Annotated in this window: 53 protein-coding genes, 1 tRNA gene and 1 pseudogene (1 of these 55 only partly in view); 30 read left to right on the forward strand and 25 right to left on the reverse strand. The window is 62.0% G+C overall.

The window, feature by feature from the left end:
* The 3 genes from AC07VG_RS26795 to hutC all read right to left on the reverse strand — a co-directional run.
* On the reverse strand, positions 1-112 hold a 112-nt coding region (locus AC07VG_RS26795; protein WP_495004755.1), incomplete at its 3' end, for a hypothetical protein.
* A gap of 490 nt (positions 113-602) precedes the next feature.
* Positions 603-1,181 (reverse strand): HutD/Ves family protein, encoded by a 579-nt coding sequence (locus AC07VG_RS26800; protein WP_495004740.1) that lies wholly within the window; start codon positions 1,179-1,181, stop codon positions 603-605.
* Positions 1,178-1,888: a histidine utilization transcriptional repressor HutC gene (gene hutC, locus AC07VG_RS26805; protein ID WP_152737845.1), complete on the reverse strand. Its 711-nt coding sequence runs from the start codon at positions 1,886-1,888 to the stop codon at positions 1,178-1,180. The genes AC07VG_RS26800 and hutC overlap by 4 nt, the downstream gene beginning before the upstream one ends.
* A gap of 144 nt (positions 1,889-2,032) precedes the next feature.
* On the opposite strand from hutC, the gene AC07VG_RS26810 reads away from it, so the two are divergent.
* Positions 2,033-3,397: a formimidoylglutamate deiminase gene (locus AC07VG_RS26810; RefSeq protein WP_495004741.1), complete on the forward strand. Its 1,365-nt coding sequence runs from the start codon at positions 2,033-2,035 to the stop codon at positions 3,395-3,397.
* Between the two features lie 123 nt (positions 3,398-3,520).
* Here the strand turns inward: AC07VG_RS26810 and AC07VG_RS26815 are convergent, their stop codons facing one another.
* Together AC07VG_RS26815 and AC07VG_RS26820 are read right to left on the reverse strand one after the other, a co-directional pair.
* Positions 3,521-4,078, reverse strand: a complete 558-nt coding sequence (locus AC07VG_RS26815; RefSeq protein WP_495004742.1) for a lipocalin family protein — start codon at positions 4,076-4,078, stop codon at positions 3,521-3,523.
* Between the two features lie 30 nt (positions 4,079-4,108).
* Complete coding sequence (locus tag AC07VG_RS26820; RefSeq protein ID WP_103495495.1) at positions 4,109-4,363, reverse strand: hypothetical protein; 255 nt, start codon at positions 4,361-4,363, stop codon at positions 4,109-4,111.
* A gap of 402 nt (positions 4,364-4,765) precedes the next feature.
* On the opposite strand from AC07VG_RS26820, the pseudogene AC07VG_RS26825 reads away from it, so the two are divergent.
* Positions 4,766-5,800, forward strand: a pseudogene (locus tag AC07VG_RS26825) (HAMP domain-containing protein); the annotation flags it as partial.
* Between the two features lie 93 nt (positions 5,801-5,893).
* A complete protein-coding gene (locus tag AC07VG_RS26830) occupies positions 5,894-6,658 on the forward strand; it encodes a methyl-accepting chemotaxis protein (RefSeq protein ID WP_495004756.1) in 765 nt (254 codons plus the stop codon).
* 135 nt (positions 6,659-6,793) lie between these two features.
* Here AC07VG_RS26830 and AC07VG_RS26835 read toward each other — a convergent pair whose 3' ends face one another.
* The 5 genes from AC07VG_RS26835 to AC07VG_RS26855 form a co-directional block, all read right to left on the reverse strand.
* Positions 6,794-7,396, reverse strand: coding sequence for a DUF924 family protein (locus AC07VG_RS26835; RefSeq protein ID WP_495004743.1), 603 nt, complete (start codon positions 7,394-7,396; stop codon positions 6,794-6,796).
* A 4-nt stretch (positions 7,397-7,400) separates the two neighbouring features.
* Positions 7,401-8,411 (reverse strand): class 1 fructose-bisphosphatase, encoded by a 1,011-nt coding sequence (locus AC07VG_RS26840; protein WP_495004744.1) that lies wholly within the window; start codon positions 8,409-8,411, stop codon positions 7,401-7,403.
* 267 nt (positions 8,412-8,678) lie between these two features.
* Positions 8,679-10,040: a DUF3999 domain-containing protein gene (locus AC07VG_RS26845; RefSeq protein WP_495022199.1), complete on the reverse strand. Its 1,362-nt coding sequence runs from the start codon at positions 10,038-10,040 to the stop codon at positions 8,679-8,681.
* Positions 10,040-13,681 (reverse strand): DUF2339 domain-containing protein, encoded by a 3,642-nt coding sequence (locus tag AC07VG_RS26850; RefSeq protein WP_495022200.1) that lies wholly within the window; start codon positions 13,679-13,681, stop codon positions 10,040-10,042. Before AC07VG_RS26850 ends, AC07VG_RS26845 begins: the two co-directional genes overlap by 1 nt.
* Positions 13,682-13,778: 97 nt before the next feature.
* A complete protein-coding gene (locus tag AC07VG_RS26855) occupies positions 13,779-16,229 on the reverse strand; it encodes a glycogen/starch/alpha-glucan phosphorylase (RefSeq protein ID WP_495004747.1) in 2,451 nt (816 codons plus the stop codon).
* A gap of 265 nt (positions 16,230-16,494) precedes the next feature.
* Here AC07VG_RS26855 and AC07VG_RS26860 point away from each other — a divergent pair, with 265 nt between their 5' ends.
* A complete protein-coding gene (locus tag AC07VG_RS26860; protein WP_248798095.1) occupies positions 16,495-16,929 on the forward strand; it encodes a YkgJ family cysteine cluster protein in 435 nt (144 codons plus the stop codon).
* A gap of 207 nt (positions 16,930-17,136) precedes the next feature.
* Here the strand turns inward: AC07VG_RS26860 and typA are convergent, their stop codons facing one another.
* Both typA and thiI read right to left on the reverse strand, forming a co-directional pair.
* On the reverse strand, positions 17,137-18,957 hold the full coding sequence (gene typA / locus AC07VG_RS26865; RefSeq protein WP_100940353.1) for a translational GTPase TypA: 1,821 nt from the start codon (positions 18,955-18,957) through the stop codon (positions 17,137-17,139).
* A 139-nt stretch (positions 18,958-19,096) separates the two neighbouring features.
* On the reverse strand, positions 19,097-20,551 hold the full coding sequence (thiI, locus tag AC07VG_RS26870; protein WP_495004748.1) for a tRNA uracil 4-sulfurtransferase ThiI: 1,455 nt from the start codon (positions 20,549-20,551) through the stop codon (positions 19,097-19,099).
* 332 nt (positions 20,552-20,883) lie between these two features.
* On the opposite strand from thiI, the gene glnA reads away from it, so the two are divergent.
* The 7 genes from glnA (at position 20,884) to ntrC (ending at position 27,703) form a co-directional block, all read left to right on the forward strand.
* Positions 20,884-22,290, forward strand: coding sequence for a type I glutamate--ammonia ligase (gene glnA / locus AC07VG_RS26875; RefSeq protein ID WP_495004749.1), 1,407 nt, complete (start codon positions 20,884-20,886; stop codon positions 22,288-22,290).
* A 204-nt stretch (positions 22,291-22,494) separates the two neighbouring features.
* A complete protein-coding gene (locus AC07VG_RS26880; RefSeq protein WP_495004750.1) occupies positions 22,495-22,881 on the forward strand; it encodes a cupin domain-containing protein in 387 nt (128 codons plus the stop codon).
* Positions 22,882-23,112: 231 nt separating this feature from the next.
* A complete protein-coding gene (locus tag AC07VG_RS26885) occupies positions 23,113-23,682 on the forward strand; it encodes a chorismate mutase (protein ID WP_495022201.1) in 570 nt (189 codons plus the stop codon).
* Positions 23,683-23,765: 83 nt separating this feature from the next.
* Positions 23,766-24,290 carry a DUF4124 domain-containing protein gene (locus AC07VG_RS26890; protein WP_495004752.1) on the forward strand — a complete coding sequence of 175 codons (525 nt, stop codon included), beginning with the start codon at positions 23,766-23,768 and terminating at the stop codon, positions 24,288-24,290.
* Positions 24,291-24,297: 7 nt separating this feature from the next.
* A complete protein-coding gene (locus tag AC07VG_RS26895; RefSeq protein WP_495004753.1) occupies positions 24,298-24,933 on the forward strand; it encodes a DUF4124 domain-containing protein in 636 nt (211 codons plus the stop codon).
* 251 nt (positions 24,934-25,184) lie between these two features.
* Positions 25,185-26,270, forward strand: a complete 1,086-nt coding sequence (glnL, locus tag AC07VG_RS26900; protein WP_121136023.1) for a nitrogen regulation protein NR(II) — start codon at positions 25,185-25,187, stop codon at positions 26,268-26,270.
* Entirely contained in the window at positions 26,267-27,703 is a 1,437-nt protein-coding gene (gene ntrC / locus AC07VG_RS26905; protein ID WP_495004754.1) for a nitrogen regulation protein NR(I), read from the forward strand. Before glnL ends, ntrC begins: the two co-directional genes overlap by 4 nt.
* Positions 27,704-28,796: 1,093 nt before the next feature.
* On the opposite strand, the gene AC07VG_RS26910 is transcribed toward ntrC, so the two are convergent.
* The gene (locus AC07VG_RS26910; RefSeq protein WP_495003684.1) at positions 28,797-29,237 is read right to left on the reverse strand and encodes a hypothetical protein; all 441 of its coding nucleotides are present in this window, start codon (positions 29,235-29,237) and stop codon (positions 28,797-28,799) included.
* Between AC07VG_RS26910 and AC07VG_RS26915 the strand changes: the two genes are divergently transcribed.
* Entirely contained in the window at positions 29,236-29,691 is a 456-nt protein-coding gene (locus AC07VG_RS26915; RefSeq protein WP_495003685.1) for a tRNA (cytidine(34)-2'-O)-methyltransferase, read from the forward strand. The two genes, AC07VG_RS26910 and AC07VG_RS26915, sit on opposite strands and share 2 nt — an antisense overlap.
* 151 nt (positions 29,692-29,842) lie before the next feature.
* On the opposite strand, the gene secB is transcribed toward AC07VG_RS26915, so the two are convergent.
* Genes secB through AC07VG_RS26930 form a run of 3 tightly spaced genes read right to left on the reverse strand, consistent with a single transcriptional unit; the run spans position 29,843 to position 31,042 of the window.
* Positions 29,843-30,325: a protein-export chaperone SecB gene (gene secB, locus AC07VG_RS26920; protein ID WP_495003686.1), complete on the reverse strand. Its 483-nt coding sequence runs from the start codon at positions 30,323-30,325 to the stop codon at positions 29,843-29,845.
* Positions 30,326-30,372: 47 nt separating this feature from the next.
* Positions 30,373-30,627, reverse strand: a complete 255-nt coding sequence (gene grxC / locus AC07VG_RS26925) for a glutaredoxin 3 (RefSeq protein ID WP_495003687.1) — start codon at positions 30,625-30,627, stop codon at positions 30,373-30,375.
* 1 nt (position 30,628) lies between these two features.
* Positions 30,629-31,042 (reverse strand): rhodanese-like domain-containing protein, encoded by a 414-nt coding sequence (locus AC07VG_RS26930; protein ID WP_495003688.1) that lies wholly within the window; start codon positions 31,040-31,042, stop codon positions 30,629-30,631.
* Positions 31,043-31,190: 148 nt separating this feature from the next.
* Between AC07VG_RS26930 and gpmI the strand changes: the two genes are divergently transcribed.
* The 5 genes from gpmI to AC07VG_RS26955 all read left to right on the forward strand — a co-directional run bounded on the left by gpmI (position 31,191) and on the right by AC07VG_RS26955 (position 37,963).
* A complete protein-coding gene (gene gpmI / locus AC07VG_RS26935) occupies positions 31,191-32,726 on the forward strand; it encodes a 2,3-bisphosphoglycerate-independent phosphoglycerate mutase (RefSeq protein WP_495003689.1) in 1,536 nt (511 codons plus the stop codon).
* A 139-nt stretch (positions 32,727-32,865) separates the two neighbouring features.
* Positions 32,866-34,152, forward strand: a complete 1,287-nt coding sequence (locus tag AC07VG_RS26940) for a murein hydrolase activator EnvC family protein (RefSeq protein WP_495003690.1) — start codon at positions 32,866-32,868, stop codon at positions 34,150-34,152.
* A 30-nt stretch (positions 34,153-34,182) separates the two neighbouring features.
* Positions 34,183-35,502: a S41 family peptidase gene (locus tag AC07VG_RS26945; RefSeq protein ID WP_495022202.1), complete on the forward strand. Its 1,320-nt coding sequence runs from the start codon at positions 34,183-34,185 to the stop codon at positions 35,500-35,502.
* Position 35,503: 1 nt separating this feature from the next.
* Positions 35,504-36,280, forward strand: coding sequence for a divergent polysaccharide deacetylase family protein (locus AC07VG_RS26950; RefSeq protein ID WP_495022203.1), 777 nt, complete (start codon positions 35,504-35,506; stop codon positions 36,278-36,280).
* A 69-nt stretch (positions 36,281-36,349) separates the two neighbouring features.
* Positions 36,350-37,963: a trypsin-like peptidase domain-containing protein gene (locus tag AC07VG_RS26955; RefSeq protein ID WP_495022204.1), complete on the forward strand. Its 1,614-nt coding sequence runs from the start codon at positions 36,350-36,352 to the stop codon at positions 37,961-37,963.
* A gap of 6 nt (positions 37,964-37,969) precedes the next feature.
* On the opposite strand, the gene AC07VG_RS26960 is transcribed toward AC07VG_RS26955, so the two are convergent.
* The 7 genes from AC07VG_RS26960 to AC07VG_RS26990 all read right to left on the reverse strand — a co-directional run bounded on the left by AC07VG_RS26960 (position 37,970) and on the right by AC07VG_RS26990 (position 43,757).
* On the reverse strand, positions 37,970-38,725 hold the full coding sequence (locus AC07VG_RS26960) for a substrate-binding periplasmic protein (protein WP_495022205.1): 756 nt from the start codon (positions 38,723-38,725) through the stop codon (positions 37,970-37,972).
* A 73-nt stretch (positions 38,726-38,798) separates the two neighbouring features.
* Positions 38,799-39,569 (reverse strand): imidazole glycerol phosphate synthase subunit HisF, encoded by a 771-nt coding sequence (gene hisF, locus AC07VG_RS26965; RefSeq protein ID WP_017126987.1) that lies wholly within the window; start codon positions 39,567-39,569, stop codon positions 38,799-38,801.
* Between the two features lie 9 nt (positions 39,570-39,578).
* Positions 39,579-40,316 (reverse strand): 1-(5-phosphoribosyl)-5-[(5-phosphoribosylamino)methylideneamino]imidazole-4-carboxamide isomerase, encoded by a 738-nt coding sequence (gene hisA / locus AC07VG_RS26970; protein WP_495003695.1) that lies wholly within the window; start codon positions 40,314-40,316, stop codon positions 39,579-39,581.
* Between the two features lie 41 nt (positions 40,317-40,357).
* Positions 40,358-40,618, reverse strand: coding sequence for a DUF2164 domain-containing protein (locus AC07VG_RS26975; RefSeq protein WP_495003696.1), 261 nt, complete (start codon positions 40,616-40,618; stop codon positions 40,358-40,360).
* Positions 40,619-41,257 (reverse strand): imidazole glycerol phosphate synthase subunit HisH, encoded by a 639-nt coding sequence (gene hisH / locus AC07VG_RS26980; protein ID WP_495003697.1) that lies wholly within the window; start codon positions 41,255-41,257, stop codon positions 40,619-40,621.
* Positions 41,257-41,850, reverse strand: coding sequence for an imidazoleglycerol-phosphate dehydratase HisB (gene hisB, locus AC07VG_RS26985; RefSeq protein WP_495003698.1), 594 nt, complete (start codon positions 41,848-41,850; stop codon positions 41,257-41,259). The genes hisH and hisB overlap by 1 nt, the downstream gene beginning before the upstream one ends.
* Positions 41,851-42,095: 245 nt before the next feature.
* Positions 42,096-43,757: an OFA family MFS transporter gene (locus AC07VG_RS26990; protein WP_495022206.1), complete on the reverse strand. Its 1,662-nt coding sequence runs from the start codon at positions 43,755-43,757 to the stop codon at positions 42,096-42,098.
* Positions 43,758-44,112: 355 nt separating this feature from the next.
* Between AC07VG_RS26990 and AC07VG_RS26995 the strand changes: the two genes are divergently transcribed.
* From AC07VG_RS26995 to AC07VG_RS27035, 9 genes are all read left to right on the forward strand, one after another.
* Positions 44,113-44,511 (forward strand): acetyl-CoA sensor PanZ family protein, encoded by a 399-nt coding sequence (locus AC07VG_RS26995; protein WP_495022207.1) that lies wholly within the window; start codon positions 44,113-44,115, stop codon positions 44,509-44,511.
* An 84-nt stretch (positions 44,512-44,595) separates the two neighbouring features.
* Positions 44,596-46,809, forward strand: a complete 2,214-nt coding sequence (locus AC07VG_RS27000) for an AsmA family protein (protein WP_495022208.1) — start codon at positions 44,596-44,598, stop codon at positions 46,807-46,809.
* The gene (gene mutY / locus AC07VG_RS27005; protein WP_495022209.1) at positions 46,806-47,873 is read left to right on the forward strand and encodes an A/G-specific adenine glycosylase; all 1,068 of its coding nucleotides are present in this window, start codon (positions 46,806-46,808) and stop codon (positions 47,871-47,873) included. The genes AC07VG_RS27000 and mutY overlap by 4 nt, the downstream gene beginning before the upstream one ends.
* Positions 47,870-48,142 carry an oxidative damage protection protein gene (locus AC07VG_RS27010; protein WP_248798071.1) on the forward strand — a complete coding sequence of 91 codons (273 nt, stop codon included), beginning with the start codon at positions 47,870-47,872 and terminating at the stop codon, positions 48,140-48,142. The genes mutY and AC07VG_RS27010 overlap by 4 nt, the downstream gene beginning before the upstream one ends.
* Before the next feature lie 103 nt (positions 48,143-48,245).
* Positions 48,246-48,321, forward strand: a tRNA-Phe gene (locus AC07VG_RS27015).
* Between the two features lie 300 nt (positions 48,322-48,621).
* Entirely contained in the window at positions 48,622-49,326 is a 705-nt protein-coding gene (locus AC07VG_RS27020) for an AMP-binding protein (RefSeq protein ID WP_495003703.1), read from the forward strand.
* A gap of 65 nt (positions 49,327-49,391) precedes the next feature.
* Entirely contained in the window at positions 49,392-50,291 is a 900-nt protein-coding gene (locus AC07VG_RS27025; protein WP_495003704.1) for a DMT family transporter, read from the forward strand.
* Between the two features lie 99 nt (positions 50,292-50,390).
* On the forward strand, positions 50,391-50,582 hold the full coding sequence (locus tag AC07VG_RS27030; RefSeq protein ID WP_495003705.1) for a hypothetical protein: 192 nt from the start codon (positions 50,391-50,393) through the stop codon (positions 50,580-50,582).
* 13 nt (positions 50,583-50,595) lie between these two features.
* A complete protein-coding gene (locus AC07VG_RS27035; RefSeq protein WP_495003706.1) occupies positions 50,596-50,967 on the forward strand; it encodes a hypothetical protein in 372 nt (123 codons plus the stop codon).
* Between the two features lie 17 nt (positions 50,968-50,984).
* On the opposite strand, the gene AC07VG_RS27040 is transcribed toward AC07VG_RS27035, so the two are convergent.
* On the reverse strand, positions 50,985-52,406 hold the full coding sequence (locus AC07VG_RS27040; protein WP_495003707.1) for an aminotransferase-like domain-containing protein: 1,422 nt from the start codon (positions 52,404-52,406) through the stop codon (positions 50,985-50,987).
* 158 nt (positions 52,407-52,564) lie between these two features.
* Between AC07VG_RS27040 and AC07VG_RS27045 the strand changes: the two genes are divergently transcribed.
* Both AC07VG_RS27045 and AC07VG_RS27050 read left to right on the forward strand, forming a co-directional pair.
* On the forward strand, positions 52,565-53,518 hold the full coding sequence (locus AC07VG_RS27045; RefSeq protein ID WP_495022210.1) for an alpha/beta hydrolase family protein: 954 nt from the start codon (positions 52,565-52,567) through the stop codon (positions 53,516-53,518).
* 36 nt (positions 53,519-53,554) lie between these two features.
* Entirely contained in the window at positions 53,555-53,962 is a 408-nt protein-coding gene (locus AC07VG_RS27050; RefSeq protein WP_495003709.1) for a hypothetical protein, read from the forward strand.
* 204 nt (positions 53,963-54,166) lie between these two features.
* Here AC07VG_RS27050 and gabP read toward each other — a convergent pair whose 3' ends face one another.
* The gene (gene gabP, locus AC07VG_RS27055; protein ID WP_495003710.1) at positions 54,167-55,558 is read right to left on the reverse strand and encodes a GABA permease; all 1,392 of its coding nucleotides are present in this window, start codon (positions 55,556-55,558) and stop codon (positions 54,167-54,169) included.
* A 528-nt stretch (positions 55,559-56,086) separates the two neighbouring features.
* Between gabP and AC07VG_RS27060 the strand changes: the two genes are divergently transcribed.
* Together AC07VG_RS27060 and AC07VG_RS27065 are read left to right on the forward strand one after the other, a co-directional pair.
* The gene (locus AC07VG_RS27060) at positions 56,087-56,860 is read left to right on the forward strand and encodes an ABC transporter ATP-binding protein (RefSeq protein WP_495003711.1); all 774 of its coding nucleotides are present in this window, start codon (positions 56,087-56,089) and stop codon (positions 56,858-56,860) included.
* 13 nt (positions 56,861-56,873) lie between these two features.
* A protein-coding gene (locus tag AC07VG_RS27065; protein WP_495003712.1) for an ABC transporter substrate-binding protein crosses the window boundary here: on the forward strand, positions 56,874-57,120 show its 5' portion. Its footprint extends 509 nt past the window's final position; the window shows 247 of its 756 coding nt (coding positions 1-247); its start codon is at positions 56,874-56,876; the stop codon falls past the right edge of the window.

Below are 57,120 nucleotides of genomic sequence, written 5' to 3' on the forward strand. Positions count from 1 at the left end.
GCGCTTCGGTCAGCCAGCTTTTGGCGGTCAGCTTGTTGCCACGGGCGGCGCGGATTTCAACGTCACGGCGCTTGGTAAAAGTGGCGGTAGGTTTCTGGGTATTCTCAGTCACGAAATAACTCCTCTGCGATCGTCCAAACCAGCCCAGGCAGTGGGCGAGCGAGCCTGTGGGGGGAAGGCCCCGGCACAAGCGGAAATTAGGGTGGTGCGTCGATCTCTCTACTGACTCATACGCACACATCTTTACTTGTACATACAAGCATATGCAATCAGGCGGCCAACTTGCAAATCGCGAGTGGAAGAATTTTTAAGAATAGCCCGCAGGGCCCGTGGGACGTGGCTTCTGGCGGAGAGTGAAATTGTAGGAGGATGACAGGCTGCAGGTAGGAAGCTGTTACCGAGACAGGATTTTGCGCCATGCTGGGGCGTTCGGTAACAAAATGGGACGGGCTGGATGCACCGTTCTTGTGGCGAGCGTAACTGTGGGAGCGGTGCTTGCCCGCGAAGCTTTTAGCGACCTCAAGGGCCTGTTCGCGAGCAAGCTCTGCTCCCACAGGGACCGCGCTCGGCCTTAGCTAAACAGCATTCTGCTCACCCACCTGTCAGGCGGGAGTCAGCTCAATCACACAACAACGCCCGGTCACCGCCACTTCCAGCAGCCCGTCGTTACTGTCCAGCTGCAGGCAATCATGCCGCCCCAGCATTTCATAGCCACTGTTACCCAGGCCGACATGCAATTGCTCGCTGACGCTGAAAATCAACAACACCGCCGCTGAACTGAAAAAGCGCTTGGGCTGCGCGGCATCGAGCCATTGCAGGCGCGCGCGGTAGCGATCCGGCGCATAGATCAGGTTGAAGTCGCGGATCGGTCCCTCGATCAGGCTGCAACTGACCTGGCTGGCACCGCTGAAGGCAAACGGGTCCAGCGGCAACAAGGCCCGCGTGCGCTGGCCATCCACCTGCAAGGTCATGCCCGCGCCTTGCAGCACGGTAATGATCCGCTCATAACCGGCAAAGGTGGAAAACCCGCCCGACTCGCCGATATCGGCAATCGACAGGCGCCAGCCGAAACCGTCCAGGCCCTCGCCCGCGTCCCGGGTGATTTCCTCGGTGCTGCCGCCGCCGTTCTTCCACGGCATGCGCGGGTAATCCGCCGCGCGCAAGACTTTCAACTGACTCATTTGCTAAAGCGTCCTTCCAGACGATGACGGGAACCGGGGTGGATCAGACGGGCGGCGGTCACCGGCTGACGACCGGACCAGGTCCGGCGACGAATCAGCAGGCACGGCTCGCCCGGCTCGATCTGCAACAACTTGCACTCCTCAGCCTCGGCGAGGATGGCTTCGACCACATGCTCGCCCTCGGTCAGCGGCGCGACCTGGGACAGGTAAGCGTAAGGCGTCTGCAGGGTGAAATCCTGCTTGAGGTAGTCCGGCGCCACCAGTGCGTTGACGAAGCGATCCTCGATCTGCACCGGGATATCGTTCTCGAAATGCACGATCAGCGAGTGGAACACCTTTTGCCCTTCACGCATGTCCAGAGCCACGGCACGCTCGGAACCAGCGGCCTCTTCGCCAAGGGTGATGATCTTGCAGGTGTGCCGGTGACCACGCGAGGCGATCTCGTCGGCGATGTTATGCACTTCGAACAGCGCCGACTGGCTCTTCGGCTCGGCGACGAAAGTGCCGACCCCCTGCATCCGCACCAGCAGGCCTTCGGCGGTCATTTCCCGCAGGGCCCGGTTGATCGTCATGCGGCTGTAGCCCAGCTGCTCCACCAGCTCGCTTTCGGACGGCACGCGGTAATGCGGCGGCCAGTTTCCGCTATCGATCTGCTGGCTGATCATCTGTTTGACGCGGGCGTATAGCGGCGCCGGACTATCGCCCATATGGGCAGCCAGCGAGTGGTTGGCAGGCAGAGTCGGCACGGGAAATCCTTGTTTGATTCAAAGATGGCTAGCTTGCCGGAGTTTACCGGGCACGCAAACGTCTGTATATGTATATACAAATAACACACGATGGGGTGCTTAACCATGTCCGCCTTCTTTGCCGAACGCGCGCTGCTGCCTAGTGGATGGGCCAACAACGTACGCCTGGAGGTCAACGCCGCGGGCGTGCTGACCCAGGTCCAGGCCGATTCCCATGCAGAAGGTGCCGAACGGCTGGGTGGCCCGCTGCTGCCGGGCATGCCGAACCTGCATTCCCACGCTTTCCAGCGCGCCATGGGCGGGCTGGCGGAAGTGGCCGGCAATCCCAACGACAGCTTCTGGACCTGGCGCGACCTGATGTATCGCCTGGTGGGCAAGATCAGCCCGGAGCAAATGGGCATCATCGCCCGTCAGTTGTACATCGAGATGCTCAAGGCCGGCTACACCTCGGTGGCCGAATTCCACTATGTGCATCACGACACCAATGGCCAGCCCTACGCCGATCCGGCCGAACTGGCCCTGCGCATCAGCCAGGCGGCCAGCGCCGCCGGTATCGGCCTGACCCTGCTACCGGTGCTCTACAGCCATTCCGGTTTCGGCGGCCAGGCGCCCAACGACGGGCAACGCCGTTTTATCAACAGCACCGAGAATTACCTGAAGTTGCAGGCACGTTTGCAGCCATTGCTCGCCAAACAGCCGGCCCAGGCCCTGGGGCTGTGCTTTCACTCGTTGCGGGCGGTGACGCCACAACAGATCAATGAAGTACTGGCCGCCAGCGACAAGCACTGCCCGGTGCATATCCATATCGCCGAGCAACAGAAGGAAGTCGACGACTGCCTGAGCTGGAGCGGTAAGCGTCCGTTGCAATGGCTATACGACCATGTCGAGGTGGATGAGCGCTGGTGCCTGGTGCACGCGACCCACGCCGACGCCGAGGAAGTTACGCGCATGGCCCGCAGCCGGGCGATTGCCGGGCTGTGCCTGACCACCGAGGCCAATCTCGGCGACGGAATTTTCCCGGCCGTGGATTTCCTCGCCCAGGGCGGGCGGATGGGCATCGGTTCCGACAGCCATGTGTCCTTGAGCGTGGTCGAAGAACTGCGCTGGCTGGAATATGGCCAGCGCCTGCGCGACCAGCGGCGTAATCGCTTGTACCGCGCTGATCAGCCGATGGTCGGCCGCACGCTGTATGACGCGGCATTGGACGGCGGCGCCCAGGCCCTGGGGCAAGCGATCGGTCGACTGGAAATCGGCAAGCGCGCCGACTGGCTGGTGCTCGACGGCAGCGATCCGTACCTGGCAACGGCCCAGGACGACGGCATTCTCAACCGCTGGCTGTTCGCCGGTGGCGACCGCCAGGTACGCGATGTGATGGTCAACGGCCAGTGGGCGGTGCGCGGTGGACGGCATGCGGGCGAAGAAGAAAGCGCCCAGGCGTTTACCCAAGTGCTGCGCGACCTGCTGAACTGAACCCGAAAACCTTGTCGATCACATCCCATGTAGGAACTGGCTTGCCAGCGATGAGGCCCTTGAGCCTTACGGCGCCGATTCGGACGCCACCGCCGGCAAGCCGGTTCCTACCAGGTGCGTGATTCAGTTGGGCATCTTCGCATCCGGGGTACGCCAGATCAGCCGGGTGGTGTCGTAACCCTGCTGGCGCGCCCGGCTCAGCAGGTCCTCACGAGTCTCCGCAGTGACCTTGGTCGTCCGTGACAACAACCACAGGTAGCGACGATTCGGATTGCCGACAATCGCCGTCTTGTAGTCGTCGCTGACATACAGGATCCAGTAATCGGCCTTGGCCACGCCAGGCAACATCGACGTGAACCAGTTATCGAACTTCACCCACAGCTTGTCGGTTTGCTCCGGCACCTGCGGCGTCGCCGTGCCCTTGGCTTCTTCCCAGGTCCACTGCTCGGTCAGGCAACGGTTGAACACCGCCATCTTGCCATCCGCCATCAGACTGTAGCGGGCTTCCGACTGCGCGCAATTGCGCTGGAAATACATCGGCATCCGCGCCAGCTCGTACCAGGTGCCCTGGTAACGTTTCAGGTCCACGTGACCTGCCGTCTTGGGCGCCAAATCGTCGCCGAACGTAGCGCAACCGGCCAGCAACAAGCCGGCCAAAAGAGTAACCACTAAACGCAACATTGTTCTTCTCCCGCGGGCGATCGCCCCGGTTTACTTCAGGCCTTGCCCGGAAAACATCAGGACTTTGTCACCGGCATACTGCACGCTGATAAAGCTGTTCTTGTTACCCCAGGTGCAACTGGACATGCCAAGCGCGCCGGAACAGTCCGAAGGTGAACCGAGCAGTTTCTCGACATCGGCCTTGGCCATGCCCGCGGAGATTTTCGAGTAGTTTTCCTGATTGACCTTGCTGCATGCGACCAACAGTACGCAGAACGACAAAAGGGCGAGAGAGCGCAACGACATGGGGGAACTCCTGGGGCTCAAAGGTGGGCACGGCTGCCTACCGCAAGCTTAGAAGAGAAAAGGGCCATCTGGTTCCCGAGCCCCAGCGCTTTTCTTACAGTGATTTCCTTCAAGGATTTTCAGCGGCTTTTTTTCAGCGAAACCGGCATTTCGTCGGCTTTGTCGGCCGAAAATTAATATTCAACGCAAAAGTGTCGACATATTCAGGTAATACCATTTCGCCTGTATGGAAGGCCCGTAGGCCGATGTTCAAGGCACTACGCCCCGCCATGGCGAACAATGGAAAAGCAGGACAAGGACTTCCGACACCGACGTTGCCCAAGAGAAATTGCCCCACAGGTCATAACCTGTGGCAAATTGACGCCCCCCGGTGACCAGCCCCCCCTGTGGACAGCCTATTTCATGACCAAAAACTTCAAGTTCAGCCATAAGATTCTGTTGGCGGCGGCCCTGGTGGTCGCAGTGGCGTTCGCCTGCTTCATCCTGTTCAACGACTACCGCCAGCGCGCGGCCCTGCGCCACAGCACCGAAGACTCGATGCAGGCGCTGGGCAGCCTGACCACCAGCAACATCCAGACCTGGTTGGAAAGTCGCATTCAGCTGCTGCAATCGCTGTCCCAGCAGATCGCCGCGGACGGCAGCTCCGCCGACAGCCTGAAACACGCCATCGGCCTGCCCGCCTATGCCAGCAACTTCCAGCTCAGCTATTTCGGCAGCGCGGAAGGCGTGATGACCTCGATTCCGGTGGGCAACCGTGCCGCCGACTACGATCCGCGTGCACGTGGCTGGTACAAGGCCGCCACCGCCGCCCAACAGACCATCGTCACCGAACCCTACATCGCCGCCTCCTCCGGCAAGCTGGTCATCACCCTGGCCACCCCGGTGCAGCACCAGGGCCAGTTTATCGGCGTGACCGGCGCCGATATCGACCTGGGCAGCGTCAGCGCCATCATCAACTCACTGAACTTCGGCGGCCACGGGCAGGCGTTCATCGTCAGCGCCGATGGCAAGATTCTGATTCACCCGGACAGCAAGCTGATCCTGAAAAGCCTTTCTGACGCTTATCCGACCGGGGCCCCGAAAATCAGTGCCGGGCTCAAGGAAGTCGAGGTGGACGGCAAGCAGCAGTTCATCTCCTTCACCCACGTAAACGGCGTGTCTTCGGTGGACTGGTACGTCGCCCTGGTGCTCGACCAGGACACCGCGTTCTCCATGCTCAGCGAGTTCCGGACCTCGGCGATCATCGCCACGGTGATCGCCGTGATCATCATCATCGCCCTGCTCGGCATGCTGATCCGCGTGCTGATGCAGCCGCTGCACCTGATGGGCCGCGCCATGCATGACATCGCCGAAGGTGAAGGCGACTTGACCAAACGCCTGGTCATCCACGGTCACGATGAATTCGGCACCCTGGGCATGTCCTTCAACCGCTTCGTCGAACGTATCCACAGCTCGATCCGCGAAGTGGCCTCGGCCACCGGCCAGGTCAACGAAGTGGCCTTGCGGGTGGTCAGCGCCTCCAACTCGTCGATGCTCAACTCCGACCAGCAGGCCAACCGCACCAGCAGCGTGGCGGCGGCGATCAACCAGCTCGGCGCCGCGGCCCAGGAAATCGCGCAGAACGCCGCCCTCGCCTCGCAGCACTCCAGCGAAGCTCGCAGCCTGGCCGAAGACGGCCAGCAGGTGGTGGATAAAACCATCAGCGCGATGCAACAACTGTCGGCCAAGATCAGCGATTCGTGCGGCAATATCGAAACCCTGAACAGCAACACGGTGAATATCGGGCAGATCCTCGAAGTGATTAGCGGTATTTCCCAGCAGACCAACCTGCTGGCGCTCAACGCGGCCATCGAGGCGGCCCGGGCCGGTGAAGCCGGACGCGGGTTTGCGGTGGTAGCCGATGAGGTGCGCAACCTGGCGCACCGCACCCAGGATTCGGCGCAGCAAGTGCAGAAGATGATCGAGGAATTGCAGGTTGGTGCCCGGGCAGCGGTGAGCATCATGACCGACAGCCAGCGTCAGAGCGAAAGCAGCGTCAGCATTGCCAACCAGGCCGGCGAACGGTTGGGCAGCGTGACCCAGCGGATCGGCGAGATCGACGGCATGAACCAGTCGGTGGCGACCGCGACCGAAGAACAGACAGCAGTGGTGGAATCGATCAACGTCGACATTACCGAGATCAACACGCTGAACCAGGAAGGCGTGGAAAACCTGCAATCGACCTTGCGCGCGTGTGCGGACCTGGAACAGCAGGCGGCGCGGTTGAAGCAGTTGGTGGGTAGTTTCCGGATCTGACGACCTACAGGACACAGCAAAACCTGTAGGAGCTGGCTTGCCGGCGATGGCGCCCGCTCAGGCGATGCAAGGCTCAATGGCCTCATCGCCGGCAAGCCAGCTCCCACAAGGTCCGCGCCTGGATTCAAAACCGGGTCAGAAGCGTGAACCCGGCTCCCGCAAAAACGCCACTTCCTCGACCGTGGACTCACGCCCGAGAATGGCATTGCGATGGGGAAAGCGCCCAAACCGGGCAATGACCTCGCGATGCCGTTCGGCATAGTCCAGATAATCGGCAAAGATCGCCCGATCCGCCTCCACCTGCTCCGCCAGCAGCGCCACAAAGCGCGACACCGCCTCATTCTGCACAGCCAAATGCTCGCAGTGCTCGAACACCAGGTAAACAAACACCCGCTGCATCGCCGACAGCCGCCGATCGAAATCCGCAGCCACGCCCTGTGCCACCAACGCCTGGGCGCGGGCATCACCGGAGAAAGCCTTGGGGGTCTCGCGGAAGATCATCCGCGGTAGTTGATCAAGCAGGATCACCAGTGCCAGCCAGCCTTCGGGACATTGCGTCCACTCGGCCAAATCGCCAGCCAGTGCCTGCTCGACCTGGACCCCGAAACGCTCGCGCGCCTCAAGGTCCTGGCTGTCACGCTTGCCGAACCACAACCGGCCCTTGTCAGCCACCATCGCGGCGGGTGTCCCGGCTGAACCGAACCACCACTCAAGCAAGGGCTGCCAGGGCGCGGACATGGCTTCAGCCCTTGTGGTAACCGGTGACCCGTTCCACTTCTTCCTTGGAACCGAGGAACACCGCAACACGCTGGTGCAGACCTTCCGGCTGGATGTCGAGAATACGCTGGTGGCCGTTGGTGGACGCGCCGCCGGCCTGTTCCACCAGGAACGACATCGGGTTGGCTTCGTACATCAGGCGCAGTTTGCCCGGCTTGGACGGCTCGCGGCTGTCGCGCGGATACATGAACAGGCCGCCACGGGTCAGGATACGGTGCACGTCCGCAACCATCGCGGCGACCCAGCGCATGTTGTAGTTCTTTTTCAGCGGGCCTTCTTCGCCGGCCAGCAATTCGCCGACGTAGCGTTGTACCGGAGCTTCCCAGTGACGCTGATTGGACATGTTGATCGCGAATTCCTGAGTGGAAGCCGGGATCCTGATGTCTTCATGGGTCAGCACGAAGCTGCCCATTTCACGGTCAAGGGTAAAGCCTTTCACGCCATCACCCAGGGTCAGTACCAGCATGGTCTGCGGGCCGTAGATGGCATAACCGGCGGCGACCTGCTCGGTACCTGGCTGCAGGAAGGCCTTTTCGTTCAAGGCTTCGTTCTGGCTCAGGTGTTCATTCGGGCAACGCAGCACCGAGAAGATAGTACCGACCGGTGCGTTGATATCGATGTTCGACGAGCCGTCCAGTGGGTCGAATACCAGCAGGTAGGCGCCTTTCGGGTATTTGCCCGGGATCTGGTAGGCATTGTCCATTTCTTCGGACGCCATGCCGGCCAGGTGACCGCCCCATTCGTTGGCTTCGAGGAGGATTTCGTTGGAAAGCACGTCGAGCTTCTTCTGCACTTCGCCCTGTACGTTCTCTGTCCCCATGCTGCCCAGAACCCCACCCAGCGCGCCTTTGGAGACGGCATGGCTGATTTCCTTGCAAGCACGCGCGACCACTTCGATCAGGAAACGCAGATCGGCAGGCGTGTTGTTGCTGCGGGTCTGCTCAATCAAATAGCGACTCAAGGTAACGCGGGACATGGATGGCTCCGGAGATGGGGGGGGCTGAAAACCTGCTCAGTTTAACGCGAGTCGACATGTATTGCCTCCTGTCAGACCGAGTTCCGACACGGAGAGTTCAAGGACCGGGTTGCGCGTAGTCCAAAAGCACCGGAATTCTTCGGTCCCCGACCATGACACGAACCTTGTGGGAGCTGGCTTGCCAGCGATGAGGCCAGTGAGCCTTGCATCGCCTTATCGGCCGCCATCGCCGGCAAGCCGGCTCCTACAAAGTTCCAGGCAAGGTGCTTATACCTGCGGTTTGCGCAACAGGCTGAAGGCCATTCCGGCCAAAGCGGCCACCCCCAGCAGCAGCACCGCCCACAAGCCGATCTTCTTCCAATCGGTGCCCAGCGCAACCGGCACCACCGGCGGCTGCAGCGTGGTCACCGCGCCGCCGCTGGCCGTGGCCTTGCCCAAGCCCGCCAGACGCTGCGGACTGTAATCGGGAATCAAGGTCGACAACGACAGGTTCGTCGCCTTGACCGTCGGATTGCCCAGAGCCAGGGAAAACGGCGGCTCGCCACGGGCCAGGAACACCAATTGGGTGCCGCGCACCGCGAAACGCAAGGTCGGCGCTTGTGCGCCCAGGCCACCGCCGCGCTCATCGACCACCAGTTTCAATTGCGCCACGGCCCGCCCGGGCAACTGCAACTGGTCCTGGACCACGTCCTGGCCATTCTGGGTCAGGCGATAGAGCAAACCGCTGCTCAGCGTCTGCCAGGCTGCATTGCCGTCCTGACGCCCGTACAAGCTCACCGGCGCCAGGCTGTTGGCCTGCGCCAGCTCGACCCGCACCTGCTCAAGGGGCAGGCCGAGCGGTAGCTGCCAGGTGTATTCGCCAGCCTTGGCGCTCGTCCCGGCCAACGGCTGCGACCATAGCAGCGGCAACGGCAGGCTGCTGGTAGTGGAACTGGCCAACTTTGCCGAACTGAGCACCGGCGCCGTCTGCGGCGACTGCCACAACAGCCGCAAGTAACGCGCCGACAACCCCGGCAAGGCAACTTCATGCTGCTCCACCCGTTCGTCGGCAAAGGACAAACGCGCCACCTGCCCATCGCCCCAGGCCTGCCAGTGCTGCAAGTCGTCGCTGGCCTCGATGCTGAAACGCTGGAAGCCGTCGCGCTCGCTGCTCCAGTCCAGTAGCAACTGCTGCAACGGCGTCTTGATCGCGCTGGCATCCAACAGCCAGCCGCGCAGCACTTCTCCGCCGGCTTTCAACTGACCCGCGGGGCTCACCTCGACCAGGGTGCCGTTGGCCGACGACTGGACCCGCACGCTCGGCGTGGCCTGGGGCGCATCGGCCGAGTTGTACAGCGGGAACCACTTCACATCCGTCAGGCTATGGCTCTGGGTCGCCTGCGCCTGCTCCCGCGCCAGGGCATAGGCCTGGGGCTCGCCGGCGGCGTTGAACACCCGCACATCGCTGAGGTCGGCCTGGCGCGCGCGCAACTGCAGCGTCAGCGGCAGCTCCAAGCGATACCAGGGGCCCTCGCCACTCAGGGTCAAGGGCACCTGGGTGCTGTAGTCGGTCGGTTTTTCCTGAGCGAACGCCGACAGCGCCGCACACAGCCCCATGATGCCCAACCAGCACCGGCTCGAGTTGCCCATCAAGACGACACCCCTTCAGTTTCCGCAGTCTCCGGCTCAGGGTCCGGACGCTTGGGTGGCAACGGCGCAAAGTAACCGACCACCAGCAACAGCACGCCCACACCGATGAACGAGACAATCCGCGCCAGTCCGCCACGGTTGCTCAATTCGACAAAGAACAGCTTGGCGACCACCACGGCGATCAGCGCCGCGCCCACCAGCCAGACCTCGCGACGATGGCGCAGATGCCCGCCGATCATCAGGCCCAGGGCAATCAGGGTCCAGGCAATCGACAGGCCGGCCTGCACCTGCATCGACGCCAGGAGGTCATCCAGGTTGAACGGCACACCGCCCCAGTGGTGCGCGGTACGCATCACCAGCGCGCTGATAAAGGCGAACAGCGAAAGCCCGGCGACGGCCTGGGTGACCCACTGCGCATAGTCGCGGCGTAACGCCCATTGCGCCACGGCGCTCTGCGACCAGAGGTAGATCCCCAGCAGGGCAAACATCAGGCCCAGCTCCAACGGGTTGAGCAGCGGCACATAAGGCAGCGGCTCGGCCTGACCGTCGCTGAAGGTATTCGCCAGCCAGAACCAGGCCAACATCAGCCCAGCCAGGGGCAAGGCAGCATAGAGGCGATATTCGCGCGGGTACGCCGCCACCGGCCATGGCCACTGGCGTGGCGCGGCCATCAGCACCAGATAGAGGCTCGGCAGGATCGCCCAGCCCAGCCAGCGCCAGGCGTTGTAGTGTTCGGACAGGCTCATCAGAGCAAAACGCAACTCCAGCGCCAGCACGCCGAGGATCAGCCAGCAGCCCAGCACATGCGCATAACTCAGGGCCCGACCTGGCAGGATCGGCGCCAGGCGGCGCAAGGACAGCAGGTGCACGACAAACACCGCCGCCCAGGCCAGCCAGCCATAATCCGCCACCGGGTGATAAGCCGGGTACCAGGCGTCGTAGAGCACCGCCAGCGCAACCGGTGTCAACAAGCTGCAGAGCCGGCCCAAGGTCGGCCAGTTCAGCCGCGAGGCCAACAGTGTCCAGAGCGCCACACTGGCCGCGGCCAGCCCTAGCAACGCCTGGGCCTGGAGATGCGCCGGGACAAACCGCAGGATTTCGCTGACCCAGGCCAGCCCCCACCACAACGCGCCCCAGACCAGCAGGACATTGGACAGGCCGGCCAGGCTCAGGGCGTCGAAGGCCGCGGCCTGGCGGCCACGCTGCAAGCGCCAGGCGCCGATCATCGCCGCCAGGCTCAGCACCATCGGCGTCCAGAAACCGCTGTGGGCCAATGGCCGCAGACCCTCGGCGGACAGCGCGCGGAACAGCTCCGGCTCGGCCATGAGGAACGCCGCGCCGCCGATCACCTGCAACAGCAGGCCAAAGACGAAACTCACCCGCTGCTGCAAATACAGGCTCAGCCAGATGATCAACAGGCCGCTGGCGGCCCAGACCCCACTGGCGGTTTCCCACGGCAGGACGAACAGCACGGCGAGGTTGATCAGCACCAGCCCCGCCAGCAACACCACAGACAGCCCGCGCAGCAGGCGCACATCGTTGCGCACCATCTCGTCGCGGGCCGCCAACAGCATCCCGGCGATCAGGGACAGACCGATCAGCGAAGCGCTCATCAGGCCGCTCCAGCCGGCGTTGAACACCGCCGTCGAGTCGCCCTCGGCACCTTGCAGGCGCAGCAGGAACAGCGCGCCGCCGAGCAGTTGCACGGCAAAGGCACTGAACAGGAAACTGCGCGATTGCAGACGCAGGCCGACCAACAGGGTCGCCAACCCGGCCAGCGCCCAACTGATCGCCGTGCCCTGGGTGAAGAAGAACAACGGCGCCAGCAGGTAGAGGAAGGTCAGGCCGCTGCAGGCCAGCACCGGTGCCAGACTGCACTCCCAGGACGAGAGCTGCTCAGGCAGCGCCTTGCGTACTTGCTGGAAGCTGAACAACAAGGCCCCACCCAGCAGCAAGGCGCCCAGCGGCGCGCCGTCCAGCAGGCTGGTTTCACCGAGTTGCAGCTTGCCGAGAAACGCCAGCGCCGAACCGATCTGCAACAACAGGGCAAACGCCCGGGCCAATGGCCGCTGTTGGCGCAGGCCAAGCCAGAAGATACCCGCGCCTTCCACCGCCCAGGCCGCGGAGGTCCAACGGGCATCCAGGCCCAGCGGGATCGCCAGGCTGGCGAAGATCACGCCCAGGGCCAGGCAGGTTTCCCCCAGCAGCAAGGCGCGACCGCCAGCGAGTATCCGCGCCAGCCCCATGTAGATAATGCCCAGGGCCAGGGCACTGAATGCCGCCGCGAACGGCAGATGCTGGACCACCGCGAATTGCAGGCCGAAGCCCACCAGCGGCGGGCCGAACAGCATGGCGCCGTCGACATAGTCGCCCTGGCGGGCCGACCAGCGCAGCAGCGCTTCACGGCTGTCGTCCTCGGGCCCGGCGGCCATCTCGCGCAATTTACGCCGGGCGAACAGCAGGCCGATCGCCAGGTACATCAGGAAGAACAACACCAGGAAGGGTTCAGTGCTCCACAGCAACTCCGGTTTATACGAACGCAGGCCCCAGGCGAAGCCGATCCCGAAGGTGCCGACAAAACCGATCAGGTTGAGCAAGCGCCAGGTCTTGAACCAGGCGATCGCCAGGATGCCGGCGTTGAGCAAGGCAAAATAGCTGAACAGCGCCACATGGTTGCCGCTGCCGGTGGAAGTCAGAATCGGTGCGGCGAAGCCGCCCAGGGCGGCAGCGGCGGCCAGGCCGAGGGCATCCTGGGTGATCGCGAGAATCGCCGAGAACAGCGTGACCGCCACCAGCAGACCGAGGGCCGCCGACGGATCGAGCAGCGGATGCAGGCGCATCGCCGCAAACACCGTCAGGTACAGCACCGCGACCCCGGTGCCTTGCAGCATCAATGCGTAGTTGCTGTTGCGCAAACGCAGCCACCAACCGAGCCCGAGCAGGCCCAGGGCACAGGTGGCGACCCCGGCGTAACGCGCCTCGATCGGCACCACCATGCCTTCGGTGGCATACCGCAGCAGGAAGGCCAGGCCGAGGAACAGCAGGAGCACACCGACACGCAACACCGTATTGCCGCCGAACAGCCAGTTGCGCGCGCCGGCCAGGGCACGCTCGACCAGGTTCGGTTCGCGAGGGGCGCGAGGCGCTTGTGGCTCGCGGGAGGCGACCATGACCGGTTCCGGCGCCCAGGCATCGACCTCAGGAGGTACATTTTCGGAACGCGGTGTTTCGCGCTGGGGCTCCTGGAGTTCGACCGGCAGTTCCCAAACCAACTCGGGAACGGCGCGCAGGGCTTCGGGGATCGGTTCGGCGGCTTGTTCTGCCTGGGCTTGCTCGGCGACCGATGGTGGCGCCTGCTCGGCAACCTCGGGCGTCACCTCAGTGAGCAACGGGGCAACCGACGGTTCCGGCGCCCTGCCCGAGGCGATTTCGAGCTGGCGTACGCGCAGCTCGACAGTCGCCAGGGCTTTTTGCGCCTGTTCCAGTTGAAGCACTTGCTCCGCGGCCCGCCGGCCCAGGCTCATCAGGCGGAAACTCTGGCCGATACCCAGCCCCAGCAGTGCACCGATCAGAGCGTCGGTGAACACCGAGTCCACCAGCCAGCCCAGCGCCAGGCCCACCAGCATCAGAATCCATTGCATGCGCGATATCCCTATGCGGCGTCCGAAAATATGCCGCGTAGTATATCGATCCGGCCCCCCGCAAAGTGGGGCCGGGCGCACAACTTGTCGCAAAAAGTTACTCCAGTGCTTTCCAGATGTCCGTGGCGTACTCACGAATCGTCCGGTCCGAGGAGAACCAGCCCATTCGCGCGCTGTTAAGTACGGCAGAACGCCACCATTCCTTGGAGTCGTGCCAATGGGCTTCGACCCGGGTCTGGGCGTCCCAGTAGGAGTCGAAATCGGCGCAGACCAGGAAGCGGTCATAGTCGATCAGCGAATCCACCAGCCCGACATAGCGTGCCGGATCATCCGGTGAAAACACTCCGCCACGAATGGCTTGCAGCACATCGTTGAGTCGATGCGAGGCCGCCACATCCGCCGCCGCGCTGAACTCGCCATTATGTTTGCGCGACTCCACCTGCTGGGCGCTGAGACCGAAGATGAACATGTGTTCTTCGCCGATCCGCTCGCACATCTCGACGTTGGCCCCGTCCATGGTGCCGATGGTCAGCGCGCCATTGAGGCCGAACTTCATGTTGCTGGTGCCCGAGGCCTCGAAGCCCGCGGTGGAAATCTGCTCCGACAGGTCCGCCGCCGGGATGATGCTTTCCGCCAGGCTGACGTTGTAGTTGGGCAGGAACACCACCTTGAGCAGACCGCGCACGGTCGGGTCGTGGTTGACCGTGCGGGCGATGTCGTTGGCCAGCTTGATGATCAGCTTGGCCTGGTGGTAACTGGCCGCCGCCTTGCCGGCGAAGATCTTCACCCGCGGTACCCAGTCGATTTCCGGCTCGGCCCGGATCGCCTGGTACAGGGCCACGGTGTGCAGCAGGTTGAGCAACTGGCGCTTGTACTCGTGGATGCGCTTGACCTGCACGTCGAACATCGCCGCCGGATTGATCGCAATCCCCAGGCGCTCATGAATCAGCGCCGCCAGGGCCCGCTTGCTGTGCAGGCGCTGTTCGGCGAACTGCTTGCGAAAGCCGGCCTTCTCGGCAAAGGGCTCCAGGCCCAGCAGCAACGCCTCGGGGTTGTCGAGCAGCTCCGGGCCCACGGCGTCGACCATCATGGCGGTGAGTTTCGGGTTGGCCTGGTAGAGCCAGCGGCGGAAGGTGATGCCGTTGGTCTTGTTGTTGATCCGCTCCGGGTAGAGTTTGTGCAGTTCGGAGAACACCGTGCTGCGCATCAATTGGGTGTGCAGCCCGGAAACGCCATTGACGCTATGGGAACCGAGGAATGCCAGATTGCCCATGCGCACCCGTCGACCGTTGTCCTCCTCGATCAGCGAGACCGCGCGCAGCACGTCGAAATCGTGGATGCCCTTGGCCCGCAGCGAATCGATGTGCTGGGCGTTGATCAGGTAGATGATCTGCATATGCCGCGGCAGCATGCGCTCCATCAGGCCCACCGGCCAGGTTTCCAGGGCTTCGGGGAGCAAGGTGTGGTTGGTGTAGGAAAGCGTTTCGACGGTGACCTGCCAAGCCGCGTCCCAGGCGATATCGTGCAGGTCGACCAGTTGGCGCATCAACTCGGCCACGGCAATCGAGGGGTGCGTATCGTTGAGCTGGATCGCCGCGTGCTCGCCGAGGCTGAGCACCGAGTCGTGCATGTTCTTGTGCCGACGCAGCAGGTCCTGCAACGACGCGGAGACAAAGAAGTACTCCTGGCGCAGTCGCAGCTCCTGGCCGGCCTCGGTACTGTCGGCCGGGTAGAGAACCCGGGAAATACTCTCGGCTCGCGCCACCTCGGCCACCGCGCCGAGGTGGTCGCCGGCGTTGAAGCGCTCCAGGTGCAGCTCTTCGGTCGCCCGCGCGCGCCACAGCCGCAGGGTGTTCACACTGGCCCCGCGCCAACCCACCACGGGTGTGTCATAGGCCACCGCCCGCACGGTTTCCGAGGGCGTCCAGACCTGGCAGGTCGCACCGTTTTCGTCGGTGACGGTCTGCACCTGGCCGCCGAAACCCACGGGATAGATCACTTCGGCGCGCTCGAACTCCCAGGGGTTGCCGAAATCCAGCCAGTTCTCGGTCTGCTCCTGCTGCCAGCCATCGACGATGGCCTGGCGGAACAAGCCGTGCTCGTAGCGGATGCCATAGCCATGGCCGGCGATGCCAAGGGTCGACATGCTTTCCATGAAACACGCCGCCAGGCGCCCCAGGCCACCGTTGCCAAGCGCCGCATCGGGCTCCAGCAGGCGAATCCGCTCCAGGTCCACGCCGAGCTCCACCAGCGCCTCACGAACGATCTCCAGCAAGCCGAGGTTGCTCAGGCTGTCGTACAGCAACCGTCCGATCAGAAATTCCAGAGAAAGGTAATACACCCGCTTCTGGCCCTTGCGGTAGATATGCCGGGTGTGGTCCATCCAGCGCTCGACCATATGGTCGCGGGCGGCCAAGGCAATGGCCTCGAACCAGTCATGATCAAACGCGTGGTCCGGGTCCTTGCCCACCGCGTATGTAAGTTTGGCGAGGACAGCGTCGCGAAAAGCGGCGACCTCGGCTTCACGGACAAGCGGTTCCTGAGACATCGATACAACCTCTAGCGAGATGGACGATTTGAAAGACAAGTTTTCTGAGCCTAGACCGTTCGACACGGGGCGACGGCGCAGGTTCGGCGTTTTTTACCGATGGCCTCGGGAAAACCCGAAGAAGCGGTTCTGCCCCAAAAGCATGCAGTCCGGTGGAAATCTCCCTGCAAAGACGCATTTGTACGAAAAACCGTCAAAAGGTTGTTCACAAATCCACCAGCCCCGGTATCATCGCGCGCCCTGATACACCCTGGACAACAGCCGGATGAAACCTACCCTGATCGCCGCCGCGGAACTCGACCGCCTCGAAACCTGGCAGAAGTACTCCAGCCATATGTGCGGAGGCTGCATGTCCAGTTGCTGCACCTTGCCGGTGGAAGTCAAGATCAAGGACCTGATCCGCATCGGCATCGTCGACGAATTCGAGCGTGGCGACCCGCCGAAGAACATCGCCAAGCGCCTGCAGAAGGAAGGGATCGTCGAACGCTACAACCAGAAGTCCGAGATCTTCACCTTGCAGCGCATGAGCAACAACGATTGCCTGTACCTGGATCGCAAGTCAAGGCTGTGCACCATTTACGAAAAACGTCCGGACACCTGCCGAAACCATCCAAAAATCGGGCCACGCCCTGGCTATTGCGCCTACAAGCCCAAGACCCCGGAACGCCCGGCGCCGGACAAGATGCTGTACAACTTCTGATCAACACCCCTTGAAACACCAGCCCTGTGGGAGCGGAGCTTGCCCGCGAAGGGGCCTTCGAAGCCCCCAGAAGCTTCGCGGGCAAGCTCCGCTCCCACAAGAGCATCGCCCCCCTGACAAGGTGTGCGACGCCCCATAAGCCAGACAAACAAAAACGCCCCCGACCTTGCGGTCGGGGGCGTTTTTTTTGCCAGCTAACTAAATGACTTAGTTACCGGACTTCTTGGCAGCGCGGGTACGCTCGCTTTCGCCCAGGATCTTCTTGCGAAGACGGATGGACTTAGGCGTGACTTCACACAGTTCGTCTTCTTGCACGAACTCCAGAGCCTGCTCCAGGGTGAAGCGGATAGGCGGAACCAGAGCGATGGTTTCGTCTTTACCCGAAGCACGCATGTTGTCGAGCTTCTTGCCTTTGGTTGGGTTGACGCCCAGGTCGTTGTCGCGGCTGTTGATACCGACGATTTGACCTTCGTACACGTCTTCACCGTGACCCAGGAACAGTTTGCCGCGCGCTTGCAGGGTTTCCAGCGAGTAAGTCAGAGCCTTACCGGTAGCCACCGAAACCAGCACGCCGTTCTGACGGCCGGACATGTCGCCGGACTTCATCACGTCGTAACGGTCGAAGATCGAGGTCAGGATGCCCGCACCGGAGGTCAGGGTCAGGAACTCGTTACGGAAACCGATCAGGCCACGAGCCGGGATGTTGTACTCAAGGCGCACACGGCCCTTGCCATCCGGAACCATGTTGGTCAGGTCGCCTTTACGGATACCGATCTGTTCCATGATCGAACCCTGGGATTCTTCCGGCAGGTCGATGGTCACGTTTTCGTACGGTTCGTGCTTGACGCCGTCAACCAGGCGGATGATCACTTCCGGACGACCGACACCCATTTCGAAGCCTTCGCGACGCATGGTTTCGATCAGTACCGAGAGGTGCAGCTCACCACGGCCGGAGACTTTGAACTTGTCGGCGGTATCGCCTTCTTCAACGCGCAGGGCAACGTTGTAGAGCAGTTCCTTGTCCAGACGTTCCTTGATGTTACGGCTGGTGACGAACTTGCCTTCACGACCGCAGAACGGCGAGTCGTTAACCTGGAAGGTCATGGAAACGGTAGGTTCGTCAACGGTCAGCGGCTTCATCGCTTCGACGTTCAGTGGGTCGCACAGCGTGTCGGAGATGAACAGCTGGTCGAAGCCGCTGATGCAGACGATGTCGCCGGCAGCTGCTTCTTCAACGTCGATACGGTGCAGACCGTGGTGACCCATCAGCTTGAGGATACGACCGTTACGCTTCTTGCCGTCAACGTCGATAGCCACAACTTGAGTGTTCGGCTTGACGCGACCGCGGGCGATACGGCCAACGCCGATAACACCCAGGAAGCTGTTGTAGTCCAGTGCCGAGATTTGCATCTGGAACGGGCCGTCACGGTCAACTTGTGGCGCTGGAACGTGGTCAACGATGGCCTGGTACAGCGGGGTCATGTCTTCCGCCATGGCGGTGTGTTCCAGACCGGCAATACCGTTCAGGGCCGAGGCGTAGACGACTTTGAAGTCCAGCTGTTCTTCGGTGGCGCCGAGGTTGTCGAACAGGTCGAAGATCTGGTCCAGAACCCAGTCCGGACGCGCGCCTGGACGGTCGACCTTGTTGATCACCACGATTGGACGCAGGCCGGCTTCGAAGGCCTTCTTGGTCACGAAACGGGTTTGCGGCATAGGGCCGTCTTGAGCGTCAACCAGCAGCAGAACGGAGTCAACCATCGACATTACACGTTCAACTTCGCCGCCGAAGTCGGCGTGGCCCGGGGTGTCCACGATGTTGATGTGGTAGCCGTTCCAGTTGATGGCGGTGTTTTTCGCCAGAATGGTAATACCGCGCTCTTTCTCCTGGTCGTTGGAGTCCATCACGCGCTCGTCGTTGAGCTCGTTGCGCTCCAGGGTGCCGGATTGACGCAAGAGTTTGTCTACCAGGGTGGTCTTACCATGGTCAACGTGAGCAATGATGGCGATGTTGCGTAGATTTTCGATCACTTGTGTATCTCGATCAGAGGATTCGGTGTGCTGACAAGTCTTGGCAGCGATTTACAGCAGAGTCCGGCAAGGCCGTTACAGCTTGACGGCGGCGTCGGGGGGCCGGTGACGCAAGCCACAGGCAAACAGCCCCGGGCACTTAGCTCGGTCGATAAACGCGCACATTGGCATGCCCCTCACTGAGCAAATGGTGGGCATGCAGGCGACTCATCACGCCTTTGTCGCAATACAACAGGTACTGGCGAGTAGGGTCCAGTTCCTTGAAACGAGCGTTCACTGCATAAAACGGCATCGCTTGTACCTCGATGCCAGCGATCTCCAGCGGGTCTTCGTCCTGGGCATCCGGGTGACGGATGTCGATCACGATATGACCAGCCAGCGCTTCGCTGACTTCTTCGATCTGCAAATCCTGGCCCAGTTCGTCGATGACCCGATCGATTGGCACCAGTTTGGCCCGCTCGAGCGCCCGCTCGAGAATCGCCATGTCGAACTGTTGTTCTTCGTACTCCACGCGGTTGCGCTTGGCGTGGGTCTTGGGGTTCACCGAAATGACCCCGCAATATTCCGGCATATGCTTGGCGAAATCCGCCGTGCCGATCTCACTCGCCAGGTTGATGATGTCCTGCTTGTGACTGGCGATCAGCGGGCGAATCACCAGCTTCTCGGTCACGCAGTCGATCACCGACAGGTTCGGCAGCGTCTGGCTGGAAACCTGGGAAATCGCTTCGCCGGTCACCAACGCACTGATATCCAGTCGATCAGCCATGACGGAAGCAGCGCGCAACATCATACGCTTCAATACTACGCCCATATGACTGTTATCGACTTTGCCGAGAATTTCTCCCAGCACTTCCTCGAATGGCACGCTGACAAACAGCACCCGCTGGGAGCTGCCGTACTTCTTCCAGAGGAAGTGGGCGACTTCCATCACTCCCAGCTCATGGGCGCGGCCACCGAGGTTGAAGAAGCAGAAGTGGCTCATCAGGCCGCGGCGCATCATCAGATAGGCGGCCACGGTGGAGTCGAAACCGCCGGACATCAGCACCAGCGTCTGCTCGATGGAACCCAGCGGGTAGCCGCCCAGGCCATTGTGCTGGCTGTGGATGACAAACAACCGTTGGTCGCGAATTTCCATTCGCACTTCGATTTCCGGCTCTTTGAGGGAGATTCCGGCGGCATTGCACTGTCGGCGCAACTGGCTGCCGACGTATTTCTCCACGTCCATGGAGGTGAAACCGTGCTTGCCGGCGCGCTTGCAGCGCACCGAAAAAATCTTCCCGGGCAGGGCCGCGCCGAAGTGCTGCTTGCACTTGGCGGTGATGTCGTCGAAGTCGCCCAACGGGTATTCGTCGACCTGCAGGAAATGCGCGATGCCCGGCATGCAACACAGGCGCTCGGTCAGCTCCAGCAAGGCCTTGGGCTCGCTCAGCGCGGTTTCCAGCTCGAGGTTGTCCCACACGCCGTTCACCACCACGGCCGGGTCCAGATCACGGAGCACGGTACGGATGTTCTTGGCCAACTGGCGGATGAAACGCATCCGGACAGGGCGGCTTTTAATGGTGATTTCGGGGAAGACTTTTACGATAAGTTTCATGAAAACAGCGCGCGAAGGGCCAGCCGAAAAAGGGGGGCGCGGATTATAGCGGAAATTGCTCAAGGTTTAACCAGTTATTGTGCGGACGGTTTTGCACGCACCAAAACAGGTCGTCATCAATTATTTTAGACTCATAATGGTGCAACAAACGCCCAGAAATTCTCCTATGCTCGCTGCAACGCTTGAGATTGGGGCAAAAAACCCATCGCGGGGCACTGGCATGCAATTTGCTCTCTTGTGAGGCAGGTTGCCTTGGCCGATATTCGCGCCGGCATCACCACTCTTTCCAGGGCTAACTCCACTACCCAGCCCGAAGCCACCCGGAGGACACCATGTCGAAGTCGGTTCAACTCATCAAAGATCATGACGTTAAATGGATTGATCTGCGCTTCACTGATACCAAAGGCACTCAGCACCACGTGACCATGCCGGCCCGTGATGCACTGGATGACGAATTCTTCGAAATCGGCAAAATGTTCGACGGCTCCTCCATCTCCGGCTGGAAAGGCATCGAAGCCTCCGACATGATCCTGATGCCGGATGACAACACCGCCGTACTCGACCCGTTCACCGAAGAGCCGACCCTGATCCTGGTCTGCGACGTGATCGAGCCTTCGACCATGCAGGGCTACGACCGCGACCCACGCGCGATCGCCCGTCGCGCCGAGGAATACCTGAAGTCGACCGGTATCGGCGACACTGCGTTCTTCGGTCCTGAGCCTGAGTTCTTCATCTTCGATTCGGTCAAGTTCAAGTCCGACATCTCCGGTTCCATGTTCAAGATCTTCTCCGAACAAGGTTCGTGGATGTCCGACCAGGACGTGGAAGGCGGCAACAAAGGCCACCGTCCAGGTATCAAAGGCGGCTACTTCCCGGTTCCACCGTTCGACCACGACCACGAAATCCGTACCTCCATGTGCAACGCACTGGAAGAGATGGGCCAGACCGTCGAAGTTCACCACCACGAAGTGGCGACTGCCGGCCAGAACGAAATCGGTGTGAAGTTCAACACCCTGGTCAACAAGGCTGACGAAGTCCAGACCCTGAAGTACTGCGTACACAACGTGGCGGATGCCTACGGCCGTACCGCGACCTTCATGCCAAAACCGCTGTACGGCGATAACGGCTCGGGTATGCACGTTCACATGTCCATCTCCAAAGATGGCAAGAACACCTTCGCTGGCGAAGGCTATGCCGGCCTGTCCGACACCGCCCTGTACTTCATCGGCGGCATCATCAAGCACGGCAAGGCCCTGAACGGCTTCACCAACCCGTCGACCAACTCCTACAAGCGTCTGGTCCCAGGTTTCGAAGCTCCAGTGATGCTGGCCTACTCGGCACGCAACCGTTCCGCCTCGATCCGCATTCCTTACGTCAACAGCCCTAAAGCTCGTCGTATCGAAGCACGCTTCCCGGATCCGGCTGCCAACCCTTACCTGGCCTTCGCCGCACTGATGATGGCCGGCCTGGACGGTATCCAGAACAAGATCCACCCTGGCGATGCAGCTGACAAAAACCTGTATGACCTGCCGCCTGAAGAGGCCAAGGAAATCCCACAGGTTTGCGGTAGCCTGAAAGAAGCCCTGGAAGAGCTGGACAAAGGTCGCGCGTTCCTGACCAAAGGCGGCGTATTCAGCGACGACTTCATCGATACCTACATCGAGCTGAAAAGCGAAGAAGAAATCAAGGTCCGCACCTTCGTACACCCACTGGAATACGAGCTGTACTACAGCTGCTGATCCAGTCACGCTCGCGCAAGCGACGTAACAAAAGGCCACCTTCGGGTGGCCTTTTTCATGGGCAAAAATCGAGATTTCTTGAAACGTTTCAAGGCTGGCAGGACGGTGCGGCACGGCGTTAACTTGGACTCCCGACCTCGTGACGGGAACCACAGGCATCGCGTGTAACGCGCGGTACAAGGACGTTAACCTGGAAACCAGCACATGATATCGATCTCGACACCCAAGCCACCAACCCCGCCCCTGCCCTCCGCTCAGGTGCTGCTGCGCAGCACGAGCTCCTGGGACGGCACACCTTACGAACGCTATCCCAAGGGGCCACCGGAACTGACCCTGCTGCAGGTCAATATCCCGGCCGACACTGAACTGGGCTGGCACATCCATCCGATTCCCAGCGCCGCCTACATCCTGTCGGGCGAAGTGTGGGTCGAGACCCGGGAAGGCGGCCATAACACGCTATTGAAACAGGGCGACACAATAGCGGCGCTGGTCAACATCCAGCATCGCGCCAAGACCGGTGCGGTTCCGGTGGACCTGCTGGTGTTCTATGCCGGCACCGAGGGCGTGCCGCTCTCGGAATCGGACCTCTGAGCCCTGTAGGAACTGGCTTGCCGGCGATGGCGTCCGCGAGGGTGATGCAAGGCTTGCCGGCCCCATCGCCGGCAAGCCAGCTCACAGGTTTTGTGGTGCTTTCAAGATCCCCCGCCGCGAATGGCATCCCGGGACACGTCGACATTTTTTCATGAAAAGAAGCTGGCGCCAGGCCGCGCTTGTGACGTTTACTCAAGGCCCTGTGCCCACCTTCCGGACGAAGCTCGCTCCATGCACCTGAAAAAACGCCTTGCCAGCCCGCTGCTGCTTATCCTTCTCAGCACCGGCGCCTGCGCCGCAACCCCGAACGCCACGCCAGCACCCGCGTCCCTGGCGCCCCTGCTCCAGGCCGTGAGCGAACGCCTGGAGATCGCCGATCAGGTCGCCCTGACCAAATGGGACAGCGGCAAACCGATCCAGGACAGCCAGCGCGAGCAGCAAGTCATCGCCAACGCCGCGCAACAGGCCGCCACCTACCAGCTCAACCCTGAAGACGTCAGCCAATTCCTCGCCGCCCAGATCGAAGCCAACAAGCTGGTGCAATACGCCCTGCTAGCCAAGTGGCACGCCGCAGGCAAGGCCCCGACCATCGCCCGGCCCGACCTGGTGAAGCAGATCCGCCCGGCCCTCGACCAACTGCAAGTCCGCCTGCTGCAACACTACGCTGCCTTCGCCGCCTCCCGGCAGGACCCGCAGTGCCCGACCTGGCTGGCCCAGGAGCGCCAGATCCTGAGCACCGACGAGATCCATGACCTGGCGTTGATTCGCGCCGTGGGCGAGTTGTGCCTCAGCGGGCGCTGAAGCCGTTGAAGGTTGTGCTCTATGCTGACACCCTGAAGCATCTGGGCGAGCTGTCACCGCCAGGACCATTATCGGGAGCGCCCATGGGTCGAAGCCTTCTCTTGCTGCTAGTGGCCGTCGCCTTGCCAGCCGCCGCACAGATCTACAAGTACACCGATGCCAACGGCAACACGGCCTATAGCAACCAGCCGCCCGACGGTGCCGCCGCGCAGACCGTGGAACTGCCGCCGCTCAACAGCGTGGGCCTGCAGCAGTCGAACACGCCGGCGATACCCACACCGGCGACCTCGGCGGCGAAACCGGCCAATACTGGCGCGGCCTACAGCACCCTGGAATTGACGGACATCCCGACCCAGGAAGCTCTGCGCGCCAATAACGGCACCTTTACCGTCGGCGTGAAGATGGAGCCGCGCCTGCAACGCCAGCATCTGCTGCGCCTGGTGCTCGACGGCGCGCCCTACGGCCAGCCGAGCAATGTGCCGCGCCTGCAACTGGTGAATATCGACCGCGGTGACCACACCCTCGGCGTCCAGGTTCTGGCGGGCGAACAGGTCGTGCAGCAAAGCGCCATCGTGCCTTTTACCGTCCAGCGGGTGCACAAGCCTTGAGCCACTCATGATTCGAGCTTTCATCCGCCTGCTGCCGCTGCTCATGACGCTTTGCGCCGGCTCGGCGCTGGCCGAGATCTATACCTACACCGACAGCCAGGGCAATCGGGTCTTCACCGACCAGCACCGTGCCGGCGCCAAAGCGGTGCCCCTGCCGCCGGTCAATCGCCTGTCGCTGACACCGACGGCCCCGCGACCTTCGCCAGCCACGCCGGAAAAGCCCAAGGCCCGGCCGATCTCCCATTACCAGATGCTACGTATCCTGGTGCCGGACCCCGATGCCACCATCCGTAGCACCGAAGGCAACCTGATTGTCAGCGTCACCAGCGAACCCGGGCTGATGCCCGGGCATACCTATCGCCTGCTGCTGGACGGCAAACCCACCGCGGCGCCCGGCCCCAGTCCGGTGTTTGCCTTGAACAACATCGACCGCGGCAGCCACCAGCTCGCGGTGGAGATCCTCGACGACCAGGGACGGATCGCCGAACGTACCGCCAACCAACCCTTCCAGATGGTCCGCATCTCGTTGGCGCAGAAACGCCAGGCCAACCCCTGCCAGCTCGCCGACTATGGCCAGCGGCCGGAATGCCCGCTGGCGGACAAGCCCGCAGAAGAAAGCAGCAGCATTTTTCCCTTCCTTTGAGCTGCGCCAACCAGGGCACCACATTGGTGCACTAAACTGCACACTCGCCCGAACCAAAACCCATTTTGGTTCGAAAGTACCCGCCGAACCTGGCAGAACGCCACTCAATCGCGCCTGAAACGCCCATTTCAGGCAATTCGCGCTTCTTTTCGGAGCCTTGGTTTGGTTTTTGCATTTTCCTTGTATCGGCGCCTTGTTCGCGCGCGCAAATCGGGACCGGCCCCGTTTGCCATGCTCCAAAAGAGGTCCCCATGACCATCAGCGACGCCTTGCACAGACTGTTACTCGACAACCTGACCACCGCTACCATCCTGCTCAACGCCGAATTGCGTCTGGAGTACATGAACCCGGCGGCGGAAATGCTCCTGGCCATCAGCGGCCAGCGCAGCCATGGCCAGTTCATCAGCGAACTGTTCACCGAGTCGGTCGAGGCCTTGAACTCCCTGCGCCAAGCCGTGGAACAGGCGCACCCGTTCACCAAGCGCGAAGCCATGCTCACGGCGCTGACCGGCCAGACCCTGACCGTCGACTACGCCGTGACCCCGATTCTCAGCCAGGGCGAGACCCTCCTGCTGCTGGAAGTGCACCCGCGTGACCGCCTGTTGCGGATCACCAAGGAAGAGGCGCAGCTGTCCAAGCAGGAAACCACCAAGATGCTGGTGCGCGGCCTGGCCCACGAAATCAAGAACCCCCTGGGCGGGATTCGCGGCGCCGCGCAGTTGCTGGCCCGCGAGCTGCCGGAAGAAAGTCTGAAGGACTACACCAACGTCATCATCGAAGAGGCCGATCGCCTGCGCAATCTGGTGGACCGCATGCTCGGCTCGAACAAGTTGCCGTCCCTGGCGATGACCAATGTCCACGAAGTGCTGGAACACGTCAGCAGCCTGGTGGAAGCCGAAAGCCAAGGCTGCATCAATCTGGTGCGCGACTATGACCCGAGTATTCCCGATGTGCTGATCGATCGTGAACAGATGATCCAGGCCGTACTCAACATCGTGCGCAACGCCATGCAGGCCATCAGCAGCCAGAACGAGCTGCGCCTGGGCCGCATCAGCCTGCGCACCCGGGCAATCCGCCAGTTCACCATCGGCCATGTGCGCCATCGCCTGGTGACCAAGATCGAGATCATCGACAACGGCCCGGGGATTCCCGCCGAGCTGCAGGAAACCATCTTCTATCCCATGGTCAGCGGCCGCCCGGACGGTACCGGGCTAGGCCTGGCCATTACCCAGAACATCATCAGCCAGCACCAGGGCCTGATCGAGTGTGAGAGCCACCCCGGCCACACCACGTTCTCGATCTTTCTGCCACTGGAACAAGGAGCCACATCGACATGAGCCGTAGTGAAACCGTGTGGATCGTCGATGACGACCGTTCTATCCGATGGGTCCTGGAAAAAGCCCTGCAACAGGAAGGGATGACCACCCAGAGCTTCGACAGTGCCGATGGCGTAATGAGCCGCCTGGTCCGTCAGCAGCCGGATGTGATCATCTCCGACATCCGCATGCCCGGCGCCAGTGGCCTGGACCTGTTGGCGCGGATTCGCGAGCAGCACCCGCGCCTGCCGGTGATTATCATGACCGCCCATTCCGACCTCGACAGCGCGGTGGCGTCCTACCAGGGCGGCGCGTTCGAATACCTGCCCAAGCCGTTCGACGTCGATGAAGCGGTGTCACTGGTCAAGCGCGCCAACCAGCATGCCCAGGAACAGCAAGGCATGGACGTGGCGCCGACCTTGACCCGGACCCCGGAAATCATCGGCGAAGCGCCGGCGATGCAGGAAGTGTTTCGCGCCATCGGGCGCCTCAGCCACTCCAACATCACGGTGTTGATCAATGGCGAATCCGGCACCGGCAAGGAACTGGTGGCCCATGCCCTGCACCGCCACAGTCCACGGGCGGCGCAACCGTTCATCGCCTTGAACATGGCGGCGATTCCCAAGGACCTGATGGAGTCCGAGCTGTTCGGCCATGAAAAAGGCGCCTTTACCGGCGCGGCCAACCTGCGGCGCGGGCGTTTCGAACAAGCCGATGGCGGCACCCTGTTCCTCGACGAGATCGGCGACATGCCGGCCGACACCCAGACCCGCCTGCTGCGGGTGCTGGCCGACGGCGAGTTCTACCGGGTCGGCGGGCATACGCCGGTCAAGGTCGACGTGCGCATCATCGCCGCGACCCACCAGAACCTGGAAACCCTGGTTCACGCCGGCAAATTCCGTGAAGACTTGTTCCATCGCCTCAATGTGATCCGCATCCATATCCCGCGGATGTCGGACCGTCGCGAAGACATCCCGACCCTGGCCAAGCACTTCCTCGCCCGCGCCGCCCAGGAGTTGTCGGTGGAGCCGAAGCTGCTGAAATCGGAAACCGAGGAATACCTGAAGAACCTGCCGTGGCCAGGCAACGTCCGTCAGCTGGAGAACACTTGCCGCTGGATCACCGTGATGGCGTCTGGGCGCGAGGTGCATATCAGCGACCTGCCACCGGAGCTGCTGAACCTGCCGCAGGATTCGGCGCCAGTGACCAACTGGGAGCAGGCGCTGCGCCAATGGGCCGACCAGGCACTGGCCCGCGGGCAATCCAGCCTGCTGGACAGCGCCGTGCCGAGTTTCGAGCGGATCATGATCGAGACGGCCCTCAAGCACACCGCCGGCCGCCGTCGCGACGCCGCCGTGCTGCTGGGCTGGGGTCGCAACACCTTGACTCGCAAGATCAAGGAGCTGGGCATGAAGGTCGATGGCGGCGATGAGGACGACAGCGACGAGGGTTGATCCGTCGCTTCAAACCAAACCCTCTACAGCCAGGCTGCAGAGGGTTTTTTATGCCCTGCATATAAGTGGCACTAACACGGACCACTGTAGGAGCTGGCTTGCCGGCGATGGCGTCCGCAAGATCGATGCAAGACTCACCGGCCTCATCGCCGGCAAGCCAGCTCCCACAATAGAGAGCTGTGCACCACGGCAATGCGCCTTGAACCGCTATCGAGCAGAGAATCAGGCCGCGCAAGCGTCATCCGCGTTTTCCCGCGCCAGCGGAAAGCCCCCGTATCCCGGGGCTTTCAGACACATCTTGAAAATTATCGAGACGAACATTGGCATCTTTTCAAAACCTGGCACGCGCCCTGCAACAACCCCAGTACAACCCAGTTTTGGGGACCCTGATACAGGCAGGTCAGGGACTCCCCTTCTTTACACCGGGACTCACACCGCGCACCGCGACGAGTCCCAAACGCTTCGGGGACCCCGGTACAGGCAGGCCGAGACTCCCCTTCTTTACACCGGGCTCATACCGCTCACCACGACGAGCCCAGACGTTTTCGGGAACCCTGGTACAGGCAGGCCGGGACTTCCCTTCTTTACACCGGGACTCACACCGCTCACAGCGACGAGTCCCAGACGCTTTCGGGGACCCTGATACAGGCAGGTCAGGACTCCCCTTCTTTACACCGGGACTCACACCGCTCACAGCGACGAGTCCCAAACGCTTTCGGGGACCCTGGTACAGGCAGGCCGGGACTTCCCTTCTTTACACCGGGACTCACACCGCTCACAGCGACGAGTCCCAAACGCTTTCGGGGACCCTGATACAGGCAGGTCAGGACTCCCCTTCTTTACACCGGGACTCACACCGTTCGCAGCGACGAGTCCCAAACGCTTTCGGGGACCCTGGTACAGGCAGGCCGGGACTCCCCTTCTTTACACCGGGCTCATACCGCTCACAGCGACGAGCCCAGACGTTTTTGGGAACCCTGGTACAGGCAGGCCAGGAATTCCCTCTTTAACACCCGGACTCATGGCGCCCAGCGCGACGAGCACGACAGCGGTTCCGGGAGCTTCGGTACAGGCAGGCCGGAGATTCCCTGTTTTATTCCTCCCGCAGATTGATCGCCAATCTCCAGCGGCCGTCCACCTTGGCCCCGGCCCACTCGCCGTGCAACGGACGCGCCGCCAGCAGCGTCAGCAACAACCCCTTGTCACTCAAGCGCACACGCCAGTTGGCGTCCTTGCCGGCCACCTGCAAGTGGCCGTTCTGCGCCTTACCCTCGGCATCGAACAGCAGCGCCACGGTACCGTCAACCTGCTCGCCATGTACCTTGGGCTCGGCGCTGAACCACAGCACCACCCCTTCGGGCACCACGTCGACCTGCTGCAACTCCAGGGGCTGGGGCGCGGTCAGGCGACCGATCATCATCCCGACCATCAAGCCGACAAGCGCCAGCGACCCCAGCACCCGCGGCAATAGCTTCGGTCGCGGGTCCTCTTCAGGGGTAGAATGCAGCTCATCTTTATCTTCGGAGCCGTGCATGTTTCACGTCATCCTCTTTCAACCAGAAATTCCGCCGAACACCGGCAACATTATCAGGCTGTGCGCCAACAGCGGCTGCCACCTGCATTTGATCGAGCCCATCGGTTTTGAAATGGACGACAAGCGCCTGCGCCGCGCCGGCCTCGACTACCACGAGTACGCCACGCTCAAGACCCACGCCGACCTCGCCAGTTGCCTGGAAAGCCTCGCTCACCCGCGCCTGTTCGCCTTCACCACCAAGGGCTCGCGGCTGTTCCACGATGCGCGCTTCGCCGAGGGTGATGCGTTTCTCTTCGGCCCGGAAAGCCGTGGCCTGCCAACCGAGGTGCTCGAGGCCCTGCCCGGCGAACAACGCCTGCGCCTGCCGATGCGCGAAGGCTGCCGCAGCCTGAACCTGTCCAACACCGTGGCGGTGGCAGTCTACGAAGGCTGGCGCCAGTTGGGCTTTGCCTGAAAACCAGGCGCCGCCTGAACAAAAAAAGCGCCGGACAGGCGCTTTTTTTCTGTGGGAGCCGGCTTGCCGGCGATAAGGCCCGTGAGGTTTGCATCGCCTGATCGGTCGCTATCGCCAGCAAGCTGGCTCCTACAAAGACTGTGCAATCCGCTTATTGAACGGTTTGCGCGCCTTCTTCCTGCAGACGCTGCAGCTCTTGCGCGTACAGGGCATCGAAGTTCACCGGGGCCAGCATCAACGCCGGGAACGAACCACGGGTCACCAGGCTGTCCAGGGTTTCGCGAGCGTACGGGAACAGGATGTTCGGGCAGAACGCACCCAGGGTGTGGCTCATGGAAGCCGCGTCGAGGTTCTTGATCAGGAAGATACCGGCCTGCTGCACTTCAGCGATGAAAGCCACTTCCTCACCGTTCTTCACGGTGACCGACAGGGTCAGTACCACTTCGTGGAAGTCGCCTTCCAGGGCTTTCTGACGGGTATTGAGGTCCAGGCCAACGCTCGGCTCCCACTGCTGGCGGAAGATCGCCGGGCTTTTCGGGGCTTCGAAGGACAGGTCGCGCACGTAGATACGCTGCAAGGAGAATTGCGGTTGGCTTTCTTCTTCGGTAGCAGCAGTGTTCTGTTGGTCAGTCATCGCAGCAGATCCTTCTTGATCTTCAGGGCTTTAAAGGGTTGGGGGAGTCAAGCTTCTAGCAACGCATCCAGCTTGCCGGCGCGCTCGAGGGCGAACAGGTCATCGCAGCCACCCACGTGCCGGTCGCCGATCCAGATTTGCGGCACGGAAGTACGCCCCGCTTTCTGGGCCATTTCAGCACGCACCTGCGGCTTGCCGTCGACCTTGATCTCGTCGAAGGCAACGTTCTTGCTGCCGAGCAACGACTTGGCCCGCATGCAGTAAGGGCAGTAATCACTGGAGTAGACGACGACCTGGCCCATATCACTTCACCAGCGGCAGATTGTCGGCTTTCCAGCTGGAAATACCGCCGGACAGCTTGGCGGCAATAAAACCGGACTTGAGCAGTTCGCGGGCGTGAGTCCCGGAGTGCTGGCCCTGGGCGTCGACCAGAATCAGGGTCTTGGCCTTGTGCTTTTCCAGTTCGCCGATGCGAGCCATCAGTTTGTCCTGGGGAATGTTCAGCGCACCGACGATGTGACCGGCGGCAAAATCCTTGCTCGGACGCAAATCGATGACCACGCCCTGCTCCTGGTTGACCAATGCAGTCAACTGGCCGGTGCTGAGGCTGGCGCCACCGCGGCTCATTTCATGGGCAATCAGCAAGGCCAGCAGGAGCACGAAGGCGCCGGCTAACAGATAGTGGCTAGTGGCAAATGCAATCAGGTGATCGACCATCAGGAGGTTCCAGGGCGTTAAAATGTGGGCCAGTATACACAGCCGTCAAGGTCGGCCAAACCCCGCCCGGCGGTGACGGCCTGTGAACTTGGCTTTAAACTGCGACTCTTTTTTCCATGTCCTTTCAATCCAGCCGCGAGAGCCATCCATGACTACCACGCCTAAACCTTTGGTCCTGATCATCCTGGATGGCTTCGGTCACAGTGAGAGCCATGACTACAACGCTGTCTATTCGGCGAAAAAGCCCGTATTGGACCGCCTCGTCGCCACCCAGCCCAACGGCCTGATCTCGGGTTCGGGCATGGATGTCGGCCTGCCGGACGGGCAGATGGGCAACTCCGAAGTCGGCCACATGAACCTCGGCGCCGGCCGCGTGGTGTACCAGGACTTCACCCGCGTGACCAAGGCGATCCGCGACGGTGAGTTCTTCGACAACCCGACGATCGGCGCAGCAGTCGACAAGGCCGTGGCCGCAGGCAAGGCCGTGCACATCCTCGGCCTGCTGTCCGAGGGTGGCGTGCACAGCCACCAGGACCACCTGGTGGCCATGGCTGAACTGGCGTTCAAGCGCGGTGCCGAGAAAATCTACCTGCACGCCTTCCTCGACGGCCGCGACACCCCGCCGAAAAGCGCCCAGTCATCCATCGAACTGCTCGACGAAACCTTCCGCACCCTGGGCAAGGGCCGTATCGCCAGCCTGGTCGGGCGTTATTTCGCCATGGACCGCGACAACCGCTGGGACCGCGTGGCCCAGGCCTACAACCTGATCGTCGACGGTCAGGCCGAATTCCAGGCCGCCAGCGCCCAGGAAGGCCTGCTGGCCGCCTATGAACGTGGCGAGAGCGATGAATTCGTCAAGGCCACTAGCATTGGCGAGAAAGTCACGGTCGAAGACGGCGACGCCGTGGTGTTCATGAACTTCCGCGCCGACCGCGCCCGCGAACTGACCCGGGTGTTCGTCGAAGACGGCTTCAAGGACTTCGAACGCGCCCGCCAACCGAAGCTGGCCGGCTTCGTCATGCTCACCCAATACGCCGCCAGCATCCCCGCGCCATCGGCCTTCGCCCCGGGCAGCCTGGAAAACGTGCTGGGCGACTACCTGGCGAAAAACGGCAAGACCCAGCTGCGGATCGCCGAAACCGAGAAATACGCCCATGTGACCTTCTTCTTCTCCGGCGGTCGCGAGGAACCCTTCCCGGGCGAAGAACGTATCCTGATCCCGTCGCCGAAAGTCGCGACCTACGACCTGCAACCGGAAATGAGCGCGCCGGAAGTCACTGACCGCATCGTCGAGGCCATCGAACAGCAGCGCTACGACGTGATCGTGGTCAACTACGCCAACGGCGACATGGTCGGCCACAGCGGTGTATTCGATGCGGCCGTTAAAGCAGTGGAATGCTTGGATTTGTGTGTAGGACGTATCGTCGAGGCCCTGGACAAGGTCGGCGGCGAAGCACTGATCACCGCCGACCACGGCAACGTCGAACAAATGGAAGACGAATCCACCGGTCAGGCCCATACCGCCCACACCACCGAGCCGGTACCGTTCATCTATGTCGGCAAACGGCCGCTGAAGGTCCGTGAAGGTGGCGTGCTGGCGGATGTCGCCCCGACCATGCTCAAGCTTCTGGGGCTGAAACAGCCGCAGGAGATGACCGGCACGTCGATCCTGACTGACCTCTAAACACCGTAAATCAGGCCGGCCGCTGGCCTGCGGCCTACCTCTTTATCGGAAACGCCTGAAAGCAACCGCTTTTGGGCGTTTTTTTTGCAGCGCGCGGCGGGCATACTAGGGCGTCCCGTTCCCAGGTGTCGCCCGCCCCATGCTTCGCGCCCTTATCGCCCTAGCCCTGATCTGCCTGCTCCAACCGGCCTTTGCCGACGAGCGCGCGCAAACCCAGCAACAATTGGACGCCACGCGTCAGGATATCGTTGAGCTGAAAAAGCTCCTGGGCAAGTTGCAGGAAGAAAAATCCGGCGTGCAGAAAGAGCTACGCGGCACCGAAACCGAGATGGGCAAGCTGGAGAAGCAGGTCGACGCCCTGCAGAAAGAGCTGAAAAAGAGCGAAAGCGAACTGCAGCGGCTCGATGGAGAGAAAAAAAAACTCCAGAGCGCGCGGATTGAACAGCAACGACTGATCGCCATCCAGGCCCGCGCCGCCTACCAGGGCGGCCGCCAGGAGTACCTCAAGTTGTTGCTCAACCAGCAAAACCCGGAAAAATTCGCCCGCACCCTGACTTATTACGACTACCTGAGCCAGGCGCGCCTGGAGCAGTTGAAGAATTTCAACGAAACCCTGCGCCAACTGGCCAACGTCGAGAACGACATCAACCTGCAGCAAGCCCAGTTGCTGGTGCAGAAAAGCAGCCTGGACAGCCAGCGCGACGAACTGGACAAAGTCCGCAAGGAACGCCAGGCGGCCCTGGCCAAGCTCAATGACGACGTGAAGGTCCGCGACCAGAAGCTCGCCGCCCGCGAACAGGACCAGGCCGACCTGTCGAAAGTTCTCAAGACCATCGAAGAAACCCTGGCACGCCAGGCCCGCGAGGCGGAAGAAGCGCGTCAGAAAGCGCTGCTCGCCCAGCAGGAAGCCGAAAAAAAGCGCCAGCGTGAGGCTGCGCTCGCCAACGACGACAGCCCACGCCCTCCGCGTAAAACCACGCCTGGAGCCCTGGTCTCGAGCGCGGGAGAATCCTTCGGCGGCCCTTTTGCTTCAGCGCGCGGCAAACTTCCATGGCCGGTTGATGGTCGATTGCTTGCGCGCTTTGGTGAAACCCGTGGCGATGACGCCCGGACCAAGTGGGACGGGGTGATGATCAGCGCCGCCGCCGGTAGCCAGGTGCACGCCGTGCACGGTGGCCGCGTGGTGTTCGCCGATTGGTTGCGGGGCGCCGGTCTGCTGGTCATTCTGGACCACGGCAACGGTTACCTGAGCCTCTACGGGCACAACCAGACGCTGCTCAAGTCCGCGGGCGATGTGGTAAAAGCCGGTGAGTCGATCTCTACTGTAGGCAACAGTGGCGGTCAGGACGCACCCGCACTGTATTTCGCTATACGTCAGCAGGGTCACCCGAGTGATCCGGCCCAATGGTGCCGCGCCCAAGGATAGGCCCGCCTCTTAATCAGGAGTTCGTTCGACATGTTGCATTTGTCCCGCCTCACCTCGCTGGCCCTGACGATCGCACTGGTGATCGGTGCGCCCCACGCGTTCGCTGCGCAACCTGCCCAGCCCGCGCCGGCCGCCGCTCCGGCCGTCACCGCCAAGGCCCCGCTGCCGCTCGACGAGCTGCGCACCTTTGCCGAGGTCATGGACCGGATCAAGGCCGCCTATGTCGAACCGGTGGACGACAAGACCCTGCTGGAGAATGCCATCAAGGGCATGCTCAGCAACCTCGACCCGCACTCCGCCTACCTCGGGCCGGACGATTTCGCCCAGCTGCAGGAAGACACCAGCGGCGAATTCGGCGGCCTGGGTATCGAAGTCGGCATGGAAGACAACTTCGTCAAGGTGGTCTCGCCGATCGACGATACCCCGGCGTCCAAGGCCGGCGTGCAGGCCGGCGACCTGATCGTCAAGATCAACGGCCAGCCGACCCGCGGCCAGACCATGACCGAAGCCGTCGACAAGATGCGCGGCAAGGTCGGCCAGAAGATCACCCTGACCCTGGTGCGCGGCGGCGGTGCACCGTTCGATGTGACCCTGACCCGGGCGATCATCCGCACCAAGAGCGTGCGCAGCCAGATGCTGGAAAACGGCTACGGCTATATCCGCATCACCCAGTTCCAGGTCAAGACCGGCGAAGAGGTCTCCAAGGCCTTGACGGCCCTGCGCAAGGAAAACGGCAAGAAGCTCAACGGCATCGTCCTCGACCTGCGCAACAACCCCGGTGGCGTGTTGCAGGCCGCGGTGGAAGTGGTCGACCACTTCATCACCAAGGGCCTGATCGTCTACACCAAGGGCCGGATCGCCAACTCCGAACTGCGCTTCTCGGCCACCGGCCACGACGAAAGCGAAGCGGTGCCGATGGTGGTCCTGATCAACGGCGGCAGCGCCTCGGCTTCGGAAATCGTCGCCGGCGCCCTGCAGGACCAGAAACGCGCCGTGCTGATGGGTACCACCAGCTTCGGCAAGGGCTCGGTACAGACCGTGCTGCCGCTGAGCAATGATCGCGCGCTGAAGATCACCACCGCGCTGTACTACACCCCCAACGGTCGCTCGATCCAGGCCCAGGGCATCATCCCCGACGTCGAAGTGCGCCAGGCCAAGGTCACCGGCGCCCAGGACGACGACACCTTCAAGGAAGCCGATCTGCAGGGTCACCTGGGCAACGGCAACGGCGGCGCGGACAAGCCGAGCGTCAAGGCGACCAAGGCCAAGCCGCGCCTGCAGGATGACGACTACCAGTTGGGCCAGGCGCTGAGCCTGCTCAAGGGCCTGAGCGTGACGCGCGGCAACTGAGGTGCGCCGCTGGCTGCTGCTCCTGACCTGCTGTTGGATCGGCGTTGCCCAGGCAACGCCGGTCGAACCGCCGGTTCCCGCCAAAGCCTACCTCAGCCTGATTATCGATGACCTGGGGCAGAACTTGCCCCGGGACCGTCGGGTGCTGGCCCTGCCCGGGCCGGTCACCCCATCGATCATGCCCGACACCCCGCATGCCGCCGAACTGGCCCGCGAGGCCCATGCCGCCGGCAAGATCATCATGCTGCACATGCCCATGGACCCGGCCACCGGCCCTTTCGCCTGGCATCCCGAACTGCCCCTCGATGAATTGAAAACGCGCCTGGCCGCCGCCTTCAAGGCCGTGCCCTTTACCAGCGGGATCAACAATCACGAAGGCAGCCGCATGACCGCCGAACCAGTGGCCATGGCCTGGCTGATGGGCGAATTGCAGCGGCGCAACAAGTTTTTCGTCGACAGCCGCACCAGCGCCAAGACCGTCGCCGCGGCCGAAGCACAGAAGATCGGCCTGGCCAGCGTGTCGCGGGATGTATTCCTCGATAATGAACGCACCGAGCCGGCGATTACCGCGCAACTGGAAGAGGCGATCAGGCTGGCGCGCAAGCACGGCTCGGCGGTGGTGATCGGCCACCCGTACCCGCAGACCCTGGCGGTCCTCGAACGCGAGCTGCCCAAGCTCAAGGAGCAGGGCATCGACTGGATCGATATCAAATCGATGATCGCCCTACGCGGCAACCAGGCGAGCGAGGCCCACGGCAAGCAAGGCGTTTATCGCTGATATCTATCCATACACACCCGCTCCAACGGCGCCAGTAAGTTCAGGACTCACGAACTTGACTGAGCCGACATGAAACACACACAGAAAAATACCCTGTACCTCACGCTACTGTTCCTGCCCTTCAACCTCCACGCCCAGGTCGACACCCGCAGCGCACAAGGTATGGCGCCCCCCGGCCTCGTCAGCAACTTCGACGGCCGCTTCAAGCAATGGAGTGGCATCGGCCGGATCAAGAACCAGAGCCAGGCACTCTGCACCGCCAGCCTTCTCGACACTCGCACGCCAAACATCCGTGCCGATGCGCCCGCCTATATCGTCACCAGCAACCGCTGCCTGCACAAAGACAACCGTGAGGCCCAGAAAGACTTGCCCATTACGGGCACGGTCGCGTTCAACTACTTCGCCGACAGCATTGAGCAACTCCAACTCTATCGACTCAAAACCCTGGCCTGGAGCAGCAGCACCGGCATCGACCTGGCCATTATCGAGCTTGAAAAGCCCTTGGCCGAATTGCTCGCCGAGGGTATCGAGCCGCTGAAACTGGCTGCCGTCGAACCTCGTCCACGGAGCGATATATTGGCGCTTGGCGTACCCGAATGGGCGACGCTGCAGGTGTCCGCCTGCACACACCTGGCCAGCGTGGAGATCCTCGAACAGCCCTGGGTCTGGCGCTCGACCATGAAAAACCGTTGCCGCGGCATCACCGCGGGCAGCTTCGGCGGCCCTTTGCTGAACAGGGCGACCGGCGAACTGTTCGGCATTATCGCCACCACCACCCATGACACGCGCGAAGAGAAACAGTGCCTGGAGGGATCACCTTGCGAGATCACCAAAGGACAACCCGACTGGCAACCCGGCACCAACTACGGAAGCTCACTGGTCTTTCTGAACCACTGCTTTGCCGATGGCCGCCTGACGGCCGACCGGCAAAAGTGCGACCTGTATCCGACTACCTCGATCAGCTTTGAAAACCCACAGCCGATCCAGCAGTACTTTGTCGCGCGCCCCAACGGCAATAGCGACATTATCCCCAACTGGAAAGCCCCGCTCACCCTCAGTACGCCTTTCTACCGGTTCAAGACCGCGCGCCGGGCGACCGATTGCGAAGACCCGACAGGCTATGGCCCCACCACACCCAGTAACAACGCCACGATCGACCTGCCCATCGGCCCGCAAACCGGTATCCAGATGCTCTGCATCCTGGGGACGGAAACCCAAACGCAGCAACATACCCCGGCGCAGATGAAAGGAGCCCTGACCCTGGCCGTCGAACTGGCGGAGCCGGGACCGGCGAGATCGCCAGACATGAGCATCGCCCTGGACAGAACACTGCTGGGAACCTACGCAGTGACCTGGCAGCACTACCCACCGTTTTATGCCCGCTATGAATACAAGTACGGGCCCGCCCACTCGACTGACTGCAACAGCGACACCGGCTTCCAGGAAATTCCTCCGCCGCTGGAAGCGGAAGAAGAAGATATCTTGCTGCCCACCGACCCTAACGTTCCGCCCATCATCGAAATAGCAACGAAGACGATCAAAGTCCGCATCGACGAACTGCCCAACGGGCAATACAAGGAGCTGTTCTCGGTGTACCGGGAGCCGATCAAGCTGTGCACACGCTCCTACGACCAGGCCAACCAAGTCTCGCCGGTCAGGACCGATATCCTCAGGCCGCGCTGATCGTCCTTACAGGTAGCGACCGAAAGCCAGATCCACCGCGCCTTCACGGCGCAACTGATCGAGCGCCGACTGCAACCTGGCAACGACTGTATCGGGCACCTCTTTGTTGAGGGCCAGGTAAAGGGAGGCACTGTTGAAGCGCAAGATCGTCTTGAGCCCGGCCACACCCTCCTGCCGGGCCAGGTAGCGTCCGGCGGGATCGCCCGAGGCCCACAGGTCGATCTGGCCGTCGACCAGCTTCTTCGCGTTATCCTGGTCACGCAGGGCCAGCACCGGGTTGAACCCGTGCTGCGTCAGGTATTGGCCGATAGCGTCGCCCTTGTAGGCGCCGATCCGGTAGCGGTGAGCCTGCTCCAGGCTCGACAAGGCGATCGGGCTACCCGCTTTGCCCAGCAGCACCCAATCGTCAGGACCAATCGGGCCGACCCACTTGAACAGCTTCTCGCGCTCCGGCAACCGGGCCATGACGAACACCCCGTAGCCGGGGTTTTCCAGGGCGAGCTTGTAGATCCGCTCCCAAGGGAAACGCAGGGTCAGGCTGTAGGGAATACCGGCACGTTTGAAGGTCTCACGCACAATATCGGCGGCGATGCCTTCGATGTTCTCGTCCTTGGCGAAGTTCTTGCCGTTTTTCGCCATGTTGTAGGGCGGGAAGTTCTCCGTCAGCAGGACAATGCCGTCATCGGCTGCGTCCGCCGCACCCGCCGTGCCCGACAACAGCCCGATCAGGCAAAACAGTGCAAGGAAAAAGCGTTTAGACATAGTAGGCAACCGGAATCCATGGCGGCCTCAAGAGTGACTTGAGGCCGCCATGCTGTCCAGTGGCCTGTTGCCCTCAGCGCACCACAATACCGCGCGCGGCCATATAGGCCTTGGCTTCCGGCACGGTGTACTCGCCGAAGTGGAAGATGCTCGCCGCCAGCACCGCGCTGGCGTGGCCTTCAAGAATCCCGTCGGCCAGGTGCTGGAGATTACCGACGCCCCCCGAGGCAATCACCGGAATGCCCAGGGCATCACTGATGGCGCGGGTGACGCCGAGGTCGAAGCCGTTTTTCATGCCGTCCTGGTCCATGCTGGTCAGCAGGATTTCACCGGCACCGAGGCCTTCCATTTTTTTCGCCCACTCCACCGCATCGAGCCCGGTGGGCTTGCGCCCGCCGTGGGTGAAGATCTCCCAGCGCGGGGTTTCGCCTGGCAGCGAAACCTTCTTCGCGTCGATAGCGACAACGATGCACTGCGAGCCGAAATGCTGCGCCGCTTCACCGACAAACTCGGGGTTGAACACCGCCGCGGTGTTGATCGAGACCTTGTCGGCCCCGGCATTGAGCAGGTTGCGGATGTCCTGCACGGTACGCACGCCGCCACCAACCGTCAGTGGGATAAACACCTGGCTGGCCATGCGCTCGACGGTATGCAGCGTGGTGTCACGGCCATCGACGCTGGCGGTGATGTCGAGAAAAGTGATCTCGTCCGCACCCTGCTCGTCGTAACGCCGGGCAATTTCCACCGGGTCACCGGCATCGCGGATGTTCTCGAACTTGACGCCCTTGACCACGCGACCATTGTCGACGTCCAGGCAAGGGATGATGCGTTTGGCCAGCGCCATGGTGAGTCCTCAGCCTTGGTACGAATCGCAGAAGGCTTGCGCCTCGGCGACATCGAGGGTGCCTTCGTAGATCGCCCGACCGGTAATCGCGCCGATGATGCCCGGCGCCTTGGCGTCCAGCAGGGCCTTGATATCGCCCAGGTTGTGGATACCACCGGAAGCGATCACCGGGATCCGGGTGGCCGCGGCCAGGGCGGCGGTGAAGGGCACGTTGCAGCCCTGCATCATGCCATCTTTGGCGATATCGGTATAAACGATGGCGGACACGCCGTCGGCTTCGAATTGCTTGGCCAGGTCGATCACTTGCACGGTGCTGATTTCAGCCCAGCCGTCGGTGGCGACAAAACCGTCCTTGGCATCCAGGCCGACGATGACCTTGCCCGGGAACGCACGGCAGGCTTCAGCAACGAACGCCGGGTCTTTCACCGCCTTGGTGCCGATGATCACGTAGCTCACGCCAGCCTTGACGTAGTGCTCGATGGTTTCCAGGGAGCGGATACCGCCGCCGATCTGGATCGGCAGGTGCGGATAACGCTTGGCGATGGCAGTGACCACCTCGCCGTTGACCGGCTGGCCTTCGAACGCGCCGTTCAGGTCGACCAGATGCAGACGGCGGCAGCCGCCCTCCACCCACTTGGCAGCCATACTCACCGGGTCATCGGAGAACACCGTGGAATCTTCCATGCGGCCCTGGCGCAGACGTACGCAGGCACCGTCCTTGAGATCGATAGCGGGGATAATCAGCATCTGGAAAACCTTAAAGTCGTTTTTTCAGCTTCACTCGGAAATCAGTTTTTCTCGAGCGCCCACAGGTCGCTTTCGATGCTCTCGAACCTTTCTTTAAGGTGCGTCTGCACATCGAAAATCGCCCTGTTGTAATAGTGCGGAGCAATTTCACGGGTAAACAGGTCGAGGATTTCCGCCGCTTCGAACGAACCCAGGTTCAGTTCGAAGCGATCTTCCATGAAGCGCTTGATCTTCTGATTGGCCTCGTTCTCCTGTTCGGGAGCGAGGGTCAGGATCGGCGGCTTGATCTTCTTCGCGGCCATTTACCAGCGCCCATCCCAGGCGGCGAAGTTCTGCAGCAATTGCAGGCCGTGGGTATGGCTTTTCTCCGGGTGGAACTGCACCGCGAAGCGCGAACCCTCGGCCAGCGCCGCGGCGAAGTCGACGCCGTAGTGCCCGCTACCCACCACCTGCCGCGGGTTGCCGGCGGCGATGTAGTAGCTGTGCACGAAGTAGAAACGCGCCAGGTCCGGAATGTTGTGCCACAGCGGGTGATCCACCACCTGTGTCACTTCGTTCCAGCCCATGTGCGGGACCTTCAGGTGCTCGCCGTCCTCGTGCTGGTCCTTGGCGAAGAGCTTCACCTGGCCGGGAAACAGGCCGATGCAGTCGACGCCGGCGTTCTCTTCGCTGTGTTCGAGCAAAGCCTGCATGCCGACGCAGATGCCGAGGAAGGGACGATCCTGGCTGACTTCACGCACCAGCGCATCGAAGCCCAGGCGGCGGATCTCGGCCATGCAGTCGCGAATCGCGCCGACACCCGGGAAGACCACCCGGTCGGCTTCGCGGATCACCGCCGCATCGCTGGTGATCAGCACCTTGCCGGCCCCCACGTGCTCGAGGGCCTTGGCCACCGAGTGCAGGTTACCCATGCCGTAATCGATAACCGCGACCGTCTGCATTACAGGACGCCCTTGGTCGAGGGCATTTGCCCGGCCATGCGCTCATCCAGTTCGACGGCCATGCGCAGGGCACGACCGAAGGCCTTGAACACGGTTTCGATCTGGTGGTGGGTGTTGCTGCCACGCAGATTGTCGATGTGCAGGCTGACCAGCGCGTGGTTGACGAAGCCCTGGAAAAATTCCTGGAACAGGTCGACGTCGAAGCCGCCGACGGTGGCACGGGTGTAGGGCACGTGCATCTGCAGGCCAGGACGGCCGGAGAAGTCGATGACCACCCGCGACAGCGCTTCATCCAGCGGGACATAGGCGTGGCCGTAGCGACGGATGCCTTTTTTGTCGCCGATGGCTTTGGCGAAGGCCTGGCCCAGAGTGATACCGACATCTTCCACGGTGTGGTGGTCGTCGATATGCAGGTCGCCCTTGCACTCGATATCCAGGTCGATCAGCCCGTGACGGGCGATCTGGTCGAGCATGTGTTCAAGAAAAGGCACACCGATATTGAATCGGGCCTTTCCGGTGCCATCCAGGTTGATCGAGGCTTTGATCTGGGTTTCCAGAGTGTCGCGCTCGACGGACGCCTTACGTTCGGCCATCACCAGCTCCGCAAAATCATTGGGCGAAAAAGGCAACCATTATAGGGGCGCGGGCGGCAAACCGAAACACACAAGGTGAACTCCCGGACGGGCTGAATCCAGCGGGTCGGGGATATACCTGTCAGGACCTGTAGGAGCGAGCTTGCTCGCGATGGGCGTCAACGATGACGCGGGGTATCAGATACCCCGCCGTGCCTCGACTACCATCGCGAGCAGGCTCGCGCCTACAGGGTGAGGACAGGGTTTTAGTGGAACAGCACCGCCGTCTTCTGCAGGGTGACCCACACGCCCCACACCAACGGAATGCCCACTACCAGCCAGGCGGCAATCGCCAGCGGCTTGCTGCCCGCAGCGGCCTTCCACTCCAGCACAGTCCGGCTGTCGGCGCCCTTGTCATGGCCCAGCGCCTGCTCGACAGCCAGTTCGGCGTCGCTCATAAAGTACTTGTCGGCCACCGGGCGCACCAGCAGGTTGCAGATAAAACCCAGCACCAGCAGGCCGGCGAGGATGTACAAGGTGATGTCGTAGGCCGCGGCGCGCTCGACGCCGAGGCTCAGCTGATACTCACGCAGGTAGTTCACCAGCACCGGACCCAGCACGCCGGCGGCCGCCCAGGCGGTCAGCAGGCGACCGTGGATCGCACCGACCATCTGCGTACCGAACAGGTCCGCCAGGTAGGCCGGCACCGTGGCGAAACCACCGCCGTACATCGACAGGACCACGCAGAACGCCGCCACGAACAGCGCGATGCTGCCCAGGTGACCGAGGCTCGGTACCGCCGCATAGAGCGCGAAACCCAGGGCGAAGAACACGAAGTAGGTCGCCTTGCGGCCGATATAGTCCGAGAACGAGGCCCAGAAGAACCGACCGCCGATGTTGAACAGGCTGAGCAAACCGGTGAAACCGGCGGCGATCGCGGCGATCTGGCCCAGTTGCGCGGCGTCCAGCTGACTGAAGGTCAGGCCGTTGCCGAGCAGTTTACCGGCGAAGACTTCCTGCAGCAGTGGCGAGGCCATGCCGAGGATGCCGATACCGGCGGAGACGTTCAGGCACAGCACCAGCCACACCAGACGGAACTGCGGGGTCTTCCAGGCCACGTTCACATGCACGTGACGGTGGGTGATCATCGCATTGCTGGCCTTCTTCACCGGCGCGGTCCAGCCCTCGGGCTTCCAACCAGTGGGGGGCACGCGGTACGACAAGGCGCCGCCGATCATGAAGACGAAGTAGATCGCCGCCATCACCGCAAAGCTCTGCCACACGCCGACGCTGGCAGGCGAAGCGAAATGACCCATCAAGGCCGCCGCCAGCGGTGCACCGACCATCGCCCCGCCGCCGAAACCCATGATCGCCATGCCGGTGGCCATGCCGCGCTTGTCCGGGAACCACTTGATCAGGGTCGACACCGGCGAGATATAACCCAGGCCCAGACCGATACCGCCGATCACCCCGGAACCGATCCACATCAGCCAGATCTGATGGGTATAGACCCCCAACGCCGAAATCAGCAGGCCACCACACCAGCACAGCGCGGACACCACACCGGCCTTACGTGGCCCGGCATGTTCCAGCCAGCCACCCCAGATCGCCGCCGAGCAGCCGAGGAAGATGAAGAACAGGGTGTAGATCCAGCCGAGCATCGAGATCGGCCAATCACACTGCGACGAGAACACCTGTGTGATAAAGCTCATGTCCGGCGCGCAGGCGACCGGCGCGGTGATGCCCAGTGCCTTGGACAGCGGCAACCAGAACACAGAGAAGCCGTAAGCCATGCCGATGCACAGGTGGATGGCCAGGGCGGCCGGTGGAACCAGCCAGCGGTTGAAACCGGGCTTGGCGATGATGCGCTCCTTTGACAGGAACGCGGGCTCGACGGCATAAGTGTCCGCCGTAATGCTGCTGCTCATGAAGTGTCTCCCCCAATTGGAATAATGGTCCGCCGGCCACACATCACTCCCGGCCTTGGTGCACGCAGGCTTGGCCGTGTTATCGGGTGATGCTGGTTACGCGACAATCAGTCGCAGAAGGACGGGCGGACCGGGAAAGGTTACCATTTACCCATGACAGAACAACCAGACTGATACGCTCGTTATGTAATGCAACGGCCCTGTTTTTGACATCCCCCCGACCCCTGTAGGAGCGAGCTTGCTCGCGATGGACGTCAACGATAACGCGGGGCGCCTGATACCCCGCGGTGCCTGGACTACCATCGCGAGCAAGCTCGCTCCTACAAAAAGCCCTTCCCGGACATTCGAGGATTTTATGCCCATCGTTGTCGAGTCCCTCACCGAAGCCACCTACCAGGACCAGCAGGACCTGCAGAAGATCTACCAGGACGCCCCGCCCTGGCTCTTCGCGCCGCAAGCCGACGGCCAGCAACTGATCGAAACCGCCCTGGCCGACGGCAGCCTCATCGCCGGACGCTTCAACGACCGCCTGCTGGGCGCGGCGCGCCTGGAACGGCACGCGGACTTCTGGCTTTTATCCCAACTTTGCGTCAGAAAAGTCACCAGGCGCCGCGGGGTAGCCGAACGACTAGTGGCAGAAGCCTCACGAATGGCCAGACTGTCAGGAGCGCAGCTGCGACTCCAGGCGCCCGCCGGGTATCTCGAGGCCCAGGCGCTGGCGGCCAAGCTGCAGATTGCCCTGGACCCGCTGTAAGGAGCATCCGTGTCCTGCCGCCAGCGCCGTGACGCTATACTCGCGAGCTAAATTTCAAATTCCACTGACTACAAGGATTCGCCCATGAAAGCGTTCGGCAAAATCCTGGGTCTGGGGCTTCTCGGCTTGTTGCTGATCATCGTGGCGGCAGGCTTTGCCCTGACCCACCTGTTCAATCCCAACGACTATAAAAACGAGATTCGCCAGATTGCCCGCGACAAGGCCCACATTGAGCTGACCCTCAATGGCGACATCGGTTGGAGCCTTTTCCCCTGGCTGGGCCTGGAGCTGCACGATGCCAGCGTGGCGACCCTGGCCACCCCGACCCAGCCGTTTGCCGATCTGCAGATGCTCGGCCTGTCGGTACGCGTACTGCCGCTGCTGCGCCGTGAAGTGCAGATGAGCGATGTCCGTGTCGAAGGCCTGAACCTGCGGCTCAACCGCGACAAGGACGGCCACGGCAACTGGCAGGACATCGGCCACCCGGCCCCTGGCGCCAGCATCACCGCGCAGACCGCCAAGGCCGCCGAACCGGCCATTGCCGAGGCGGAAGAAAAACCCTCGCAACCCATCCGCCTGGACATCGACAGCCTGACCGTCAACAACGCCCGGATCGAGTTCAATGATGAAAAGACCGGCCGCCAGATCACCTCGGAAAGCATCCAGCTGAGCACCGGCGCGGTGCATGATGGCAAGGAAATCCCAGTCAAGTTCACCGCCTTCTTCGGCACCAACCAGCCGGTCCTGCGGGCCCGCACCGAACTCAGCGGCAACCTGCGTTTCGACCGTGTGCTCAAGCGCTACCAGTTCGAAGACATGCGCCTCGGTGGCGAACTGTCGGGTGATCCGTTGCAAGGCAAATCGCTGACTTTCTCTGCCCAGGGCCAGTTGCTGGTGGACATGGCGGCGAACGTCGCCGAATGGACCAGCCTGAAGTTGTCGGCCAACCAACTGCGCGCCCTCGGCGAGCTGAAGGCCAACGACCTGAACAAGACCCCACAACTCAACGGGACGCTGTCGATTGCCCAGCTGGACCTGATGAAGTTTCTCGACAGCATCGGCCAGCCCCTGCCGAGCGTGGCCGACGGCAGCCTGAGCAAAGTCGAGTTGATCACCCACCTCACCGGCACGCCCACCAGCCTGGTACTGGACGGCCTCAACCTGAAGCTCGATGACAGCAACTTCACTGGCCGCGTCGCCATCGAGGATTTCGCCAAGCAATCCCTGCGCGTGCAACTCAAGGGCGACACGTTCGACGCCGACCACTACCTGCCGCCGAAATCGGCCGACGCCGACAGCGCCTCGAAAGTCCGCCAGGCCGACGTGATGAACAGCGAAGCCAACGCCATCGCCAGTAGCTCGCCATTGCCGGAATCCCCGACCAAGGGCGCCTGGAGCAGCGACAAGCTGCTGCCCATCGAACGCCTGCGCAGCCTCGACATCGACGCCGATCTCGGCTTCGACCAACTGACCCTGAAGAAGCTGCCGATCAACAACGCCGCCCTCAAGGTCACCGGCCTGGGTGGCGTGCTGACCCTCAACGACCTGCGCGGCGAGCTCTACGGCGGCAGCTTCAGCGCCAAGGGCAGTCTCGACGTGCGCCCCGACGTGCCACGCCTGAGCCTGCAACCGCGGCTGAACCGGGTGCCGGTCGAACGCATCCTGCAAGCCCAGGGACAGAAACCGCCGGTCAAGGGCGCCCTGACCCTCAGCAGCGACCTGACCGCCACCGGCAACAGCCAGAAAGCCCTGATCGACAGCCTCAACGGCACGGCCAGCTTCACCCTCAACGACGGACTGCTGCTCAACGCCAACCTCGAACAGCAACTGTGCACCGGCATCGCCACCCTCAATCGCAAGACCCTGAGCAGCGAACCGCGGGGCAAGGACACACCGTTCCAGGACCTCAAGGGCAGCCTGAGCCTGCACAACGGCGTGGCCAGCAACCCGGACCTGAAAGTCAATATCCCGGGCCTGAGCGTCAACGGCAACGGCGATATCGACCTGCGCGTGCTGGGCATGGACTACCGCATCGGCATCATCGTCGAAGGCGACAAGAGCGACATGCCGGACCCGGCCTGCCAGGTCAACGAACGCTTCGCCGGGATCGAATGGCCACTGCGCTGCCGTGGCCCGCTGGAGCTGGGCGCCAAGGCCTGCCGCATCGACAAGGACGGCCTCGGCCAGGTCGCCGCGCGCCTGGCCGGCAACAAACTGAACGACAAGCTTGAAGAAAAGCTTGGCGACAAGGTCAGTCCCGAACTCAAGGACGCACTCAAGGGGCTGTTCAAGCGATGAGAGCCGAGCAGTTTTCCAGCGCCGTGCTGGATTGGTACGACCGCCACGGTCGCCACGATCTGCCCTGGCAGCAGGGCATCACGCCGTATCGGGTGTGGGTGTCGGAGATCATGTTGCAGCAGACCCAGGTCAGCACCGTGCTGAACTACTTCGACCGCTTCATGGACTCGCTGCCGACGGTGGAAGCCCTGGCCGCCGCGCCGGAAGATGAAGTGCTGCACCTGTGGACGGGCCTGGGCTACTACACCCGGGCACGCAACCTGCAGAAGACCGCGAAGATCGTCGTTGCCGAGCATGGCGGCGAGTTTCCCCGCGACGTCGAGCAACTCACCGAGCTGCCGGGCATCGGTCTGTCCACCGCCGGCGCCATCGCCAGCATCAGCATGGGCCTGCGCGCGGCGATCCTCGACGGCAACGTCAAGCGCGTGCTGGCGCGCTACACCGCCCAGGAGGGCTACCCGGGCGAACCCAAGGTGGCCAGGCAGCTCTGGGCCAACGCCGAGCGTTTTACCCCCGACACCCGGGTGAACCACTACACCCAGGCGATGATGGACCTGGGCGCGACCCTGTGCACCCGCAGCAAGCCCTGTTGCCTGCTGTGCCCGCTGAAAGTCGGCTGCGAAGCACACCTGCTCGGCCTGGAAACCCGCTACCCGATTCCCAAGCCGCGCAAGAGCGTGCCGCAGAAGCGCACCCTGATGCCGCTGCTCGCCAACCGCGAGGGCGCCATTCTGCTTTACCGACGCCCCTCCAGCGGCCTCTGGGGCGGTTTATGGAGCCTGCCGGAGCTGGACGACCTCGACGACCTGCCGCACCTGGCGGCGCAGCACTCGCTGGAACTGGGCGCGCAACAGGCGCTGCCGAACCTGACCCACACCTTCAGCCACTTCCAGTTGGCCATCGAGCCGTGGCTGGTGCAGGTCGAGGCGAGCGCCCATCACGTGGCCGAGGCCGACTGGCTCTGGTATAACCTCGCCACCCCGCCGCGCCTGGGCCTTGCCGCCCCGGTGAAAAAGCTGCTCAAACGGGCAGCCGACGTTTTGAATGCAGGAGAGTCGTCATGACCCGCACCGTAATGTGCCGCAAGTACCACGAAGAACTGCCCGGCCTTGAGCGCCCTCCGTACCCGGGTGCCAAGGGCCTGGATATTTTCGAACATATTTCGCAGAAAGCCTGGGGCGACTGGTTGAAGCACCAGACCCTGCTGATCAACGAAAAACGCCTGAACATGATGAACGGCGAAGACCGCAAATACATCCAGGGCGAGATGGACAAGTTCTTTTCCGGCGAGGAATACGCCAAGGCCGAAGGCTACGTGCCGCCGGCCGAATAATCAGGGCTGGAACAGCTTTGGGTCGTAAGCGACGGTAATAATTAAATATTTTTTGAAATCGTGCTTGACGACCCCTCGAAAAACCCGTTTAATGCGCCCCGTTGCCCAGATAGCTCAGTCGGTAGAGCAGGGGATTGAAAATCCCCGTGTCGGCGGTTCGATTCCGTCTCTGGGCACCACTAATTAGTTTCAGGTGGTGTCAGCATCATCTGAAAGCCCACAAGAAACCCGCCTAGTGCGGGTTTTTTGTTGCCTGAATTTCCTCCCCATCCTTTTCACCTGCAGCCCTGCCCACGGCCCGATTTGCGCAACGCCACTGGCCTCTTCCACTTCGCACCACCACGTTCCCATCCCCTCGCCCGGCAACTGTCATGGTCGACCAACAAGACAGTTCGTTGCACGCCTTCCCAACCGTACCGGTACTCACCCCATCAGGCTGATTAGTCTGCACCTGTCCTTCAGGCACGCAGGAGCCAAACATGAATATCGCCAACTGGCTGGACGCAGCCGGCCTTCGCCAGCCGAAGCGTGCGGCCTTGTTCGAGGGGCGGCAGCAAGTCGCCAACTACGGCGCCTTTGTCGCCCCCGAGAGACTGCCCCTGGGCTGCCACGAACTGGATCGGGAGGACATGGGCGCACTCACCTCAATCACTTCGTCACCGGGCACACCCTATCCGCGTCACGCCGATGACCTCGCCTGGTTGTTCTACACCGCCAGCAGCACAGACGACGCCAAGGCAGTGATGCTCAGCCACGGCAACTTGACGGCCATGTCGCAAGACTGTTCGCCCGATGTCGATCCGTTCGACGCCAATGAGGCCGTGGTGTATGCCGCACCGATGTCGCACTGCGCCGGGCTCTACAGCCTGATCCATGTGCGTCGGGCCGCTCGCCATATCGTCCCGGAATCCCGCGACTTCAAGGCCGAAGAGCTGTTCGAGCTGACCAGCGGGCTCGGCAATATCACCTTGTTCGTGGCCCCCGCCATGTTCACCGGCATGGTCGAGCAGGCCCGCCGCCAAGGCCACGACGGCAAGGGAATCAAGACCATCATCTATGGCGACGCGCCTATCTACCCGACAGACCTGCGCAACCTACTGCTCAAAAACAGCTACGGCGAGCTCCTCAAGACGGAGCTGCGTCTGTGGTTGAAGGCCAGCGCCAATGACGCCTGCACGCTCTGAAGAGCATTTTCACGGATCTCCAGCCAGCCCCGGATCCCTCCCCAGCACCGAAAGGAGCCGTCAGCATGACGCAAGCCAACGTAGCAAGCCTTCCCGAGATCAAGAGTCAAGACCTGCAAGCCTATTTCCTGGGCCTGATCTCAGTGGCGGCCTTTGCCATGACCCTGCCCGCGGCAAAAATGCTCGCGGGCGATCTGAGCGCCGTCCAGGTCGGGATCTTCCGTTCGGTGATCGCGGCCTTCGCCGCGATTCCCTTTTTGCTCATTGGCCGCGCCAAGTTTCCTAACCGCTCACAGATCAAGCGCATGCTGCTGACCTCCACCGGGATCGTCTACGGTTTCCCGATCCTCACCGCACTGGGCATGCAGTACGTGCCCGTCAGCCACGGCGGTGTGGTCCTGGCCGCCTTGCCGCTGTCCACGGCGATCTTCGGCACCCTGATCACCGGCACCCGGCCGTCCAAGGCGTTCTGGGCGATCTCCAGCCTGGGCTTCCTGGTGGTCATGTCGTACACGGTGATGAAGTCGAATGTTTCCGACATCTACGTCGGCGACCTCGCCCTGCTCGGCGCTGTCGCCCTGGCGGGCTTCGGCTATGCCCAGGGCGGCGCGCTGTCCAAGGAACTGCCAGGCTGGCAGGTCATGTGCTGGACCCTGGTCATCAGCCTGCCCGTGCTGCTGCCGGCCAGTCTGTGGCTCTTCGACAGCAACACCATCGCCCACCTGCCGAGCACCGGTATCGCCGCCTTGTTGTTCCTGGCGCTGGTCAATTCGCTGCTGGGCTTCTTTTCCTGGAACCGTGCCCTCGCACTCGGCGGTATCCAGCGAATCAGCCAGCTGCAGTTGCTCCAACCGTTCTTCACTTTCGGCTTCTCGATCTGGCTGATGGGGGAAGCCTGGAACTGGCTGACACCATTGGTCTGCGCTATTGTCATCATCTTGGTATGGCTGTCCAAACGTACCTGAGCCCCTGTTCGGCGGTCGAGCCGCTCTCATCCTTGAATAGAATCTCAACGACATCTTTTTGTCAGAGCGGTGAGCCGCAGCAAAGGGGCGTGTTGCGGGATGAGCCTGGATTGTTCGATTGCCCAATGGCTAAAAATGTTCGGTGGCCGCTACCTGGCACTGTTGCCCAGCGCCTCTCAAGATGGGTTTTTGAATGAACTGAGCGACGAACTGTCCACCGAGCTTCTGGACAGCAACAACCAGTGGACGCTGGACTGCACATGCCTGCGGTTCAAAGCCGAAAAAAAGTGAACTGGAGCCATCCATGTCGACGAAAACCACTGGAGCCGCACTGAAATCCTTTTATGCCGAGCCCGCCGTGTGGCTGAGCCATGACGGCAGGCCACTGCACTGGATCGAGAACATCAGACTGATCATCAACAACGCGGAAGTGGATGACGAGCTGTGCATTCAGAATTTGCAGGACAGCGATGAGGTCATCATCCTTGAGGGCACCATCTTCTCCTATCAGAACCTGAGCGAAGTCATGAGCCTGGAACGCTACTTCAAACTCTGGCAGCGCAGCCTCGGCTCGGTCTTCCTCGGCGCCTTCATCCCCGAAGCCCAATATGAAAAGCTCAGCTCGATAATCGAAGCGGCAGGCGGACAGATCCTACGCAGCACGACCAACGCCTGAGCTCACGCGCCACGCCCTCAGGCACCGTGCTCGATGGGCAGCACCGACGCGATATGCGCCTGGAGAAAACGCTTGAACCCAGGATGATTGCAGTGGCTGACATTGAAGCGGATGTACTGGTCATATTCGCCGGTATTGCTGAACAAGGCGCCTGGTGCCAGTAATATGCCGGCGTGATGGGCCTGTTCGACCAGGTTCGGGATATTCACCTGCTCCGGCAGACGCCCCCAGAGAAACAAGCCTTCAGCGCCGCGCTCATCAAACACCACACCGACAGCCCCCAGCCACTCCCGCGCCCTTGAGCGCTCCTGCATGACCCGCTGACCCAGCACATCCAGATGATGCTGATAACGACCGGACTCCAGCGTGTGGGTCACGATGGTTTCGTCAATCGCCGAGCCGCTGAGCAAGTTGTACATTTTCTGCTCGACCAGTCGCTCGACAAAGGCCGCTGGCGCCGCCACATAGCCCAGGCGCAGCGCCGGACTCAGTACCTTGCTGAAACCGCTGATATAGAAAATCCTTTCGCAGCCATCCAGGCTGGCGAGCCGAAGTGTCTGGCGCGACGACAGCGCTCCGAAAATATCGTCCTCAATGATATGAAAATCATACTGGCGGGCCAGCGACAACAGCTTGAACCCCTTCTCCGGAGACGTACTGCCGCCAGTGGGGTTGTGGATCAGGGTCTGGGTCAGGAACAGTTTCGGTCGATACTTGATCAGCATCGCTTCCATCGCCGCCAGGTCCGGACCGTCATCCAAGCGCGGCACGGTGATGATCTTGAAGTCGCGATCCTTGATCAGCTTGAGTTGCAGCAGCAGGTAACTGGGGTCCTCCACCAGCAGGTAATCCCCGGGACTCAGGAGGATGCTGCGCAGCAGGGAAAACGCATGGGTAGCGCCCATGGTGACCACGATCTGGCTACTGGACACGCTGATATGGACTTCGCGCAATTTGCGCGCAATCACCGCGCGCAGGTCCGGGCTGCCGGCCGCCGGCGCTGGAGTGCTGCAGGAAAGTGTGTTACGAATCAGCCGCCCGGTCACGGATGCCGGGACCGCGTCGGCCAGCCAGGCCGGGGGAAAGTAGCCGGAACTGACGGGAATATCGTATTGCGTCGGATCCAGTGCACGGAAGATAAAACTCGAGTGCTCACTGGACGGCGGCACCAGCGTGTCAATGTCCTTGAGCGGGCCGACCGAATGGCAGGCCAGGATGAAATAGCCCGCGCCCGGACGCGACTCGATGATGTGCTGCGCCACCAGGTCCTCGTAGGCACTGCTCACCGTGAAGATGCTGACGCCCAGCTGCTTGGCCAGCGCACGGACAGACGGCAGTCGCCCGCCCTGGACCCACTGAAAGGATTCAATACGGGCAATGATCGCGTTTCTGATCTGGTCTACCAGCAGCGTCTTGCTGTTGCGGTCTATCTGGAACATGGCATTCCCTTGTTGAAACAGCCGCCGTCTGAAGGTGAGCGTCTCGTGATCCGATAGCAACGGCAGTATCGGGCATCGATTTGTCCAGCGGCAAGCACTGTATCGAGACGCCAATAGCGTTCAAGGATCAGACACATGCCATGCCAGGAAGCCGTCCAATGAGCTCGATCAACAGCCAACCCTGTCTCTCGCCCGACGCAGTGCGCGCCGAGCCGTTCATCGAACGGGCCGCCGACGGCTTCGCGCTGGGCGGTTTCGCCTGGCGCCACGGCGACGGCAGCCGCGTGCGGCCCGTGGTGATCATCAACGCCGCCACTTCGGTGCGCTGCCGCCATTACGCGCGCTTTGCCGACTACCTGTTTGCCAACGGCATGGATGTCATCAGCTACGACTATCGCGGCATCGGCGAATCGCGCCCGGCGACGCTGCGCGGGCTCAAGGCGTCCTGGACCGACTGGGGCGCGCTGGATTTCGAAGCCATGCTGCAACGGGCGGCGCGCGAGCACCCCGGCCAGCCCATCGATGTCGTTGCCCACAGCTTCGGCGGCTGCGCGGTCGGGCTGGCGGCCTCGGGCCCGTTGATTCGCCGGGTGGTCAGCGTCGGCGGGCAATTCGCCTACTGGCGCGACTATGCACCCGCCAGCCGCTGGCAGATGTTCGGCAAATGGCACCTGGTCATGCCGCTGCTGACCGGCCTCTACGGCTACTTCCCCGGCAAGCGCCTCGGCTGGCTGGAGGACACCCCGGCCGGAGTGGTACGCGACTGGAGCACCCCGACCGCGCGCTACGAAAAGCGCCCCAGTGGACGCAAACTGGCCACGCTGCCGTTTTCCCGGGTCAAGGCGCAAATCCTCGCAGTCAGCCTGACCGACGACCCATTCGGCACGATCGCCGCCATCGAACGGCTGCTGGCCTACTTCAGCGCCAGTGCCCGCACTCACCTGCGCATTGCGCCTGAAGATATCGAAGAGTCAGAGGTGGGGCATTTCGCCTTTTTTCGTAGCCAATACCAGGAAAAGCTCTGGCCGATTGCGCTGCACTGGCTGGAGAAAGGCGCACTGCGGGCGGGAACGCCGGGGAAGATTGGAATTGCGGCGGCTCACGGAGGATAATTGCCCGCTTACCTCTTTGTGAAAGCACCCGAGTCCATGGCATCCCAGAACAAGCAAGACAAACGCGCGCAACGGGCGAAAGCCAAGGCCAAGCAGAACCGGACCCGCCGTGCCAGCGAGCCGGTCGAGGCGCTGCCGGTGGACGACGACCGGATCGACTTCGCCTCGGTCGACCTGACGGACCTGTTCAAAAGAATGCGTGATGCCGAGCATGGCAGCCAGTTGGCCATGTGCAGCGTGTTCCTGGGGGACCCGCTGCTGGAGCTGGTGTTGGAGCAGGAAGGTGAGGAAGAAGCGACGGACTTTATTCTTTCGGCGCTGATCGAGTACCGCCAGTGGTCCACCGAGGCCACTGAGGAAGCGGCCCTGGCCTGGATCGAGAGCCCGGCCTTCCAGGCCGATTATGTGGCGGCCTCGCAGGCGCTACAGAAAGCCGCCGGCTAGCAACGTGGGGTATCAGATGCCCCGCGTTATCGTTCACGGCCATCGCCAGCAAGCTGGCTCCTACAGTCCGGTGTCCTACGCAGGTTTTGTGTATGACACAACCCTTGTAGGAGCCAGCTTGCTGGCGATGGGGCCCTGACTAACACCAAAGACCCCACAGACAAACTACGCCAGCTCCATCACCACCGCCCCATCAGCCCCTTATTAGTTCAACACCACCCGCCCGGCTTTCTCAAGTCGGCGACGGCGAGCCACCAGCAGCCCGGCGGCCACCACCAGCACACTGAGCAAGCCCGTAGCGAGGATTTCGACACGATGGGCTTCCTGGCACAGCATCACGGCCAACACCGCCACGATGAACACAATCACCGCCCAGGTCAGCCCCGGGAACAGCCACATCTTGAAGTCGATCTTCTCGCCCTTGGCCATGCGCTGACGACGCATGCGCAGCTGCGACACCGCGATCACCAGGTACACCAGCAGCGCAATGGCACCGGAACTGGCCAACAGGAACTCGAACACCGCCGCCGGCGCAACATAGTTGGCGAACACCGCCAGGAAGGCTGCCGCCGTCGACAGCATCACCGCCCAATAAGGCGTGCCGCTGTCATTGGTGCGTTTGGACACGGCTGGCGCATCACCACGCTTGCCTAGGGAGAAGAGCATCCGCGAAGCGGTATACAGCGCCGAGTTCAGGCAACTGGTCACCGCCACCAACACCACCAGGTCAACGATCAGTTTGGCATTCGGAATGCCCATGCGATCCAACACCACCTGATAGGAACCGACCGCCGCCAGGCTCGGGTCATTCCACGGCACCAGCGCGACAACGATGAAGATCGACACCAGGTAGAACAAGCCGATCCGCCAGATCACCGAGTTGGTGGCCTTGGAGATCTGCTTGCCCGGGTCTTTCGATTCAGCCGCGGCAATGGTGACGATTTCCGTGCCCATGAACGAGAACATGGTGGTCAGCATCGCGGCCAATACCGCGCCCATGCCATGGGGCATAAAGCCCACGGTGTCCACCAGATGCGACACGCCGCTGACCTGGCTGGTCGGCAACAGGCCAAAGATCGCCAGCACACCCAGCACGATAAAGCCGATGATCGCGATCACCTTGATCAGCGCGAACCAGAACTCGAACTCGCCATAGTTCTTCACGCTGAACAGGTTGGTCGCGGTCAGCAACAAGGTAATGATCAGGGTAAAGGCCCAGATCGCCACATTGGGGAACCAGGCATGCAGGATGGTCGCGGCGGCGTTGGCCTCCAGCGGGATCACCAGCACCCAGAACCACCAGTACAGCCAGCCGATGGTGAAACCGGCCCAGTGCCCGATGGCACGGTCGGCGTAAGTCGAGAACGAACCGGTATCCGGCGAGGCCACGGCCATTTCGGCGAGCATGCGCATCACCAGCACCACCAGGGTCCCGGCCGCGGCGTAGGCCATCAGCACAGCAGGGCCGGCTTCGGCGATTGCGTGCCCGGAACCGACAAACAGCCCGGCACCGATCACCCCGGCGATCGACAACATGGTCACATGCCGCGACTTGAGCCCCTGCTCCAAATTATTGGAATTATGCGTACTGCTCATTGAGGTTACCTTTGCAATGAAGAGCGCGCCCTACACATCGGGAGACCTTGTTGCAGGAATCCAACGGGGGCGTATTTTATTTTTTACGCAAGATTTGCGCCAAAATGTTACATATCTCCGGTTTCCGGGGCCTGCAAGCCGACACACCGTAAAATCGTAACCCGTTGAGATTAATGGCTATTTGCCAAGATGTTACCGAGACACTCAAATTCAGACGCTCTAATCGCACCAGAAACGCCCAATAAATAGCGTAACGCCCTATTTCGGGGCAAGCCTATGCCCACTCAGCGGGGTTACCCTTCCCACCCTTGGCCAAAGCTGGCACCATCGCGCCTTTTTTTAAGCGACTGCCGGGTCAGGACGACAGATCAAACAGCTGTTCGGTTGTTGATGGGGCGACAGACTGCTGTGCCGATGCGACAACCTGTCACCCATCCGTCCTGTACCGGCTTTTCCCTATGCTAGCTTGGCGCTCGCCAGGAAGGCCGCCAATAGCAGGAGCACGACAGAAGACAATGAGGACCGCACATGGCTGAGGCCACGCCCGCGCTTGAAATCCGCAACTTGCACAAACGCTACGGTGAGCTGGAGGTGCTCAAGGGTATCTCGCTGACCGCCCGCGACGGTGATGTGATCTCGATCCTGGGTTCCTCCGGTTCCGGCAAGTCGACCTTCCTGCGTTGCATCAACCTGCTGGAGAACCCGCACCAGGGCCAGATCCTGGTCAATGGCGAGGAACTCAAGCTCAAGGCCGCGAAAAACGGCGAGCTGGTGGCCGCCGACGGCAAGCAGATCAACCGCCTGCGCAGCGAAATCGGCTTTGTGTTCCAGAACTTCAACCTCTGGCCGCACATGAGCATCCTCGACAACATCATCGAAGCGCCACGGCGGGTGCTCGGGCAGAGCAAGGCCGAGGCCATCGACGTGGCCGAAGGCCTGCTGGCCAAGGTCGGCATCGCCGACAAGCGCCACGCCTACCCGTCGCAACTGTCCGGTGGCCAGCAACAGCGCGCGGCCATTGCCCGGACCCTGGCCATGCAGCCCAAGGTCATCCTGTTCGACGAACCGACCTCGGCCCTCGACCCGGAAATGGTCCAGGAAGTCCTCAACGTGATCCGCGCCCTGGCCGAAGAAGGCCGCACCATGCTGCTGGTCACCCACGAAATGGGCTTTGCCCGCCAGGTCTCCAGTGAAGTGGTGTTCCTGCACCAGGGCCTGGTGGAAGAACAAGGAACCCCGCAGCAGGTTTTCGACCACCCGCTGTCGGCGCGCTGCAAACAATTCATGTCCAGCAACCGCTAACGGAGCAACACGTATGCAGACCTACAAAAAATTCCTCCTGGCCGCTGCCGTCTCCATGGCCTTCAGCGCCAGTGCCTTTGCCGAAACCCTGAAAATGGGTATCGAAGCCGCTTACCCACCGTTCAACAACAAGGATGCCAGCGGCCAGGTCGTGGGCTTCGACAAGGACATCGGCGACGCCCTGTGCGCCAGGATGAAGGTCGAGTGCACGGTCGTGACGTCCGACTGGGACGGGATCATTCCGGCCCTGCAGACCAAAA

It is taken from the genome of Pseudomonas sp. GW821-FHT03C07 (assembly GCF_059420925.1).

Coding starts and splice junctions, on each gene's coding strand:
- AC07VG_RS27040 (WP_495003707.1), bottom strand. CDS start 52,406: ATGTTCCAGATAGACCGCAACAGCAAGACGCTGCTGGTAGACCAGATC.
- AC07VG_RS26955 (WP_495022204.1), top strand. CDS start 36,350: ATGAAACACACACAGAAAAATACCCTGTACCTCACGCTACTGTTCCTG.
- gabP (WP_495003710.1), bottom strand. CDS start 55,558: ATGAGCAGTACGCATAATTCCAATAATTTGGAGCAGGGGCTCAAGTCG.
- gpmI (WP_495003689.1), top strand. CDS start 31,191: ATGACTACCACGCCTAAACCTTTGGTCCTGATCATCCTGGATGGCTTC.
- AC07VG_RS26810 (WP_495004741.1), top strand. CDS start 2,033: ATGTCCGCCTTCTTTGCCGAACGCGCGCTGCTGCCTAGTGGATGGGCC.
- ntrC (WP_495004754.1), top strand. CDS start 26,267: ATGAGCCGTAGTGAAACCGTGTGGATCGTCGATGACGACCGTTCTATC.
- AC07VG_RS26800 (WP_495004740.1), bottom strand. CDS start 1,181: ATGAGTCAGTTGAAAGTCTTGCGCGCGGCGGATTACCCGCGCATGCCG.
- AC07VG_RS26815 (WP_495004742.1), bottom strand. CDS start 4,078: ATGTTGCGTTTAGTGGTTACTCTTTTGGCCGGCTTGTTGCTGGCCGGT.
- AC07VG_RS26845 (WP_495022199.1), bottom strand. CDS start 10,040: ATGGGCAACTCGAGCCGGTGCTGGTTGGGCATCATGGGGCTGTGTGCG.
- AC07VG_RS26855 (WP_495004747.1), bottom strand. CDS start 16,229: ATGTCTCAGGAACCGCTTGTCCGTGAAGCCGAGGTCGCCGCTTTTCGC.
- AC07VG_RS27060 (WP_495003711.1), top strand. CDS start 56,087: ATGGCTGAGGCCACGCCCGCGCTTGAAATCCGCAACTTGCACAAACGC.
- hisA (WP_495003695.1), bottom strand. CDS start 40,316: ATGCTGATTATCCCCGCTATCGATCTCAAGGACGGTGCCTGCGTACGT.
- AC07VG_RS27050 (WP_495003709.1), top strand. CDS start 53,555: ATGGCATCCCAGAACAAGCAAGACAAACGCGCGCAACGGGCGAAAGCC.
- AC07VG_RS26945 (WP_495022202.1), top strand. CDS start 34,183: ATGTTGCATTTGTCCCGCCTCACCTCGCTGGCCCTGACGATCGCACTG.
- AC07VG_RS26890 (WP_495004752.1), top strand. CDS start 23,766: ATGGGTCGAAGCCTTCTCTTGCTGCTAGTGGCCGTCGCCTTGCCAGCC.
- AC07VG_RS26930 (WP_495003688.1), bottom strand. CDS start 31,042: ATGGTCGATCACCTGATTGCATTTGCCACTAGCCACTATCTGTTAGCC.
- AC07VG_RS26880 (WP_495004750.1), top strand. CDS start 22,495: ATGATATCGATCTCGACACCCAAGCCACCAACCCCGCCCCTGCCCTCC.
- AC07VG_RS26830 (WP_495004756.1), top strand. CDS start 5,894: ATGCTCAACTCCGACCAGCAGGCCAACCGCACCAGCAGCGTGGCGGCG.
- AC07VG_RS26910 (WP_495003684.1), bottom strand. CDS start 29,237: ATGCACGGCTCCGAAGATAAAGATGAGCTGCATTCTACCCCTGAAGAG.
- AC07VG_RS26940 (WP_495003690.1), top strand. CDS start 32,866: ATGCTTCGCGCCCTTATCGCCCTAGCCCTGATCTGCCTGCTCCAACCG.
- AC07VG_RS26960 (WP_495022205.1), bottom strand. CDS start 38,725: ATGTCTAAACGCTTTTTCCTTGCACTGTTTTGCCTGATCGGGCTGTTG.
- AC07VG_RS26895 (WP_495004753.1), top strand. CDS start 24,298: ATGATTCGAGCTTTCATCCGCCTGCTGCCGCTGCTCATGACGCTTTGC.
- AC07VG_RS26975 (WP_495003696.1), bottom strand. CDS start 40,618: ATGGCCGCGAAGAAGATCAAGCCGCCGATCCTGACCCTCGCTCCCGAA.
- grxC (WP_495003687.1), bottom strand. CDS start 30,627: ATGGGCCAGGTCGTCGTCTACTCCAGTGATTACTGCCCTTACTGCATG.
- AC07VG_RS26840 (WP_495004744.1), bottom strand. CDS start 8,411: ATGTCCCGCGTTACCTTGAGTCGCTATTTGATTGAGCAGACCCGCAGC.
- AC07VG_RS26835 (WP_495004743.1), bottom strand. CDS start 7,396: ATGTCCGCGCCCTGGCAGCCCTTGCTTGAGTGGTGGTTCGGTTCAGCC.
- glnA (WP_495004749.1), top strand. CDS start 20,884: ATGTCGAAGTCGGTTCAACTCATCAAAGATCATGACGTTAAATGGATT.
- AC07VG_RS26885 (WP_495022201.1), top strand. CDS start 23,113: ATGCACCTGAAAAAACGCCTTGCCAGCCCGCTGCTGCTTATCCTTCTC.
- AC07VG_RS26915 (WP_495003685.1), top strand. CDS start 29,236: ATGTTTCACGTCATCCTCTTTCAACCAGAAATTCCGCCGAACACCGGC.
- AC07VG_RS26995 (WP_495022207.1), top strand. CDS start 44,113: ATGCCCATCGTTGTCGAGTCCCTCACCGAAGCCACCTACCAGGACCAG.
- hisB (WP_495003698.1), bottom strand. CDS start 41,850: ATGGCCGAACGTAAGGCGTCCGTCGAGCGCGACACTCTGGAAACCCAG.
- AC07VG_RS27010 (WP_248798071.1), top strand. CDS start 47,870: ATGACCCGCACCGTAATGTGCCGCAAGTACCACGAAGAACTGCCCGGC.
- hisF (WP_017126987.1), bottom strand. CDS start 39,569: ATGGCGCTGGCCAAACGCATCATCCCTTGCCTGGACGTCGACAATGGT.
- thiI (WP_495004748.1), bottom strand. CDS start 20,551: ATGAAACTTATCGTAAAAGTCTTCCCCGAAATCACCATTAAAAGCCGC.
- mutY (WP_495022209.1), top strand. CDS start 46,806: ATGAGAGCCGAGCAGTTTTCCAGCGCCGTGCTGGATTGGTACGACCGC.
- AC07VG_RS27020 (WP_495003703.1), top strand. CDS start 48,622: ATGAATATCGCCAACTGGCTGGACGCAGCCGGCCTTCGCCAGCCGAAG.
- AC07VG_RS27030 (WP_495003705.1), top strand. CDS start 50,391: ATGAGCCTGGATTGTTCGATTGCCCAATGGCTAAAAATGTTCGGTGGC.
- hisH (WP_495003697.1), bottom strand. CDS start 41,257: ATGCAGACGGTCGCGGTTATCGATTACGGCATGGGTAACCTGCACTCG.
- AC07VG_RS27045 (WP_495022210.1), top strand. CDS start 52,565: ATGAGCTCGATCAACAGCCAACCCTGTCTCTCGCCCGACGCAGTGCGC.
- AC07VG_RS27000 (WP_495022208.1), top strand. CDS start 44,596: ATGAAAGCGTTCGGCAAAATCCTGGGTCTGGGGCTTCTCGGCTTGTTG.
- AC07VG_RS27035 (WP_495003706.1), top strand. CDS start 50,596: ATGTCGACGAAAACCACTGGAGCCGCACTGAAATCCTTTTATGCCGAG.
- glnL (WP_121136023.1), top strand. CDS start 25,185: ATGACCATCAGCGACGCCTTGCACAGACTGTTACTCGACAACCTGACC.
- secB (WP_495003686.1), bottom strand. CDS start 30,325: ATGACTGACCAACAGAACACTGCTGCTACCGAAGAAGAAAGCCAACCG.
- AC07VG_RS26860 (WP_248798095.1), top strand. CDS start 16,495: ATGAAACCTACCCTGATCGCCGCCGCGGAACTCGACCGCCTCGAAACC.
- AC07VG_RS27025 (WP_495003704.1), top strand. CDS start 49,392: ATGACGCAAGCCAACGTAGCAAGCCTTCCCGAGATCAAGAGTCAAGAC.
- AC07VG_RS26990 (WP_495022206.1), bottom strand. CDS start 43,757: ATGAGCAGCAGCATTACGGCGGACACTTATGCCGTCGAGCCCGCGTTC.
- AC07VG_RS26850 (WP_495022200.1), bottom strand. CDS start 13,681: ATGCAATGGATTCTGATGCTGGTGGGCCTGGCGCTGGGCTGGCTGGTG.
- AC07VG_RS26820 (WP_103495495.1), bottom strand. CDS start 4,363: ATGTCGTTGCGCTCTCTCGCCCTTTTGTCGTTCTGCGTACTGTTGGTC.
- hutC (WP_152737845.1), bottom strand. CDS start 1,888: ATGGGCGATAGTCCGGCGCCGCTATACGCCCGCGTCAAACAGATGATC.